The sequence below is a fragment of the Klebsiella sp. 10 genome (assembly GCF_018223925.1).
GTDB classification, from domain to species: Bacteria; Pseudomonadota; Gammaproteobacteria; order Enterobacterales; family Enterobacteriaceae; genus Klebsiella; species Klebsiella pneumoniae.
Genome location: NZ_JAGRRB010000002.1, coordinates 1 through 54,462 on the forward strand (window position 1 = coordinate 1; position 54,462 = coordinate 54,462).

At 57.9% G+C, this 54,462-nt stretch carries 60 protein-coding genes; 29 read left to right on the forward strand and 31 right to left on the reverse strand.

What is annotated here, in order from left to right:
* From KHQ26_RS02890 to KHQ26_RS02900, 3 genes are all read right to left on the reverse strand, one after another.
* The coding region (locus KHQ26_RS02890; RefSeq protein WP_032423032.1) for a 4Fe-4S dicluster domain-containing protein at positions 1-341 on the reverse strand (341 nt) is incomplete at its 3' end.
* A gap of 10 nt (positions 342-351) precedes the next feature.
* A complete protein-coding gene (gene ynfE, locus KHQ26_RS02895) occupies positions 352-2,787 on the reverse strand; it encodes a selenate/tellurate reductase subunit YnfE (protein WP_004199830.1) in 2,436 nt (811 codons plus the stop codon).
* A gap of 150 nt (positions 2,788-2,937) precedes the next feature.
* Positions 2,938-3,207: a DUF1161 domain-containing protein gene (locus KHQ26_RS02900; RefSeq protein WP_002903714.1), complete on the reverse strand. Its 270-nt coding sequence runs from the start codon at positions 3,205-3,207 to the stop codon at positions 2,938-2,940.
* 101 nt (positions 3,208-3,308) lie between these two features.
* Here KHQ26_RS02900 and KHQ26_RS02905 point away from each other — a divergent pair, with 101 nt between their 5' ends.
* Positions 3,309-4,019 (forward strand): YnfC family lipoprotein, encoded by a 711-nt coding sequence (locus KHQ26_RS02905; RefSeq protein ID WP_004219441.1) that lies wholly within the window; start codon positions 3,309-3,311, stop codon positions 4,017-4,019.
* Here the strand turns inward: KHQ26_RS02905 and speG are convergent.
* Both speG and KHQ26_RS02915 read right to left on the reverse strand, forming a co-directional pair.
* Complete coding sequence (gene speG / locus KHQ26_RS02910) at positions 4,013-4,573, reverse strand: spermidine N1-acetyltransferase (RefSeq protein WP_002903719.1); 561 nt, start codon at positions 4,571-4,573, stop codon at positions 4,013-4,015. The two genes, KHQ26_RS02905 and speG, sit on opposite strands and share 7 nt — an antisense overlap.
* A gap of 77 nt (positions 4,574-4,650) precedes the next feature.
* Positions 4,651-4,992 (reverse strand): DUF1283 family protein, encoded by a 342-nt coding sequence (locus KHQ26_RS02915; protein ID WP_002903720.1) that lies wholly within the window; start codon positions 4,990-4,992, stop codon positions 4,651-4,653.
* Between the two features lie 108 nt (positions 4,993-5,100).
* Here KHQ26_RS02915 and KHQ26_RS02920 point away from each other — a divergent pair, with 108 nt between their 5' ends.
* From KHQ26_RS02920 to KHQ26_RS02935, 4 genes are all read left to right on the forward strand, one after another.
* Positions 5,101-5,463 carry a YnfA family protein gene (locus KHQ26_RS02920; RefSeq protein WP_004219442.1) on the forward strand — a complete coding sequence of 121 codons (363 nt, stop codon included), beginning with the start codon at positions 5,101-5,103 and terminating at the stop codon, positions 5,461-5,463.
* Positions 5,464-5,576: 113 nt separating this feature from the next.
* Positions 5,577-6,860 (forward strand): MFS transporter, encoded by a 1,284-nt coding sequence (locus tag KHQ26_RS02925; RefSeq protein ID WP_002903724.1) that lies wholly within the window; start codon positions 5,577-5,579, stop codon positions 6,858-6,860.
* A gap of 253 nt (positions 6,861-7,113) precedes the next feature.
* Complete coding sequence (locus KHQ26_RS02930; protein WP_004224666.1) at positions 7,114-8,577, forward strand: mannitol dehydrogenase family protein; 1,464 nt, start codon at positions 7,114-7,116, stop codon at positions 8,575-8,577.
* 264 nt (positions 8,578-8,841) lie between these two features.
* Positions 8,842-9,273: a universal stress protein gene (locus KHQ26_RS02935; protein WP_004176285.1), complete on the forward strand. Its 432-nt coding sequence runs from the start codon at positions 8,842-8,844 to the stop codon at positions 9,271-9,273.
* Positions 9,274-9,323: 50 nt separating this feature from the next.
* Here the strand turns inward: KHQ26_RS02935 and KHQ26_RS02940 are convergent, their stop codons facing one another.
* Positions 9,324-10,010 (reverse strand): GntR family transcriptional regulator, encoded by a 687-nt coding sequence (locus KHQ26_RS02940; RefSeq protein WP_016946661.1) that lies wholly within the window; start codon positions 10,008-10,010, stop codon positions 9,324-9,326.
* Between the two features lie 91 nt (positions 10,011-10,101).
* Entirely contained in the window at positions 10,102-10,851 is a 750-nt protein-coding gene (gene ydfG, locus KHQ26_RS02945; protein ID WP_002903733.1) for a bifunctional NADP-dependent 3-hydroxy acid dehydrogenase/3-hydroxypropionate dehydrogenase YdfG, read from the reverse strand.
* A 130-nt stretch (positions 10,852-10,981) separates the two neighbouring features.
* On the opposite strand from ydfG, the gene dcp reads away from it, so the two are divergent.
* Complete coding sequence (gene dcp / locus KHQ26_RS02950; RefSeq protein WP_029497213.1) at positions 10,982-13,027, forward strand: peptidyl-dipeptidase Dcp; 2,046 nt, start codon at positions 10,982-10,984, stop codon at positions 13,025-13,027.
* A 77-nt stretch (positions 13,028-13,104) separates the two neighbouring features.
* Here the strand turns inward: dcp and KHQ26_RS02955 are convergent, their stop codons facing one another.
* Positions 13,105-13,491: a nuclear transport factor 2 family protein gene (locus tag KHQ26_RS02955; protein ID WP_002903735.1), complete on the reverse strand. Its 387-nt coding sequence runs from the start codon at positions 13,489-13,491 to the stop codon at positions 13,105-13,107.
* 99 nt (positions 13,492-13,590) lie between these two features.
* Between KHQ26_RS02955 and KHQ26_RS02960 the strand changes: the two genes are divergently transcribed.
* Complete coding sequence (locus KHQ26_RS02960; protein WP_223174961.1) at positions 13,591-14,361, forward strand: AraC family transcriptional regulator; 771 nt, start codon at positions 13,591-13,593, stop codon at positions 14,359-14,361.
* 50 nt (positions 14,362-14,411) lie between these two features.
* Here KHQ26_RS02960 and KHQ26_RS02965 read toward each other — a convergent pair whose 3' ends face one another.
* Positions 14,412-15,086, reverse strand: a complete 675-nt coding sequence (locus KHQ26_RS02965; RefSeq protein ID WP_020804998.1) for an SOS response-associated peptidase — start codon at positions 15,084-15,086, stop codon at positions 14,412-14,414.
* A gap of 171 nt (positions 15,087-15,257) precedes the next feature.
* Between KHQ26_RS02965 and KHQ26_RS02970 the strand changes: the two genes are divergently transcribed.
* A complete protein-coding gene (locus KHQ26_RS02970; protein ID WP_004219446.1) occupies positions 15,258-15,386 on the forward strand; it encodes a hypothetical protein in 129 nt (42 codons plus the stop codon).
* Positions 15,387-15,558: 172 nt separating this feature from the next.
* Here the strand turns inward: KHQ26_RS02970 and KHQ26_RS02975 are convergent, their stop codons facing one another.
* From KHQ26_RS02975 to KHQ26_RS26210, 3 genes are all read right to left on the reverse strand, one after another.
* The gene (locus KHQ26_RS02975) at positions 15,559-16,194 is read right to left on the reverse strand and encodes a helix-turn-helix transcriptional regulator (RefSeq protein ID WP_020805000.1); all 636 of its coding nucleotides are present in this window, start codon (positions 16,192-16,194) and stop codon (positions 15,559-15,561) included.
* A gap of 67 nt (positions 16,195-16,261) precedes the next feature.
* On the reverse strand, positions 16,262-16,384 hold the full coding sequence (locus KHQ26_RS02980; RefSeq protein WP_004225117.1) for a hypothetical protein: 123 nt from the start codon (positions 16,382-16,384) through the stop codon (positions 16,262-16,264).
* Between the two features lie 218 nt (positions 16,385-16,602).
* Complete coding sequence (locus KHQ26_RS26210; RefSeq protein WP_271229884.1) at positions 16,603-16,698, reverse strand: YnaM/YnfT family protein; 96 nt, start codon at positions 16,696-16,698, stop codon at positions 16,603-16,605.
* On the opposite strand from KHQ26_RS26210, the gene KHQ26_RS02985 reads away from it, so the two are divergent.
* From KHQ26_RS02985 to KHQ26_RS02995, 3 genes are all read left to right on the forward strand, one after another.
* The gene (locus KHQ26_RS02985; protein WP_223174880.1) at positions 16,658-16,759 is read left to right on the forward strand and encodes a hypothetical protein; all 102 of its coding nucleotides are present in this window, start codon (positions 16,658-16,660) and stop codon (positions 16,757-16,759) included. The two genes, KHQ26_RS26210 and KHQ26_RS02985, sit on opposite strands and share 41 nt — an antisense overlap.
* A gap of 445 nt (positions 16,760-17,204) precedes the next feature.
* The gene (locus KHQ26_RS02990) at positions 17,205-17,678 is read left to right on the forward strand and encodes an Hsp20 family protein (RefSeq protein ID WP_020805002.1); all 474 of its coding nucleotides are present in this window, start codon (positions 17,205-17,207) and stop codon (positions 17,676-17,678) included.
* 165 nt (positions 17,679-17,843) lie between these two features.
* Positions 17,844-18,356, forward strand: coding sequence for a 2-oxo-tetronate isomerase (locus KHQ26_RS02995; RefSeq protein WP_002903810.1), 513 nt, complete (start codon positions 17,844-17,846; stop codon positions 18,354-18,356).
* A gap of 20 nt (positions 18,357-18,376) precedes the next feature.
* On the opposite strand, the gene KHQ26_RS03000 is transcribed toward KHQ26_RS02995, so the two are convergent.
* Complete coding sequence (locus tag KHQ26_RS03000) at positions 18,377-19,594, reverse strand: diguanylate phosphodiesterase (RefSeq protein ID WP_004143607.1); 1,218 nt, start codon at positions 19,592-19,594, stop codon at positions 18,377-18,379.
* Between the two features lie 400 nt (positions 19,595-19,994).
* Between KHQ26_RS03000 and KHQ26_RS03005 the strand changes: the two genes are divergently transcribed.
* Positions 19,995-20,114: a small membrane protein gene (locus KHQ26_RS03005; protein WP_004195995.1), complete on the forward strand. Its 120-nt coding sequence runs from the start codon at positions 19,995-19,997 to the stop codon at positions 20,112-20,114.
* A gap of 30 nt (positions 20,115-20,144) precedes the next feature.
* Here the strand turns inward: KHQ26_RS03005 and kbvR are convergent, their stop codons facing one another.
* On the reverse strand, positions 20,145-20,756 hold the full coding sequence (gene kbvR / locus KHQ26_RS03010) for a LuxR family transcriptional regulator KbvR (RefSeq protein WP_211777845.1): 612 nt from the start codon (positions 20,754-20,756) through the stop codon (positions 20,145-20,147).
* A gap of 310 nt (positions 20,757-21,066) precedes the next feature.
* On the opposite strand from kbvR, the gene KHQ26_RS03015 reads away from it, so the two are divergent.
* The gene (locus KHQ26_RS03015; RefSeq protein ID WP_020802919.1) at positions 21,067-21,993 is read left to right on the forward strand and encodes a helix-turn-helix domain-containing protein; all 927 of its coding nucleotides are present in this window, start codon (positions 21,067-21,069) and stop codon (positions 21,991-21,993) included.
* 26 nt (positions 21,994-22,019) lie between these two features.
* Here KHQ26_RS03015 and KHQ26_RS03020 read toward each other — a convergent pair whose 3' ends face one another.
* Genes KHQ26_RS03020 through ltnD form a run of 5 tightly spaced genes read right to left on the reverse strand, consistent with a single transcriptional unit; the run spans position 22,020 to position 27,021 of the window.
* Positions 22,020-23,384, reverse strand: coding sequence for a GntP family transporter (locus KHQ26_RS03020; protein ID WP_004209818.1), 1,365 nt, complete (start codon positions 23,382-23,384; stop codon positions 22,020-22,022).
* Between the two features lie 57 nt (positions 23,385-23,441).
* Entirely contained in the window at positions 23,442-24,224 is a 783-nt protein-coding gene (locus KHQ26_RS03025; RefSeq protein ID WP_004183945.1) for an HPr family phosphocarrier protein, read from the reverse strand.
* A 4-nt stretch (positions 24,225-24,228) separates the two neighbouring features.
* A complete protein-coding gene (locus tag KHQ26_RS03030) occupies positions 24,229-24,849 on the reverse strand; it encodes an aldolase (RefSeq protein WP_002210516.1) in 621 nt (206 codons plus the stop codon).
* The gene (gene otnK / locus KHQ26_RS03035; protein WP_004183946.1) at positions 24,842-26,107 is read right to left on the reverse strand and encodes a 3-oxo-tetronate kinase; all 1,266 of its coding nucleotides are present in this window, start codon (positions 26,105-26,107) and stop codon (positions 24,842-24,844) included. Before otnK ends, KHQ26_RS03030 begins: the two co-directional genes overlap by 8 nt.
* A gap of 11 nt (positions 26,108-26,118) precedes the next feature.
* Positions 26,119-27,021, reverse strand: coding sequence for an L-threonate dehydrogenase (gene ltnD / locus KHQ26_RS03040; RefSeq protein ID WP_032410308.1), 903 nt, complete (start codon positions 27,019-27,021; stop codon positions 26,119-26,121).
* Between the two features lie 261 nt (positions 27,022-27,282).
* On the opposite strand from ltnD, the gene KHQ26_RS03045 reads away from it, so the two are divergent.
* Entirely contained in the window at positions 27,283-28,044 is a 762-nt protein-coding gene (locus KHQ26_RS03045) for a DeoR/GlpR family DNA-binding transcription regulator (RefSeq protein ID WP_002210513.1), read from the forward strand.
* A gap of 20 nt (positions 28,045-28,064) precedes the next feature.
* Here KHQ26_RS03045 and KHQ26_RS03050 read toward each other — a convergent pair whose 3' ends face one another.
* The gene (locus KHQ26_RS03050; protein WP_004176269.1) at positions 28,065-28,925 is read right to left on the reverse strand and encodes a broad-spectrum class A beta-lactamase SHV-11; all 861 of its coding nucleotides are present in this window, start codon (positions 28,923-28,925) and stop codon (positions 28,065-28,067) included.
* A 297-nt stretch (positions 28,926-29,222) separates the two neighbouring features.
* Here KHQ26_RS03050 and KHQ26_RS03055 point away from each other — a divergent pair, with 297 nt between their 5' ends.
* Positions 29,223-29,483 carry a hypothetical protein gene (locus tag KHQ26_RS03055; RefSeq protein WP_004176262.1) on the forward strand — a complete coding sequence of 87 codons (261 nt, stop codon included), beginning with the start codon at positions 29,223-29,225 and terminating at the stop codon, positions 29,481-29,483.
* Between the two features lie 86 nt (positions 29,484-29,569).
* On the forward strand, positions 29,570-30,658 hold the full coding sequence (locus tag KHQ26_RS03060; protein ID WP_020805010.1) for an AAA family ATPase: 1,089 nt from the start codon (positions 29,570-29,572) through the stop codon (positions 30,656-30,658).
* 30 nt (positions 30,659-30,688) lie between these two features.
* Here KHQ26_RS03060 and KHQ26_RS03065 read toward each other — a convergent pair whose 3' ends face one another.
* Positions 30,689-31,954 (reverse strand): MFS transporter, encoded by a 1,266-nt coding sequence (locus KHQ26_RS03065; protein ID WP_004176258.1) that lies wholly within the window; start codon positions 31,952-31,954, stop codon positions 30,689-30,691.
* Positions 31,955-32,008: 54 nt separating this feature from the next.
* A complete protein-coding gene (locus KHQ26_RS03070; protein WP_049256854.1) occupies positions 32,009-35,116 on the reverse strand; it encodes a beta-galactosidase in 3,108 nt (1,035 codons plus the stop codon).
* 196 nt (positions 35,117-35,312) lie between these two features.
* On the opposite strand from KHQ26_RS03070, the gene KHQ26_RS03075 reads away from it, so the two are divergent.
* Positions 35,313-36,377, forward strand: a complete 1,065-nt coding sequence (locus KHQ26_RS03075; RefSeq protein ID WP_004183956.1) for a LacI family DNA-binding transcriptional regulator — start codon at positions 35,313-35,315, stop codon at positions 36,375-36,377.
* Between the two features lie 253 nt (positions 36,378-36,630).
* Positions 36,631-37,071 (forward strand): GNAT family N-acetyltransferase, encoded by a 441-nt coding sequence (locus KHQ26_RS03080; protein ID WP_023328603.1) that lies wholly within the window; start codon positions 36,631-36,633, stop codon positions 37,069-37,071.
* A 52-nt stretch (positions 37,072-37,123) separates the two neighbouring features.
* On the opposite strand, the gene KHQ26_RS03085 is transcribed toward KHQ26_RS03080, so the two are convergent.
* Both KHQ26_RS03085 and ftrA read right to left on the reverse strand, forming a co-directional pair.
* Positions 37,124-37,339 carry a DUF4177 domain-containing protein gene (locus tag KHQ26_RS03085; protein WP_004205985.1) on the reverse strand — a complete coding sequence of 72 codons (216 nt, stop codon included), beginning with the start codon at positions 37,337-37,339 and terminating at the stop codon, positions 37,124-37,126.
* A complete protein-coding gene (gene ftrA / locus KHQ26_RS03090; protein ID WP_020805001.1) occupies positions 37,308-38,405 on the reverse strand; it encodes a transcriptional regulator FtrA in 1,098 nt (365 codons plus the stop codon). Before ftrA ends, KHQ26_RS03085 begins: the two co-directional genes overlap by 32 nt.
* A 67-nt stretch (positions 38,406-38,472) precedes the next feature.
* Here ftrA and KHQ26_RS03095 point away from each other — a divergent pair, with 67 nt between their 5' ends.
* The 7 genes from KHQ26_RS03095 to urtE all read left to right on the forward strand — a co-directional run bounded on the left by KHQ26_RS03095 (position 38,473) and on the right by urtE (position 45,780).
* Complete coding sequence (locus KHQ26_RS03095) at positions 38,473-38,871, forward strand: rhodanese-like domain-containing protein (RefSeq protein ID WP_020805005.1); 399 nt, start codon at positions 38,473-38,475, stop codon at positions 38,869-38,871.
* Positions 38,872-39,019: 148 nt separating this feature from the next.
* Positions 39,020-40,123: a cobalamin-independent methionine synthase II family protein gene (locus KHQ26_RS03100; RefSeq protein ID WP_004148338.1), complete on the forward strand. Its 1,104-nt coding sequence runs from the start codon at positions 39,020-39,022 to the stop codon at positions 40,121-40,123.
* Positions 40,124-40,294: 171 nt separating this feature from the next.
* Entirely contained in the window at positions 40,295-41,566 is a 1,272-nt protein-coding gene (urtA, locus tag KHQ26_RS03105; RefSeq protein ID WP_004176249.1) for an urea ABC transporter substrate-binding protein, read from the forward strand.
* Positions 41,567-41,627: 61 nt separating this feature from the next.
* A complete protein-coding gene (urtB, locus tag KHQ26_RS03110; protein ID WP_015958384.1) occupies positions 41,628-43,202 on the forward strand; it encodes an urea ABC transporter permease subunit UrtB in 1,575 nt (524 codons plus the stop codon).
* Positions 43,202-44,275 carry an urea ABC transporter permease subunit UrtC gene (gene urtC / locus KHQ26_RS03115; RefSeq protein WP_004176247.1) on the forward strand — a complete coding sequence of 358 codons (1,074 nt, stop codon included), beginning with the start codon at positions 43,202-43,204 and terminating at the stop codon, positions 44,273-44,275. The genes urtB and urtC overlap by 1 nt, the downstream gene beginning before the upstream one ends.
* A complete protein-coding gene (gene urtD / locus KHQ26_RS03120) occupies positions 44,275-45,072 on the forward strand; it encodes an urea ABC transporter ATP-binding protein UrtD (protein ID WP_004190223.1) in 798 nt (265 codons plus the stop codon). The genes urtC and urtD overlap by 1 nt, the downstream gene beginning before the upstream one ends.
* 9 nt (positions 45,073-45,081) lie before the next feature.
* A complete protein-coding gene (gene urtE / locus KHQ26_RS03125) occupies positions 45,082-45,780 on the forward strand; it encodes an urea ABC transporter ATP-binding subunit UrtE (RefSeq protein WP_004176246.1) in 699 nt (232 codons plus the stop codon).
* 35 nt (positions 45,781-45,815) lie between these two features.
* On the opposite strand, the gene KHQ26_RS03130 is transcribed toward urtE, so the two are convergent.
* Positions 45,816-46,298, reverse strand: coding sequence for a helix-turn-helix domain-containing protein (locus KHQ26_RS03130; protein ID WP_002904389.1), 483 nt, complete (start codon positions 46,296-46,298; stop codon positions 45,816-45,818).
* A gap of 129 nt (positions 46,299-46,427) precedes the next feature.
* Positions 46,428-47,624, reverse strand: coding sequence for an efflux MFS transporter YdeE (ydeE, locus tag KHQ26_RS03135; RefSeq protein WP_211777846.1), 1,197 nt, complete (start codon positions 47,622-47,624; stop codon positions 46,428-46,430).
* A gap of 195 nt (positions 47,625-47,819) precedes the next feature.
* Here ydeE and eamA point away from each other — a divergent pair, with 195 nt between their 5' ends.
* A complete protein-coding gene (gene eamA / locus KHQ26_RS03140) occupies positions 47,820-48,719 on the forward strand; it encodes an O-acetylserine/cysteine exporter (protein WP_004143566.1) in 900 nt (299 codons plus the stop codon).
* A gap of 49 nt (positions 48,720-48,768) precedes the next feature.
* Here eamA and marB read toward each other — a convergent pair whose 3' ends face one another.
* From marB to marR, 3 genes are read right to left on the reverse strand one after another with little or no spacing between them, the layout of a single operon-like run.
* Positions 48,769-48,987, reverse strand: coding sequence for a multiple antibiotic resistance protein MarB (marB, locus tag KHQ26_RS03145; protein ID WP_002904394.1), 219 nt, complete (start codon positions 48,985-48,987; stop codon positions 48,769-48,771).
* A 40-nt stretch (positions 48,988-49,027) separates the two neighbouring features.
* Entirely contained in the window at positions 49,028-49,402 is a 375-nt protein-coding gene (marA, locus tag KHQ26_RS03150; RefSeq protein ID WP_002904397.1) for an MDR efflux pump AcrAB transcriptional activator MarA, read from the reverse strand.
* A 20-nt stretch (positions 49,403-49,422) separates the two neighbouring features.
* Positions 49,423-49,857 (reverse strand): multiple antibiotic resistance transcriptional regulator MarR, encoded by a 435-nt coding sequence (gene marR, locus KHQ26_RS03155; protein ID WP_004143563.1) that lies wholly within the window; start codon positions 49,855-49,857, stop codon positions 49,423-49,425.
* An 89-nt stretch (positions 49,858-49,946) separates the two neighbouring features.
* Here marR and KHQ26_RS03160 point away from each other — a divergent pair, with 89 nt between their 5' ends.
* Together KHQ26_RS03160 and KHQ26_RS03165 are read left to right on the forward strand one after the other, a co-directional pair.
* Entirely contained in the window at positions 49,947-50,075 is a 129-nt protein-coding gene (locus tag KHQ26_RS03160; RefSeq protein ID WP_004217987.1) for a hypothetical protein, read from the forward strand.
* Positions 50,076-50,118: 43 nt separating this feature from the next.
* Entirely contained in the window at positions 50,119-50,787 is a 669-nt protein-coding gene (locus KHQ26_RS03165; RefSeq protein ID WP_002904403.1) for a MarC family NAAT transporter, read from the forward strand.
* Between the two features lie 68 nt (positions 50,788-50,855).
* Here the strand turns inward: KHQ26_RS03165 and KHQ26_RS03170 are convergent, their stop codons facing one another.
* Entirely contained in the window at positions 50,856-52,055 is a 1,200-nt protein-coding gene (locus tag KHQ26_RS03170) for a sugar transporter (protein WP_002904407.1), read from the reverse strand.
* A gap of 201 nt (positions 52,056-52,256) precedes the next feature.
* Here KHQ26_RS03170 and KHQ26_RS03175 point away from each other — a divergent pair, with 201 nt between their 5' ends.
* Positions 52,257-53,051, forward strand: coding sequence for a PhzF family phenazine biosynthesis protein (locus tag KHQ26_RS03175; protein WP_004179766.1), 795 nt, complete (start codon positions 52,257-52,259; stop codon positions 53,049-53,051).
* A gap of 45 nt (positions 53,052-53,096) precedes the next feature.
* Here KHQ26_RS03175 and KHQ26_RS03180 read toward each other — a convergent pair whose 3' ends face one another.
* Positions 53,097-54,416: an MFS transporter gene (locus tag KHQ26_RS03180; protein ID WP_004179768.1), complete on the reverse strand. Its 1,320-nt coding sequence runs from the start codon at positions 54,414-54,416 to the stop codon at positions 53,097-53,099.
* Positions 54,417-54,462: the final 46 nt, after the last annotated feature.

The window sequence follows — 54,462 nt, forward strand, 5'->3', positions numbered from 1 at the left end:
GGGGCGCCGTACGGGCAGGCCATATGGCAGTAGCGGCAGCCAATGCATACCTCTTCGTTGACCACCACAAAACCGTCTTCGCGCTTATGCATCGCGCCGCTCGGACAGACCTTGGTGCAGGCCGGATCTTCACAGTGGTTACAGGCGATGGAGAGGTAATAGGCAAACACGTTCTGCTGCCAGACGCCGTTGTCCTCCTGCCAGTCGCCGCCGGCATACTCATAGATCCGGCGGAAGCTGACCTCCGGAGTCAGGTTCTTGTAGTCCTTACAGGCCAGCTCGCAGGTTTTGCATCCGGTACAGCGAGCGGAGTCGATAAAGAATCCATATTGCGTGCTCATGGTTTACTCCTTAAACCTTCTCGATATCGACCAGGTTGGTATGCTGTGGATTCCCCTTCGCCAGCGGTGACGGGCGGTGGGTGGTCAGGGTATTCATGCAGGCGCCATGGTCGATCCGATCTCCGGTCATATTGGCGTCGTGCCAGGCGCCCTGGCCCATCGCCGAGACCCCCGGCATGATGCGTGGCGTCACTTTCGCCGGAAGACGGACTTCGCCGCGCTGATTAAAAACGCGCACCATATCGCCGTTTTTAATCCCGCGTTTTTCCGCGTCAAGCGGATTGATCCATACTTCCTGGCGACAGGCCGCTTGTAATACATCAACGTTGCCGTAGCTGGAATGGGTGCGCGCTTTATAGTGGAAACCAAACAGCTGCAGCGGATACTGGCTGCGCAGCGGATCGTCCCAGCCTTCAAATGTGGAGGCGTAGACCGGCAGCGGGCTGATAACTTCGTCTTTCTCCAGCTGCCAGCGGGCGGCAATCTCTGCGAGTCGGCTGGAGTAGATTTCAATTTTGCCGGACGGGGTTTTGAGCGGATGCGCTTCAGGATCGCGCCGGAAGTCGCGATAGGCGACGAAGTGGCCGTTCGGGTCTTTGCGCTTGTAGATGCCCATTCGCTTCAGATCCTCGTAGGCCGGCAGCGCCGGATCTTTCGCCACCATTTTGGCGTACAGATACTGCAGCCACTGTTCCTGGGTACGCCCCTCGGTAAAACGTTGATGCACGTCGTCGCCGAGCCGTTTCGCCACTTCGCTTAGGATCCAGTAAATCGGTTTGCGTTCGAACTTCGCTGAGGTGGCGGGCTGAATAAAAATCAGATAGCCCATATTGCCGGCGTAATCGTTAGGAATGATATCCTCCTGCTCAACGGTCATCAGGTCGGGCAGCAGCAGGTCGGCGTATTTCGCCGACGAGGTCATAAAGTTGTCGATAACCACAATGGTTTCGCACTTGCTTTCATCCTGCAGAATTTCGTGGGTCTTATTGATGTCGGAGTGCTGGTTGATGAGGGTGTTGCCCGCGTAGTTCCACAGGAACTTGATCGGCACATCCAGCTTCTCTTTTCCGCGTACGCCATCGCGGCTGGCGGTCATCTCTGGACCGCGCGCGATGGCGTCGGTCCAGGTAAAGCAGGAGATGGCGGTCTTCACCGGGTTTTCCAGCACCGGCAGGCGCTCAATGGTGATGGTGTAGGTTGATTCGCGGGCGCCGCTATTGCCGCCGTTGATGCCGACGTTGCCGGTTAAGATCGGCAGCATGGCGATCGCCCGGGCGGTGAGTTCGCCGTTGGCCTGGCGCTGGGGCCCCCAGCCCTGGCAAATGTAGGCCGGCTTGCTCATGCCGATTTCGCGCGCCAGCTTAATGATGCGCTCGGTGGGGATACCGGTAATACGCGAGGCCCACTGCGGCGTTTTAGCGATCCCGTCGTCGCCCTCGCCGAGGATATAGGCTTTGTAATGACCATTCGCCGGCGCCCCGGCCGGGAGCGTTTTCTCGTCGTAGCCAACGCAGTATTTATCAAGGAAAGGCTGGTCCACCAGATCTTCGTTAATCAACACCCAGGCGATACCGGCCACCAGCGCGGCGTCGGTGCCGGGGCGAATGGGGATCCACTCATCTTCCCGACCGGCGGCGGTATCGGTGTAGCGCGGATCGATGACGATCATTCGCGCGTTAGAGCGCTCGCGGGCCTGCTCCAGATACCAGGTAATGCCGCCGCCGCTCATCCGGGTCTCCGCCGGATTGTTGCCGAACATCACTACCAGCTTGCTGTTTTCAATATCCGAGGTGCTGTTGCCGTCGTTACTGCCGTAGGTGTAGGGCATGGCGCAGGCAATCTGCGCAGTACTGTAGGTACCGTACTGGTTAAGCGAGCCGCCGTAGCAGTTCATTAAACGCGCCACCGGCGACGCGGAAGGCGACGAACGGGTGATGTTGCCGCCGACGATCCCTGAAGAGTAGTTAATGTATACGGCTTCGTTGCCATACTGCGCTACCACGCTCTTCAGGCGGTCGGCGAGGGTATCCAGCGCCTCCTGCCAGCTGATGCGGACAAATTTGCCTTCTCCGCGCTTGCCGACGCGCTTCATGGGATAGTTAAGGCGATCCGGATGATTGATGCGCCGGCGAATCGAACGCCCGCGCAGGCAGGCGCGGACCTGATGGTCGCCGTAGCGGTCGTCGCCGGTGTTATCCGTTTCGACGTAAACCACTTCATCATCACGCACGTGCAGCCGCAGGGCGCAGCGGCTGCCGCAGTTAACCGAGCAGGCGCCCCAGACAATGCGGGTTGTGTCGCCTGTAGCCTGTTGTACCGCCGCCGCGGCGCGGCGCAGCGTAAAGGGCAGGGTCAGCCCGCCGGCGGCCAGCGCCAGGGAGCCGAGGGCTGTAGATTTTAGTAGCGCGCGTCGGCTGACGCCGCCGGGAGATTCCTGATTCGACATTGCTCACTCCATGATAGTTATGCTGTGCGGAGAAGGACCGCCACGTCATTAACAGACGCAGGGGTGAGCGATAATACGTTATGGGTAGCCAGTAGACCTTATCCCTGGTCAATGCAGGGATAAGATCTTTCATTTGAAACCGAAGAGGGCTTACTGAGCGTCGTTTTCGGCGGGACTGTCGCTGTTACGCGTATAGGTGATTTTGAAGGTGTCGTTGGCGCAATGACCGACCACCTGAACCCCGGGCTGGTCTGCCTGATCGTTTGGCACAATGGCCAGGCTGAAGGCGGTTTCCGGTACGCCATTGTTGATGATCTTCTGCTGGATGTCGCTTTTGACCCGTTCACAGGAGTCGGGAGCCGCCAGTACGGCCGTGGAGCACAGCAGTAGCGCAGCGCCGGTGCAGAGGGATAGTTTCATCTTACGCTCCTTATCGATGTTATCCAGATTTAAGCATAGCAGAACTGGTGTAAACAATTGTATTTGCTAATATGATCGGATGTACACAAAAGGAATCGTCTGTGAAAAGATTGTATTGGCTGATCCCGGCAGCGCTGCTGCTGACGGCATGCGACCGTAAAAGCGCCCCGGACGCCTTCACCCCGGAGATGGCGAGTTTTTCCAATGAGTTTGAGTTTGATCCCCTGCGCGGGCCGGTGAAAGATTTTAGCCAGACGCTGCTGGATGAACACGATGTGGTGGTCAAGAAGGTGAGCGCTCAGCTCTCCAGGGAAGGGTGTTTCGATCTGCTGACCCTGGAAGATGTGGAGAACAAAACCGGCGCCACGCTGCTGCTGGACGCCAACTATTACGTCGACGGGCGCACCCACGAGAAGCGGCTGCGCCTGCAGGGCAAGTGTCAGCTGGCGGAGATGCCTGCCGCCGGGGTGAGTTGGGAGACGGATGATAACGGTTTTATTATCAACGCACGCGGCAAAGAGACCACCGCCACCTACCGCTATGACAGCGATGGCTATCCGCTGGGAAAAACCACCACCGCCAAAGAGGAGCGATTTACCGTCGCCTCAACGCCGTCAAAGGATCCGCGTAAGAAATTGGACTATACCGCCATCAGCACCTTCAACGATCGCACGCTGGGCACGGTGCGTCAGACCTGCGACTACGACGATCACGACAATCCGCTGAGCTGTGAGCTGCAGGTGGTCGATGAAAGCGTCCAGCCGCCGCTGACCCGCCACTACACCATTAAAAACCGTATCGATTATTACTGAGCCGTCGGCTTTAGCAGGGACGGCCCGGGCGTTTTGTGCTCGGCCAGATACTGGTGCTGGAACAGGCACATGCGGATGGTGTTGCGGTACTCGCCGTTAATGAAAAACTCATGGATCAGTTCACCCTCGACCATAAAGCCGAGCTTACGGTAAATATGGATCGCTTTTTCATTCTCTTTATCAACGATTAAATACAGCTTATACAGATTGAGCACGGTAAAGCCATAGTCCATCGCCAGGCGTGCGGCGCGGGTGGCGAGACCTTTTCCCTGGAAGTCGGGGGAGATGATGATCTGGAACTCGGCCCGGCGGTGCACATGGTTGATTTCAACCAGCTCCACCAGTCCGGCTTTATCGCCATTGCATTCGATGACAAAGCGGCGCTCGCTTTGATCGTGAATATGTTTGTCGTACAGATCGGAGAGCTCAACGAAGGCCTCGTACGGCTCTTCAAACCAGTAGCGCATGACGCTGGCGTTGTTATCGAGCTGGTGGACGAAGCGCAAATCTTCGCGCTCAAGCGGGCGGAGTTTGACGTGTAGCGCGTCGGTCATGGAGATTCCTGTGGTCAAAACGGAAAGGGATTACAGAAAGGCGGCGCCCGCAGGCGCCAGCGTGGTCAGGGAGCGGCTCAGGGATTGATCGCGCGGCCGGTGCGACGGTCAAGACAGCGCAGGGTGTTTGGCTCCCAATAGGCATTGACGTTGGCGCTCTTCTGGCAGTTATCCTGCGCGTCGAAAGCGACATCGGCTTTATCCCACTCTTTTTCCGCCCGTTTGTTCACCTTCTGGCGCAGGCTGCGGGTGTCGTTCCATTGCTCTTTTTCCATCGACGCCTGCTGACGGCTCTGCGCGCTGTCGCCAGATTCAATCACCAGCCGGTCGGTGGCGGCATAGGAGCTGGAGGTGTAGACCACAGCGCTTAACGCCAGAATGGCGGTCAGGCACCAGCGTTTGTTCAGTGTCATGTTCATCACGATTTCCTTTAAGTGATGGGTTAACCCTCAGGTTCAGTTTACTACAGCTCTTTTGTCGGGCATAGCCGGCAAAACAGCGTGGGGCAGAGGCCATTATCGCGTAGAATGGTTCAACGCTTTGTCTCTTTTACGAATCTTTTAATGCTCAAAACAACGCTGCTGTTCTTTGCTACCGCTCTGTGTGAAATCGTCGGCTGTTATCTACCGTGGCTATGGCTCAAGCGCGGGGCAACGCCGCTGCTGCTGATCCCCACCGCCCTGGCGCTGGCGCTATTCGTCTGGCTCCTGACGCTCCATCCGGCCGCCAGCGGGCGGGTATATGCCGCCTACGGTGGGGTGTACGTTTGTACCGCATTGCTCTGGCTGCGGGTCGTTGATGGGGTCAAATTAACCCATTATGACTGGGCGGGCGCGGCCATCGCCCTGTGCGGCATGCTAATCATCGTGGCGGGGTGGGGACGGGCCTAAGCCCGTCATGTGTGATCCCTGCCGCTTTTTTCAACCCTAATTCTTGTATGGTAGTCGACCTGTTGCCTTACTTATCAGACATCCTATTTCATATGACTCTGTAAGGAACAACGATGGCTATCGAGACTCTTGCCGCCCGGACCGGGGCGACGCCGTTACGCATCCGTCGGGTGCAGAAGATCACCCTGACGCTGCTGTTTATCGCCGGTATCGTCAACTTTCTTGACCGCTCTTCGCTGAGCGTCGCCGGGGAGGCGATACGCGCCGACCTGGGCCTTAGCGCCACCGAGTTCGGGGTGCTGCTCTCCGCCTTTTCGCTCTCCTACGGCTTCGCGCAACTGCCCTCCGGTATTTTGTTGGATCGCCTGGGGCCACGGATTGTGCTGGGCGCCGGGCTGATTTTCTGGTCCGCAATGCAGGCCCTGACCGGGATGGTCAATTCGTTCTCGCATTTTATTCTGCTGCGCATTGGCCTCGGGATCGGCGAAGCGCCGTTTATGCCAGCCGGCGTGAAATCGATCAACGACTGGTATGCGCAAAGAGAGCGCGGCACGGCGGTGGGAATATTCAACTCCTCGACGGTGCTGGGCCAGGCTATCGCCCCGCCGGCCCTGGTCATCATGCAGTTGGCCTGGGGTTGGCGAACGATGTTTGTGGTGATTGGTTTAGCCGGGATCGTGGTCGGCCTGTGCTGGTATGTGGGCTACCGTAACCGTCGGCAGTTTACTCTGCAGGAGGAGGAGCAGCAGTATCTGGCCAGTGAGGAGGCGGCCCGCCCGGCGCTGAAGTTTAGCGAATGGCTGGCTCTGTTTAAACGGCGGACTACCTGGGGGATGATCCTCGGCTTTTCCGGTGTGAACTACACCGGCTGGCTGTATATCGCCTGGTTACCCGGCTATTTGCAGGCGCAGCAGGGGTTAAGCCTGGCCCGTACCGGCTGGGTGGCGGCGATCCCGTTTCTTGCCGCGGCGGTGGGGATGTGGGTCAACGGCCTGGTGGTCGATGCCCTGGCGCGCAGAGGCTACGATCAGGCGAAAACCCGCAAAACGGCGATTGTTATCGGTCTGGTGCTGTCGGCGCTGGGCACCTTGCTGGTGGTGCAATCGTCCACGCCAGCCCAGGCGGTGGCTTTTATCTCCATGGCGCTGTTTTGCGTTCATTTTGCCGGGACGTCCGCCTGGGGGCTGGTGCAGGTAATGGTGGCGGAGCATAAAGTGGCTTCGGTGGCGGCGATCCAGAACTTCGGCAGCTTTGTGTTTGCCTCCTTCGCGCCGATCGTGACCGGCTGGGTAGTGGATACGACTCACTCTTTCAATCTGGCGCTGGTGATCGCCGCCGGGGTGACCTTTGCCGGGGCGCTGTGCTACTTCTTTATCGTCAAAACTCGCATCGATTAACAACGCTCGGCGATTCGTCAACAGCAGGCCCGCAGGGACGCGCGGCCGCCATGTTCTTCTCCTGCGCTATCCTGTCACTGCGGCGATTGCAGCCACGTGCCCCGTGCTTTATCAGGCGAGATCTTCTTGTATGGTAGTTGACAGAAATCAAAGATGTTATACCAATTGCGTGAGATGGTTGAGGCACAAAGGCATTCTCCTCGAGAGTTCTCCCCGAGAATGGTTGATGGGCTACATAACAACGAGAGTCATCATGGAAAACACCCTCTTAACCGCTAACGCCACGCTGCCGACCTACGATCGCAGCGCACTGATCCCCCGTATCGTTCATCTTGGTTTTGGCGCGTTTCATCGCGCTCATCAGGCTGTGTATGCCGATATACTGGCCAGCGAGCACGGCAGCGACTGGGGCTACACCGAAGTTAATCTGATTGGCGGCGAGCAGCAGATCGCCGATCTCCAGCAGCAGGATCTGCTGTATACCGTCGCCGAAATGTCCGCCGACGCCTGGACCGCGCGCGTGGTTGGTGTGGTGAAGCAGGCGCTGCACGCCGGGGTTGATGGTCTCGAAGCGGTGCTGGCGGCGATGTGTCAGCCACAGGTGGCCATTGTCTCCCTGACGATTACTGAGAAAGGCTATTGCCATTCGCCAGCCAGCGGCGAACTGCAGCTCGATCACCCGCTGATCGCCGCCGATCTGCATAACCCGCACCAGCCAAAATCGGCGGCGGGGGTAGTGGTGGAGGCCTTATCTCGCCGCCGGGCGGCCGGCCTGCCTGCTTTTACCGTGATGTCCTGCGATAACATGCCGGAAAATGGTCACGTGATGCGCAACGTCGTCTGCGCCTACGCCCGGGCTTTAGACGAGGATCTTGCCGCATGGATAGAGCAGAATGTCACCTTTCCGTCGACCATGGTGGACCGGATTGTCCCGGCGGTGACTGCCGAAACCCTCGATAAAATTACCCAGCTGACCGGGGTTCGCGACCCGGCCGGGGTGGCCTGCGAACCTTTCCGTCAGTGGGTGATTGAGGATAACTTTGTTGCCGGACGTCCGCAGTGGGAGAAAGCGGGAGCGGAACTGGTCGCCGACGTGGTGCCTTTCGAAGAGATGAAGCTGAGAATGCTCAATGGTAGCCATTCGTTCCTCGCTTATCTCGGCTATCTGGCCGGTTATCAGCATATCAACGACTGTATGCAGGACGATAACTACCGTCGCGCGGCGCTGTCGTTGATGCTGGACGAACAGGCACCAACGCTGAAGGTGCAGGGGGTGGATCTGTCACGCTATGCCAGTTTGCTGATTGACCGTTACTGCAATCCGGCGCTGAAGCACCGCACCTGGCAGATAGCCATGGACGGCAGCCAGAAGTTGCCCCAGCGCATGCTGGACTCAATACGCTGGCATCTGGTGCATCAGCGTGATTTTACACTGCTGGCGCTGGGCGTGGCAGGGTGGATGCGCTACGTTGGCGGCGTTGACGATGCGGGCCAGGCAATCGAGATATGCGACCCGTTGTTGCCGGTTATCCAGCAAGCGGTGGCTGCCAGCGCCGATGGCGAAGCGCGAGTCAAAGCGCTGCTGGGTATTGAGGCGATTTTCGGCGTCGAACTGCCGCAGGAGTTACGCTTTGTCACGGCGGTGACCCGCGCCTACTTAGCGCTGCAGCGGCAGGGGGCTAAAGCTACCGTCGCCGCGTGGGCCGCCGCGCAATAATCTTTTTCCGGTGTCGGTCCCGGGGTCGACACCGGCTCTTCAGTTATTTCTACGATACTCCGCTGATGTCTATTTTTTGCTAGCGATCGGTTTTAGCAGACGCAGAATATGATCGAACGCAATGTCTATACATAACTCTATATTTCCCTGATTTACTAAAGATAATTAGCTGTTATTTTTCCGAACAATGGCTGGTATTTCACCGCAATAATGGCATAGTTAAGTTATTGAAAAAGAACTTTCTCTGCAAAAGGAGTACGGGCCATGTATAAAAAAATTTTATTGCCTGTTGATGTCTTTGAAATGGATTTAAGCGATAAAGCGGTGCGTCACGCGGAATTTCTCGCTTCGGCCGAAAATGGCGAGATCACCTTGCTCAACGTTCTGCCGAACAGCAGCCGTTCGCTATTGCGCGGTTTTACGGCGGATATTCGTAAGTTTGAAGCCTATATGGAAGAAGAGTCGGAGAAAAAAATGCGCGAGGTGGCGCGACTGTTCGCCATCCCCATGACGCGGATCCATACCCGCGTAGTCTTTGGCAACGTGCGTGACGAAATTCTGGCTATCAGTAACAACGAAGAGTTCGATGTCATTGTGATTGGTTCCCGCAAACCAGGGATCTCCACCCATCTGCTGGGCTCCAACGCCGAGTCAATTCTGCGCTACGCCAAAACGCCGGTATTGGTCGTTAGATAATCCCTTCAATGAGGACGGCTGCGTCGGCCATGCCGGCAGCCGTCTGACTCTTATTCTTCACTAAACCAGTCGCGGTTCTCCTGGCGAATCAGCAGTACGGATTCGCTGATTTCATGCAAATGGATACTCATGGCTTTTTCTACCGCCTCGGCATCGCGTTTTTCCAGCGCGGTGAAAATCTCATGATGCTGGTGCAGAAGCATCTCCGGAGAGGTGACATGGTCCAGACTCATATAGCGGACGCGATCGATGGCGGCTTTAATATTTTCCACCGTCTCCCAGGCCAGCTGACAGTCGGCGATAATCGACAGCTTCTGGTGAAATTCATCATCGAGCAGGAAAAAGTCGTTTAACTGCTGCCGATCAACGGCAATACGCTGCTGGTGAAGATTCTGTTCCAGCTGATAAAGTTGCTCTTCGTTAATCATGCCGGCGGCACGGCGAACCACCGCGCACTCAATCGCCTGGCGGACGAAGCAACCATTACGCACCTGCGACAATGAGATTTTATTGACGTAGCTACCGCGCTGGGGACGAATCTGGATAAGTCCGTTTTCCGCCAGCTTAATGAAGGCTTCGCGCACCGGCTGACGAGACACCGCAAAACGCACGGAGACTTCTTTCTCCGACAGCGGTGTACCAGGCGGGATCAGGCAGTGAACGATATCCCGGCGGAGGATGCGATAAATTTGCTGATTGACGGGTTGCGTCGGATTCAGTTGCGATTCTGCGGCCATTGATGGTTACTTTTTAGGGGGTTATGCGCACTATTTTACGCGTTTTTTGCGTTTCCGCCCATACCCGGCCCGCAGGCCGGGTGGCTGACGGTTAGCCCTGACGGTGAACGCTGAGTCCGGCAAAGCTCTGACTCACCGGCATCATCTCCAGGGTGTTGATGTTGACATGTTTCGGCAGGGTGGCGACCCACCAGACCGCCTCGGTCACATCTTCCGGCGTTAGCGCTTGGGTATTTTCGTAAGCTTTTTCGGCTTTAGCGTCATCGCCCTTAAAGCGGACGTTAGAAAACTCGGTGCCGCCCACCAGACCCGGCTCGATGTCGGTCACGCGCACCGCGGTGCCGTGCAGGTCGGTACGAAGATTGAGGCTAAACTGACGGACAAAGGCTTTGGTCGCCCCATAGACGTTTCCGCCGGCGTAAGGCCAGCTGCCTGCCGTAGAGCCGATATTGATGATATGGCCGCGATTGCGCTCAACCATCCCCGGCAGCACGGCGCGGGTCATGTACACCAGCCCTTTATTATTGGTGTCGATCATATCTTCCCAGTCTTCCACACTGGCGCGGTGCGCCGGCTCCAGACCAAGCGCCAGGCCGGCGTTGTTCACCAGCACATCGATAGCCTGCCACTCGGCGGGCAGGTCAGCAATCAGCGTCTCAATGGCGGCGCGGTTGCGGACGTCAAGTTGCGCGATATAAAGGTTATCGCCCAGCTCGTCTTTCAGCGTCTTCAGGCGCTCTTCACGACGACCGGTGGCAATCACTTTATGACCGTTAGCGATAAAACGGCGAGTAATACTTTCACCAAAACCGGCGGTGGCGCCGGTGACCATGATAATCATCTTACTGTTCCTCAACGCTTTTTGTGTTTTCATACCATAGCACGCACAGGCGGCGACCGGTAACGGAAATCATTGCGACCCCTTAAGGAGAGGCCTAATCTTACAGCATTAGCCTGTACAGGAGAGAAAGATGTCCGAACGAAACCCCTTTTTTAGCGTCAGTACGTTGCCTTACCAGGCGCCGCCGTTCGATGTGATTGACGACAGCCACTATCGCCCGGCGTTTGATGAGGGCGTCCGGCAGCAGCGGGCCGAAATTCGCGCTATTATCGACAATCCGCAGCCGGCCAGTTTCGCCAACACGCTCGAGGCGCTGGAGCAGAGTGGTCAGCTGCTGGCGCGGGTGACGCGGGTCTTTTTCGCCATGGCTGGCGCCCATACCAATCCTTATATTCAATCACTGGATGAACAATTTTCCGCCGAACTCGCCGATCTGGGGAATGACATCTGGCTTAATGCGGCCTTGTTTCAGCGCGTGAACAGCGTCTACGAGCAGCGCGACGCGCTGGCGCTGGACAGCGAGTCCTATCGTCTCCTGACCCTGACGTGGCAACGTTTTGTTCACGCCGGGGCGACGCTGGCTCCCGAGCAGCAGGCGGCGCTGCGCGCACTGAACACCGAAGCGGCTACGCTGCAAAGTCAGTTCCAGCAGCGACTGCTGGGAGCGGCAAAAAGCGGCAGCCTGGTGGTTGATTACCGGCATCAACTGGCTGGCCTGAGCGATGAGGAGATAGCGGCGGCGGCTGACGCAGCGCGTGAAAGAGGGCTTAGCGACCGCTGGTTGCTGACGCTGACCAATACCACCCAGCAGCCGCAGCTGCTTGCGCTGCGCGACCGGCAAACGCGGGAGAATCTCTTCGCCGCCGGCTGGACCCGCAATCAGCAGGGCGATGAGCATGATACGCGTGACCTGGTACTGCGGCTGGCGGCGATCCGCGCACAGCAGGCTGAGCTGTTGGGAGCCGCTGATTACGCCAGCTGGGCGCTGACCGATCAAATGGCGGCTTCCCCGGCGGAGGCATTGGGCTTTATGCGCCGGATAGCGCCGGCGGCGCGGGCGAGGGCGGAACGAGAGCTGGCGGACATCCAGCAGGTGATCGACAACGAAGGCGGGGGTTTTCGCGCGACGGCATGGGACTGGCTTTACTACAGCGAGCAGGTGCGGCGGGCTGCCTATGCCATTGATGACGCGCAGCTCAAACCCTATTTTGCCCTCGAGCGGGTGCTGCACGACGGTGTATTCTGGACGGCCTCGCAGCTCTTTGGGCTGCGCTTTGTTGAGCGCTTTGATATACCGGTCTATCACCCGGATGTGCGGGTCTGGGAGATCTTCGATCACAACGGCGAAGGGATGGCGCTGTTTTACGGTGACTACTACGCTCGTGACTCAAAGAGCGGCGGCGCATGGATGGATGTGTTTGTCGAACAGTCGACTCTGCGCGCGCAGCGCCCGGTTATCTACAATGTCTGCAACTACGTCCGTCCGCAGGCAGGGCAGAGCGCGCTGCTGTCGTGGGATGAGGTGATCACCCTGTTTCATGAGTTCGGCCATACCCTGCATGGGCTGTTCGCCAGCCAGCGCTACGCCAGTCTCTCGGGGACCAATACGCCGCGCGATTTTGTCGAATTTCCTTCGCAGATCTTCGAACACTGGGCCAGCCAGCCGCAGGTGTTTGCCCACTACGCGAAGCACTACCAGTCCGGGGAGCCGATGCCGCAGGCGCTACGCGACAATATGTTGCGTGCGGCAACCTTCAATAAAGGGTACGACATGAGCGAGCTGTTGGCTGCTGCGTTACTCGATATGCGGTGGCATAGCCTGTCGACCTCGGCATTACCGGAGGAGGTGGACGCGTTTGAGCAGCTGGTGCTTCGGGAAGAGAACCTGGATCTGGCGGCGGTCCCCCCGCGCTATCGCAGCAGCTATTTCTCCCATATCTTCGGCGGCGGCTATGCGGCAGGCTATTACGCCTATCTGTGGACCCAGATGCTGGCCGACGACGGCTATCAATGGTTCGTGGAGCAGGGCGGTTTGACCCGTGAGAACGGTCAGCGTTTCCGTGAGGCGATTTTATCACGCGGGAACAGCACTGATTTAGCTGAACTGTATCGCCAGTGGCGCGGACACGATCCGCAGATTGAGCCGATGCTGAAAAATCGCGGGTTGAGTGCGTAGGACAATTTTAGTCTGACAAGATAACCGGGCGCGCTGCCCGGTTTTTTGTCTGATCTAGTCGTAACCTTATATTTCTTTTACCTCACGCTGCCTAAATCTCTATCGCTCTCTCTCCCTTTAAGCATTAACGTGGCTTCTTCGATACGAATGAAGCGCCCGGAATCATCTATTTCAGCGAACATATAAACTTCCATGTCCACCTCTTCTCCGCTGCGCCTGGTGCACAGAACGCGATGCCTTGTGGCATAAAGATTCCCGTTACGAAGTTCGTCATGTAACTCAATTTTAGCGAAGGCGATAATTTCCCGGAGTCTACGCGCATGCTGAGCAAAGCCATCTAATCCTTCCCACTTGTTATCAGTGCGCTGCCGATAACCGGGACTAAAATAGCGACTGAGTATCCGATCCAGTGGTATCTGTTGGTGGTTGATAATGTCATCCAATACCCTAGTAATAGTAATCATTTTGATGGTTAGTCCTCTGTGAAAGCGATGAATACTTTACAATCGACTAACTGGCTTCAGTACGGTATAAAAGACATTAAACACCTCAAACACGCCAATATGCACGATCCATTGATTCCATTCGAACCGGTATTTTCACCCCAGGGACCCACTTTACTCGTCGCGGTACGTCAGTCTGAGGTAATACGGGAGACTCCACGTCACCATCACAGCTGTGGGCAGTTAATCGGTGCCATACGTGGGCTACTTACGGTCGATGGCGGTGATTGTCGCTGGGTGGTACCGGCAACACATGCCGTCTGGATACCGCCAGGTGTTCCGCACGGCCTGCGCTCGCACGGTCCATATTCAGGATGGAGTGTTTATGTTTCTGCCAAAGCCTGTGGCGAGCTACCTGATAAGCCATCTGTTCTCTCAATGACAAATCTGCTGCGTGAAGCGATAACGCGAGCGGCTGCATGGCAAGGTGTAGAGCTTACTGCGTCCCAAAAACGTTTAGCTGGCGTTATTCTTGATGAAATTGGTTCCCTTCCCAGGGTTAATCTTGGGCTTCCAATGCCGCAAGATAGCCGATTGCTCAGAATCGCGCAGGCGCTGTCAGCAAACCCGGACGACGGGCGCAGGTTGGAAGAATGGGCAGCCTGGGCCGGCATGTCATCACGCACGCTCACGCGACGATTCCGAGCCGAAACGGGTTTTAGCTTCAATGAATGGCGACAGCGGATACGCTTACTCAGGGCTCTTGAGCTTCTGGCTGCCGGCAAGCCAGTGACGGCGATAGCGCTGGATCTGGGATATGACAATGTGAGTGCCTTCATAGCCTTGTTCCGTCGGATGTTCGGCACTACTCCAGGGCGGTATAAAATTTAATTATCTCTTCGCTGAACATGATGCGTTATCCGCCGCTTTGATTACGTTTGTCATGGGATGAGAGGGGCAAGTAATTCGGGCCCCTGATTTTTCACATTGCCGACCGCCCGCGTTACCGGGTGCCAGGTAAAATCGTCGGCGGAAACGGCTCCGTCGCTGGCTATCTCCGCCGCTTCCGCGCCGGTGACATCCTGCCTCATCCATTCCCGGGCGGCTTCAGGCGCCAGGACCAACGGCCGACGGTCATGAATATCGACAAGACCGCGATCGGCGGCGGCCGTCACGATCAAGAATCCTTCGGCATGGTCCCCACGTTCGAACGGAGTCCGACCAATCGCGGCCATAAAAATTGGCTGGCCATCCTTACGCTGGATAAAGTATGGCTGCTTTGTATTTCCTTCCTTTTTCCACTCAAACCAGCCGTCGGCGAAGCAGATCGCCCGTCCGTGCTCCCACAGCGGCTTGAACATCCTGCTGGAGGCTGCAGTCTCAACCCGGGCATTAATCAGCGGCGGTTTATCCCACCATCCTGGCGCATAGCCCCAGTAAACGGCATCGAAATGGAGTTGCTCATCGCGTTCATTGAGGAGTAAAACTTTTGTCCCGGGCGCGACGTTATAGCGCCCGATAGGCGGCGGGTCCCAGGCAATATCTCGTTCGGCCGCTTCAACGAGATGCGCCAGGTATTCCTCCCGGCTTTGCGCTTGCGCAAAACGTCCGCACATAGCCACCTCCAGCGTGATGTCTGACTAACAGTATAGATCAGCTGCAAAACGGTGTTTTCACCTGCCCAAATACCACGCTCCTTCCACGTTAGTAGACCATTATTTCAGGCCGTCATCTTGCCTGACGTCGCGACAGTACACGCTGGGCGTTAGGCCTGGCATTGTCCGTTTATGCTTCATCGTTATTACCCTAACGCCTGTCTGATAAAGGAAATCGTTTTTACTCTTTTTATTATCTTTCAGAATTATCGCACAGAGTTTTACCTTTGTTTGAAATGGTTGTCGCTGGGTTGTATTTGAAAATATCCACCCCTTATTATTTAAAAAGTCATCTTTATCTTTTAAAAGGTTGTTATGAGTAACTTACTATTATTAGTCCTGGCGGTGGTGTTATTGTTTACATCTTTGTTTTTGGCCTGTCCTATGTTAGAGAAAGAAGAAAAATGAAGATGCGCTTTAATAAATTCCGACGTTAACCGATCCTTCCTGCGGAAAGCGCAAGAGCAACAGATGAGAATCTCGTTAACTCTTGTTTGGTAGCTATTTGGAATTTTTTCATAATATTGATTTTGTGAGAGAAGATCGTCTTATGACTGATGCCCAGTTTTTGCGCTATCTGCTGATTGTTCATTCCCGTTCTGATCGCATTGATAATATAAAGTTGTGATTTGGTCAAGGTTAACCGAGGGCATTTGACACAGCGTCTGCTGTCTTTTTCCAGCCCACCGCAACTAGATGTTGTCGACTCCGTCAGACGTTTTGCAATCTGATTTTTTACGCGGCGCAAGTCGCTGTTCATGCTGATAAAAGTGGCATCGCGTAGACAAAGTGGTAACTGTTCAACCTGCAAAGCGCTGTCGGTGGCGACGAAAATAAAAATAGACGTGTGCGGAGGAAGTTTTTTGAAAAACGGGTGGCATAGATAATGTTCACCAGCGGCCATTTCTGTGAACAGCATATCAATCGGATCTAATATATCTGTGGAACAGTCCACAACGGAATACGGTTCACGGATGTGTTCTTCTTTCGCGATCTCGCTAAGCAGTTCGCAAATTCCGCGATTAAGAAATATGTTTTCAGTGTTAATTAAAATATCAGGCATAGTCATGGCGATCGTGAAAGTTGTCATGCATTTAAAGTGGAGAACATTAAATGCGTATGCCTTTAGGATATTTCTAATAATCAACAAATGCAATAAGTCTAATTTTGGACTTTGAGCTGGCGAGTAAAATTAATGGTATATTAATCAATGGCTTATTTTTTAGCGTTGCGCGGGCATGACCGCTAATTTGGCACAAACTGCTTAAATTGCTTATATTGCATGCGTTAATTCTGGTCTCAAATATATTAATCAGAGTTACTTATTCACTGTATGAATTGCTTTTTCAAAAATACCTTTTGCAGGCGCGGGTCCTTGAGGAGATTGCGCCTGAGCGAAACCTGGGTGGTCATTGATAAAAAGGGGCGGGGTAGACCCGCCGCTGCGGAGGGTGAACAGCAACGGCGTACAACAGAATCAGTTATCAGGATTGTTGGAAATGCTTTTCCACACCATTCCCAGGCCGATCAACATCGACGCGAAGAGGGCGAACAGGGTGGTTGAGATAAAAATGCTGGTCATGGCGGTGCCTCAGAAAGTGCGTATGCAGATCATTAGGCACGGTGTCGGATGAAAGGTTCCTTACCCGGCCGGGTATATTTTCACCAGCGGCGTCCGGTTGACGGCAACAAGGCGAATGCCACGTCGAAGCGCCGCTGTTGGCAAGGGGACCCTGACAGGCAGCCGGGTTGCTAAACGCACTGTTCATGGGGAGAATACACGACGGCAAAGGGGGAGCGATTCGGACGTTGACATCCCCTTAAACAAGTTATATATACATGTCGCTTCTGTTTATTGAATGTTAAACAGCATCAGTTATGGGACTCAGAAGCGCCACAGCCCCCGCCGTCGGGCGGGGGTAACTTCGCCACCGGCATGCTTATTTTTCACTGAGGCTGGCGAAGAAAAATTTTTTATTTCGGGTCTTGAAAAACGCGCCTTAGATATTATTTTATATAGCGGACAAGCAATGCTTGCCTTTATGTTGAGCTTTTGAATGAATATTCAGGAGGTTAATTATGGCACTCAAAACCTTGTCAGCACTCCCGGTATTTGCTGATTCTCTTTTTGCCGATCGCTTTAATCGTATTGACCGTCTTTTCAGCCAGTTAACGGGCGATACGCCGGTGGGCACTTTACCGGCTTATGATTTACAGAAAGTCGACGACAGCAATTTCCTGCTCTGCGTCAGCGTGCCTGGCTGGAAAGATGATGAGCTGGAAATAGAAACCGTAGGGGGGAATCTGCATATTTCCGGGAAACGCCAGGAAACCGATGCCTCGACAGACAGCGGTGAACGCTGGATTTATAAAGGTATCCGCCGCGCTAATTTCCAGCTCAGTTTCTCTCTTCCTGAACACGCCCAAATTAATCAGGCGCAGCTGGATAGCGGCATCTTAAAAATAGCCATCCACCAGGAAATCCCGGAGAGCGAAAAACCGCGTAAAATTGCGATCGAGAATCAGGGGCGCGTGATAGAACATAAAGTTTGATTCACCGTTGTTCCGACGATGTTACCTTAAAGGCCCGCCCTGCGGGCCTTTATCCTTTCCCCCTGAAAATATAAATGGCCCCCCGACGACAAAGAAATCGATATGCTATTCTGTTAGCAGACGCAGTGAGTCTGCTATTTCTTTCAATTTCGGCGAGGAGGAAGAATGACTGACGAGATCGATAGCGACGCAAACAATACGCATGAACTAACCGCTGAAGTGGCTCGGGCGCTGATCGCGCGCGGTTGGCGACTGACCACGGCGGAGTCTTGCACCGGAGGGAATCTGGCGGCAGCGCTCTGTGCCCAGGCGGATACCGCGGCATTTTATGATACCGGCGTAGTGACCTTCAGCGATGAAGCCAAGCGCAACGTGCTGCAGGTTCGCGCGGAAACCCTGGCGGTACACAGCGCCGTCAGCGAAGCCTGCGTTCAGGAGATGTCCTCTGGTATTCTGGCGCTCGCCGGGGCCGATATCGCCATCGCCGTCAGCGGCTACGCCGGACCGGAGGGCGGGGAAGATGGTACCCCCGCCGGCACGGTATGGTTTGCCTGGAATTTTCGCGGCCAGACTGAAACCAAACGGATGTGCTTTGCCGGCGACTGTGAGACCGTGGTGGCGAAAGCGGTACGATATGCCCTGGCGGCGCTGAGCGAAAAGCTTGCCCACTGGCAGTGACGATGCCCGGGGGCGCGGCCTTACAGGTCCATTGCCTGGCGCGCTACCGGCCAGCAAATCTCCCCGATGCCGTTAAGGCAGGGTCGGGAAAAGAGAAAGCCCTGAAACAGGCGTATGCCCACCGACTGAAGCCAGCACCACTCCTCCAGGGTTTCGACACCTTCAGCCACCACCGTAATGCCAAGATCCTCGCAGCAGCGGACGACCGAGGCGACAATCGCCTGTTTGGTGCCGCTAATATGGATATCGCGCACCAGTTCCGCATCCACTTTGATTTTATCAGGCTGAAAACGGGTCAGTAACGACAGGCCGGAATAACCTGCGCCAAAGTCGTCGATGGCCAGCTTCATGCCCGCGACGCGCAGGGCTTTGAGCACCTTGCGGAACTGGTCAAAGCAGGTGATCACCTCTGTCTCGGTCACCTCGATCAGTACCTGATCCGGTCTGAGGCCGGCCGCCAGCAGGCTGTCCATCAGCCAGCCTACGGCGTCAGGGTGGTGATACAGCGATCCGGGCAACAGGTTAATCGCCAGCTGATGTTTCCCGAGCGGCAGCTGGCCTGCGAGAGCGAATGCATACGCTTTGCTTTCAAGATCAAAACGGTAGCGATCCTCCGCCGCAATGGCGGCAAACATTTCCACGGGAGAGCCGCCGGTTGGGCTGCGGATCAGAGCCTCAAAGGAAGAAACTCGCTTTTTAGCCGGCTCGACAATAGCCTGCAGAGCAAACTGGCAAGGTTGACCGGGCAGGTGCTGCGGCGCGGCCGTACCTGACGCGGGCATCATCATCCAGCGAGAGGGCTGCAGCGGCTCGGGCAGGCAATAGCGGCCGCCGTCGGCAATGAAGGCGCTAAGCAGCCGGAACATCCGGTCGTTGACCGGTTCGGTGACCCCAAACGTGCTAAAGCGCAGAATTTCCTCCAGCGCGCCATCGGTTTCAAACAGCCGGAGATCCAGTATGCGCATTCCGGTGCCGTGAAAACGTCGGTAGGCTGAGTAATCGCGCATCAGCTCCACTACGTCGCGATGACGCGGGTCGCTTTGGATTTCGCTGAACAGCGACTCAAGTGCCTCCTCAGTCCCTTCCAGGACCTGGAAAAACTGCAGGCCGTTAAACAGCAGAATGCCGGTGATGCCAAGGGGCAAATTTTTACTGCTGGCGCGATGGACTAAAGCGTCGAGATCGACGGGCGGGCGGTCAGGATGAACCTGGCTGCGGTAAATCAGGGTGGTTAGCATAGTTGTTACGATCGCTCCCGCGGCGTAAGAACATCCGCGCTCAGCATGCAAGATGAGTATGGCCTGACCCTAAAGGAGGGCGAGGCTGATATGTACAAACATTCAACCAACCGTGATGTCCGCTACGCGGAACGCGAGCTTCACTTTGTGATTCCCTCCACTGTACAGGGAATTACACATTTGGCTATCTTTTTCTCATCCTCAATGCAAAAAGACGCTAACAGGCCTCTCATTCCCTCCTCAGACACTGGCGCTGCGTCTTATTTTACCTGTTAATATTCGCTACCAGGAATTATCCTACCATTCTATTTCCCACTCTCAAAAATGAGGCGCTGGTCTTGCCTGAATATAATCGAGTGAATATTATCACTCTAAATTAAATTCTTTTGTCAGGTTTGATATGAGCGACTTCTTTATTATTTTGTGTCTGATTTTATGTCCCATCATTTCTTTATGGAGTGGCTTTTCCTATATTCAGGAAAGGCGCAAGAGACGGTATGTTTTCCGTTCCAGAAGATGATTGTTTGACAGAATAAAACGACGAGTTGTATCAGCGTTTGGCGAGCAGTTGCACAAGGTTGTTAAACTGCTGACGGCTATTCAAATTAAATTTACTCATAATATTCTTTTTATGTGAATGAATCGTTTTGGGACTAATATTTAGCGCAGCGGCGACTTCATGCGGGCTCAGGCCAATACTGAACGCGTAAATGACTTTGGTTTGCGCGTCGCTGACCGACCTGCAGGCGCAATTAATGCAACGCCGCAGACGATTGAACGGCGGGTCTTGCCGCGGTAGCAGCGGACGCTCAATGGCGTTAGCTATCTCATCTTTCAGTCGCTGAACGCGAGCGTGAGGCGGCATAAATACCGCATGCTGCAGACAATTCGGTAAACCCTCATCTACGGTAGCGTGTTCATTGTCCGGGAAAATAAAAAGCGTATATTGTTCCGGGGCATGCTGAAAAAGATCCTGGCACAAGTACCACTCCCCCGCGACCATTTCCGTAAATATCACATCAGCTTGCGCCATCGATCCTGCATCCCATTGTTGAGAAAACTGATAGTGTGGCCGCCCGGCGGCCTTCATCGCTTCATCAACCAGTTCAGCAATAGCGACTCGCAAATAGTGATTTTTTATATTGAACAAAAAATTAGCCATATAACTTCCCTGTGGGCATTAAAAAACATATCTGGATAAATTAAAGAATATAATGATGATGCAGGTACTATTTTTAGCCGTGGTAATCTAAGGGATGTTTTCCATTAATGCAATATCTGGTGGGGAAAGTGAGATAACGGTATATTGATATGCGAAAGTTCCTAATAAACAAAACCTTAAGCATATATTTGTCACTATTTAAAGTCGTTTCCTGTTTTTTTATTTTTGCAATGCATAAAAAGCTTAGTGATAGCCGCGCTCTGTTGTTAAAATTAGCGGAGGACAAGAATACAGGATGTATGCCGTACTTATGAAGCAGATGCTCTATTTGAAAATGCTGGCGTGGCTGGAGGATAATATCTATTGTAACCCGGCGATCGATGACCTGGCGCTGTATATGGGCTATTCACGTCGGTTTGTGTACGACGTGTTTTACCAGTATGGCCAGTTACCCATCGGGCAGTATATTCGTCTGCGGCGGTTGACCATCGCAGCGGTCAGTCTGCGCTTAACACGACAACCGATCGCCGCTATTGCCTGGCAGTTAAGCTATGACTCGCCGCAGACCTTTTCCCGGGAGTTTAAGAAGCGCTTTTCGCTCTCGCCACGTGAATACCGTTGCGCGGCGCACTGGGACACGGCAAAGCTGTTGAAAAAGTTTCACCCGGACGGAGAGAGCCTACCTCTGGCTCGTTTTTTTTCTCTGCCGGAACAGGTCTATTACGGCTATCCGATGAAGTATGAACTGCGCCTGTCGGATTTGGTGTTGCAAAGCACCGCTAAGACGAGCATCAGACAAAAGGTTGACCGTTTTTTCACCGCTGGCGGAGGCTCGCTTTCCGTACTTTCCGACTACGCCGCGGCGAGTAAAAATGAGCTTAACGTCGAGGTTAACGCTTTTGTCGGCTGTCATGAGGCGGGAAAGCTGCCCCCCGCGCTGGCCATGAACAGCTCGCTGACCACCCGGTCAGGGCTTTATGTCGGGGTTGAATTCTACGGCAGTTGGTCACGTTATGCTCGTTTATCCAGCGATCTGTATATGGAGCTGCTGCCATCCCTGGGGGTAAGTCGTCGGGACGGCTATGACATTGAATGTTTTATAACCCGCCATGCGGAAGGCGAAGAGGCAGGGGACAGGCGCTATCGCGTACGCTATTTTATCCCGGTGACGCTGTCGGCAGCGGGTCTGCGGTCTGACAGCGGTAGTGGGTCAGGGCCTGTGCCGGGGCGAAGTTAAGGTGGCCGGAGCCACCCAGGTTAACATCAAAGCGCAAACCACAGCAGCCAGGTGATGAGAAAGCCCGTCACCCCCATGATGGTTGTCAAGACGGTCCAGGTTTTGAGTCCATCCGGCACCGAGAGTCCGAGATAGCGCGTGACGACCCAGAATCCGGCGTCGTTGACGTGCGACAGCCCGAGCGAGCCGAAGCAGGTCGCCAGCGTCACCAGCACCAGCTGCAGCGGCTCCAGACCGACAACCGCCTGCGACAGCAGACCGGAGGTGGTGAGGATCGCCACGGTGGCCGAACCCTGCGAGGCTCTGAGCACCAGCGATAGCAGAAAAGCGGCGGGCATCAGCGGCAGATGTATTGTCTCCAGCGCCTCGGCTAAGGCATTACCGATGCCGGAAGCGACCAGTACGCCGCCAAAGGCGCCGCCGGCGCCGGCGACGAGGATCACGTCCGCCGACGAGGGGATCGCGCTGCCGGTGACTTCGCCCAGCTTTTTCAGGCTCATCCGCCGACGGATGCCCAGCGTCCAGCTGGCCAGGCCCAGGGAGATCAGCAGGGCGACCGGAGGGGTACCAATGACGGTCATCAGCTGGCGAACCGCGCTTTCCGGCAGCAGAAGCGCCTGACACAGCGTCCCGGAAACAATCAGCATGATGGGCACCACGATCAGCCCACCGATAACCAGCGCATTCGGCGGCGGCAGACGGGTCTGCTGCGCGTTAACCGAGAGATCCGGTACTTCCGCCGTTTGTTGCTGCTCCAGCACGTTAATCGACAGATGATAATGGCGCCGATTGATAAACCGGGCGACAAAATAGCCCACGATACCGACGACCACCGACACCCCAATCCCCGCCAGCATCAGCCAACCGACATCGCTATGCAGAATGCCTGCCGCAGCCGCTGCGCCAGGATGGGTGGGCAGCGCCACGTGGACGGTTAACATCACGCCGGCCATCGGCAGGCCAAACTTCAGCGGCGACACGTGGGCGACTTTGCTGAAGCCGTAGATTAACGGAATGATGATGATAAAGCCGACTTCAAAAAAGACCGGGGTGCCGAGAATAAAAGCCACGATGGTTAAGGCGGCAATGGTTCGTTTTGCACCCAGTACGCCGGTCAACGTTTTCGCCAGCGATTCGGCGCCGCCGGACATTTCAATCAGCACCCCCAGCATTGAGCCCAGAATAATAATGCTGGCGATGTGGCCAAGCAGGCCGCCCATGCCTTTTTCAATGGTGGTTATAATTTTATCTGCCGGAATGCCGGTGGCGAATGCCACCAGCAGACTGACGATCAGGAGCGCCACAAAAGGATGTGCTTTCGCTTTGATCACTAACAGGAGCAACAGCACTACGCTGGCTAACGCAATAAGTAACAGCGCCGATGTCGACATAGGTTTGCCTCGGGTATTAACAGGTGTACAGAGAGTTATTTTTTTAGAAAACGGCGTTTATTTTTTCCGGTAGGGCGAGAACCACCCCAGCCCGGAAAGCGTGTCTGTCCGGGGGATATATTCGCAGCCGATCCAGCCGTCATAACCGGTTTTATCCAGTAGCGCATAGAGCCACGGATAGTTTATTTCGCCCTCATCCGGTTCATGACGGTCGGGCAGGGAGGCAATCTGAATATGGCGATACTGGCCGGCATATTCGGTAATAAGATGGCTTAAATTGCCGTCCACCTTCTGCGCGTGAAACAGATCTAACTGCACCGCCAGGTTCGGCCTGTCGACCCGTTTCACCATCGCCAGCGTCTGATATTGACTGTGGTAGAGATAGCCCGGTTTGGTCTGCGGATTCAGCGCTTCGATGAGTATCCGCTTGTCGTGGCGGGCAAAGCACTCCGCGGCGTAGCGCAGATTATCGATAAGCACGGCCTCGCAGGCTGCGCGATCCGCTCCCGGCGGCACCACGCCGGCCATGATATGCACCTGCGGGCAACCGAGCTGGCAGGCATACTCCAGCGCCAGCTCAATATCGCGTCGGGCCTCCGCGCTTCTCCCGGGGATGGCGGCGAGCCCCCATTCTCCGGCGTTGACGTCGCCGGGTGGGGTATTGAACAGCACCAGCTGCAGCTGGTTCTCCTGCAGGCGCTGTCTGATTTCCCCGGCGGCATACTCATAGGGAAACAGAAACTCAACGGCTTCAAATCCCGCCCGGGCAGCGGCGGCAAAGCGTTCCAGGAACGGCAGTTCGGTAAACAGCATGGATAAATTTGCAGCGAATTTTGGCATGGTTTTATCTCAGTTCTTTCACTTCGTCAGCGGTCAGGTAGCGGATCTCGCGGTTGCCGAGGGTAAATATCAGCCGTGCGGTCTCTTCCAGTTCCTCGGTATTGTTGGTGGCTTCGCGCAGCGATGAGCCAGTAACCACCGGTCCGTGGTTGGCCAGTAAAAAGGCGTTATAGCGGGGCGCCAGCCCGGCCAGCGCCTGGGCAATACGGTCATCGCCCGGCCGGTAGTAGGGAACCACCGGGACGTCGCCGACGCGCATCACCACATAGGGGGTAAAGGGGCGGATACAGTTGTGCGGATCGAGCCCCTGCAGGCAGGAGAGCGCGGTCAGATAGTGGCTGTGCAAGTGGACGATCGCCTTGCAGGCCGGGTTGTGCAAATAGACCGCCCGGTGAAAAGTGACCTCTTTCGACGGTTTGTCGCCGGAGATCCATTCCCCTTGCAGCGTCACCACCGACAACCGCTGAGCCTGCAGTTCGCCGAGGCAGGCGCCGGTCGGCGTCGCCAGCAGGTTGCCGTCCGGCAGCAGCAGCGACAGATTGCCAGCGGAGCCGGTGGCATAGCCGCGGCTAAACAACGAGGCGCCAATCTGCACCATTTCCTCTCGCAGTTGTTGCTCAGTCATGACGAAACTCCTGCTGGGCACGGGCAAAGAACTGGATATCGCCGAAGTTACCTGACTTCAGCGCCAGGGAGAGCGGCTGGCGGGTGTCACGCACCCAGGGCACGCCAGGGGAGATGGTCGGCCCAATATGGAACGCCTCAACCCCCAGGGTCTGCGCCACAATGCTCGACGTTTCCCCTCCGGCCACAATAAAGCGGGTAAATCCTTTCGCCTTCAGGGCGGCGGCAAGAGCGGCAAACAGCTGTTCCACCCGTTCGCTGCTGGCCTTGTCGCCATACTGCGCCTGGATCCGCTGCAGCGTTTGCGGCTCGGTGGTGGCATAGATCATCGGCGCCAGCGGCGCATCGCGCTGCGCGTCCACCCAGTCAGTCAGCGTCCTGACGTAGCTCTCCAGATCGGTAAAGCAGGCGCTTAAGTCGACGGCGCGGGCGGGGGCCTGTTGACGATAGGCCGCCACCTGGCTGTTGGTCATCACCGAGCAGGAGCCCGAGAGCACCACCGCCGGACCGGCCAGCGGCATGCCGGCCTGAGCGCTTTCCCCCCTGGCGCCATGGCGCTGCGCCCAGTCGCGGGCGAGGCCGATGGCGAGGCCGGAACCGCCGGAGACCAGCTTCATCTCCCGCAGCGCCACGCCCTGGGTGAGCAGATCCTGTTCGCTGAGGGCGTCGAGCACCACATAGCGCACCGCCGGATCGTTGACTGCCGCCAGCGCGGCGGCGACCGCCTCCGGCCCCCGGGCGACAATCGGCCAGGCAATCAGCGCGGCTTTTCCGCGCCCTTGGCGCTCAATTAAGCGGCCCAGGTGCGCATCCTCCATCGGCGTCACCGGATGGTGGCGCATCCCGGACTCATTCAGCAGTTGCTCGCCGACGAACAGATATCCCTGATAGACCGTGCGGCCGTTAACCGGCAGCGCCGGGGAAATCACCGTCCGCGTCTCACCCAGCTCGGCCAGCAGGGCATCCAGCACCGGGCCAATGTTGCCCTGCGCGGTGCTGTCGAAAGTGGAACAGTACTTGAAATAAAACTGCTGACAGCCCTGGGCCTGCAGCCAGCGCAGGGCCGCCAGCGACTGGCTGACGGCCATTTCCGCCGGGCAGGAGCGGGTTTTCAGGCTGATGACCACCGCCTCGCTGGTCAGCGGAATATCGCGGGTCGGCACGCCATTCAGTTGCACCGTCGGCATGCCGTTGCGCACGAGGAAGCTGGCAATATCCGTGGCGCCGGTGAAGTCATCGGCAATGACACCAAGCTGCATGTTGTCTCTCCTCACTGTTTATGGCCCGGCAGGGTGATGCCGTTGAAAATCTTGATCACCGCGCTGTCATCTTCCCGACCGAATCCGGCATTACTGGCGGAGGTGAACATATTCAGCGCGGTGGTAGCGAGCGGCAGCGGGAAGGTCAGCGCCCGGGCAGTGTCATTCACCAGCCCGAGATCTTTGACAAAAATATCGACAGCGGATTTTGGCGAGTAATCGCCATCCAGGACGTGCTGCATGCGATTCTCAAACATCCAGGAATTACCCGCCGCGTGGGTGACCACGTCATACATCGTCTCCAGTGGGATCCCGGCGCGGGCGGCAAGCGCCATCGCTTCGGCGGCAACGGCGATGTGCACCCCGGCCAGCAGCTGATGGATAATTTTTACCGTCGAGCCAAGACCAATGTCGCTCCCGATGCGGTAGACTTTGCCGGCCACGGCGTCCAGCACCGGCGCGAGTCGGGCAAAGGCGGCATCGCTCCCGGAGGCCATCACCGTCATGTCGCCGGCGGCCGCTTTCACGGCGCCGCCCGATACCGGCGCGTCGAGCATCAATAGCTGGTACTCCGCCAGCGCCTCGGCAATGGCCTGAGCATCGGCGGAGGCGATGGTGGACGACACCATCACGACGGTGCCCGACTTCAGATGGGCGGCGAGGCCGCTCTCGCCGAACAGGATCCCCCGCACCTGGGCGGCATTGACCACCAGCAGCACAACTGCATCCAGTTCCGCGGCGAACGGCACCGCGCTGGGGCCCGCGCCTTTGGCGCCCGCCGCCAGCAGTGCGCGACAGTTGTCGGGATTGATGTCAACGCCCCAGGTGTTCAGGCCCGCCTGCAGGCAGGCGCGGGCGGCGCCCATGCCCATTGAACCCAGTCCAATCACGCAGACGTTAGTGTGTGCAGCCATGCTGGTCTCCTTGTGAACATTAGTTAATTAATGTGATTTAATGATAGAATAAAGCGTTATCATGTGAATTTATGTGAGAGTTATCACGAATAACCCACATGAATATAAAAAATTCACAGGCGGAAAGAGGCTGCACAGCGGCGATTCTTGCCCTAAAATAGCGTAAAAAACAGCGGCAAAGCGCGATAACAACACCGGGTGTCGCCAGGGCCGTAGCCTGGGTGGTGACGCCTGGTGTGAAAAAATGGTAAGGGGAGAGCGGTGATTCCAATAGAACGACATCAGCGTATTTTAGCCCTGGTGGAGCAGCGTGGGGCGGTAAGCATTAACGAGCTGACGGAGATCCTCGGCGTGTCCCATATGACCATCCGTCGGGACGTCAGTAAACTGGAGGAGCAGGGGCTGCTGGTCAGCGTCTCGGGCGGCGTACGCGCCGTCAGCCGGCTGGCCGCGGAACCCAGTCATCTGGTGAAAAGCACGCTGCAGAGTGAGGAGAAACAGGCGATCGGCGCGCTGGCGGCGAGTCATATCGCTAAAAACAGTTGCATCTATCTGGATGCCGGGACTACCACCCTGGCGCTGGCGCGGGCGATCCTCGACCGGAACGATCTCCAGGTGGTCACCAATGATTTTGAGATAACCCAGCTGCTGATCGATGCCAGCCAGTGCGGCGTGATCCACACCGGCGGCACTCTGTGCCGGGAGAACCGCTCCTGCGTGGGCGAATCGGCGGCGCGTACGTTACGCCACCTGGCTATCGATACGGCCTTTATCTCCGCCAGCGGCTGGGACAGTCGCGGGATATTCACCCCTGATGAGAACAAGGTTACCGTCAAGGAGACCGTCAGCCAGGTCAGCGCGAGAAGCATCCTGCTGTGCGACAGTTCGAAATACAATCAGGTGGCCACGTTTATGGCGTTACCTTTGACCCGGTTCACCACCATCATTACCGACCGGCATCTTTCCGATGCCGCCGCCAGTCATATCGCCCGGCACGCCTGCGAGGTGCTGCGGGCCGGATAACGCGCGCGGCCACCGCCGGGTTAGCGTTGCCAGTGCTCGATCAGCGCCGCGCCGATCCCGGCGATTTGCTGATTTCGCTCGGCCATGCTCGCCGGCGTATCCCGCAGATAAATCACCACAATGCGCTCTGCTTTGTTATTCGGGCCAAGCAGGGCGACAATCCCGCGCGCACCCCGCTCGCCAGCTCCGGTCTTATCGGCGATAAACCAGCCCGCCGGCAGCACGGAGCGGATCAACGGTCCGGCGACCCGATCGTCCACCATCCACTGCAGCAGCTGCCGTTGCGAACGGGCGCTCAGACGCTGGCTGGTCAGCAGCTTGCGCAGGGTCGCGGCCATGCTGGCCGGGGTAGTGGTGTCGCGGGCGTCGCCGGGAAGCGCCTCATTCAGTTCCGTTTCCCAGCGGTCAAGGCGGGTGACGTTGTCGCCGATCTGGCGCAAAAAGGCAGTCAATCCTGCGGGGCCGCCGACGGTGGCCAGCAGCAGATTGGCGGCGCTGTTATCGCTCATGGTAATGGCGGCGGCGCAGAGTTCGCCGACCGTCATGCCGTCGGCAAGGTGTTTTTCGCTGACCGGCGAGTAGTCCACCAGATCCTGCTGGCGATAGTGGATCTTTCGCTCCAGCTGTTCGTCACCGGCATCCACCCGCGCCAGCACTGCGCCGCAGAGCACTACTTTAAAGGTGCTCATCATGGGAAAGCGTTCATCGGCGCGCCAGGCGGTCAGCGTGCGGCCGCTGGCCAGATCCATTTCTATCATGCCTACGCGGCCCGACAGCTGGCTTTCGCTTTGTTTAATTTGCTCAAGCGGCTGCGGGCTGGCGTGTACCGCCAGCGGCAGGGTGGCTAACAGGGAGATAATACACAGGCGAATATAACGCATAACCACAATACATCCTTGAGTGAAGGCCGATAAAGGCGAGTAAAGAAGCGACAAATAAGAATAACCCGGCGTTTTGCTGATTCACAATTCCTCTTTTTTCCTTCATCATTTGTCATCTTTTATTTCGAATAATCAATATCTAGCCCTGCCTAAGCACGCTATTTTTTGACTCAAGGCCGTGATGAACTATAAGAAAGTACTAAATACCGCACTCTGTCGGGCGTCGCTGTTTGCCGATCACCACGCCCGCCGGTCCCTGCGGTTCGCCAACGCTATATGCCATCCCGGGAGGAACTGGTGCACCCGATAATTAAGGTCATGCTGGTGGGCGGTAAGGCGGACGGGCTGTTGGTCAGCGTCGCCGATGACGCGACCGAGGTCTCGGTGACGCCTGCGCAGTACGGTGCGCTATCCGGGCAACCGTTGAGCTACCGAATTGTTAGCCAAACCATTGACGATGAACGCTATTTTTTTGGCGTTTTCAGCGACGCCCATCAGGATAGCGATAAGCTGACGCGGGTCGCCCTGACCCGTGGAATGAAAAAAATGTTCTGTTAAACCCTGCCCGAAAGGGGGCGTAAGAGGGTGTGCCGGGCGCCGCTGTGCTACTGTGGCAGCCTTCTATTTCCAGGGCCGGACGCATAATGATTCAGTACATTCGTATTCAAAATTTTCGCTCAGTGAAGGATATCGCGCTGGAGCTCGGGCCGCTGAACATTGTCTTCGGCCCTAACGGCTGCGGTAAATCCAATATTTATAACGCCATCCACCTGCTGACCGCTGCCGCTGAGGGCAGGCTTTCGGGGTTTATCAGCGAAGAGGGCGGTCTGGAGAATATGATGTGGTCCGGGGAGCGTTCGCCCCTCGATCGTCACCCCCGCCGGCTGCAAATCGCCTGCCGGACCGACAGCTTCGATTATGAGCTGCAGATAGGCTTCCCTGAAAAATTGCCCTATCCGACGCAATTCATGCTCGATCCTATCGTTAAAGAAGAGAATATCTGGCTGGCCGGCTACTCCCGCCGGCCTTCCTCCCGCGTACTGCAGCGCAGGAATCAGGCGGCGTTTCTCGTCGATGTCACCGGGGAGAAAAGTACTTTCACCGAGAGTATTTATGAAAATGAGTCGGTGTTCGGTCAGCTTGGCGAGCCGCACCGTTTTCCCGAAGTATCGCGAGTGCGGGAGACGCTGCGCCGTTGGCGGTTTTATCATGAATTCGCGATTGGCCGTCATTCGCCGCTGCGTCAGCCGGCCGTGGGTTACCGTTCGCCAGTCCTCGACAGCGATGGCCAGAATCTCGCCGCTGCCTTTCAAACCATTGTCGAGATCGGCGCGGAGGAGATTTTGCATGAAATCCTTGCCGACGCCTTTCCCGGCTGCCAGTTTTATTGTGAAAACGAGCACTCGCGTTTCGCTCTGAAAATGCGTCGCGAAGGGATCCGCCGCCCGCTGCTGGCGGCGGAGATGTCCGACGGTACGCTGCGCTTTTTGTGCCTCGCCGTCGCGCTGCTCAGTCCGCGCCCGCCGGCGTTTCTGGCGATCAATGAACCGGAGAACAGCCTGCATCGCGACATGTTGCCCGCGCTGGCCCGGCTGATTATCGAGGCCTCGCGCTACAGCCAGATCTGGCTGACCAGCCACTCGGCGGAGCTGGCGGAGCTTATCGCCGCCGGGGCGCCTTGTCAGCGCTATGCGCTGGAGAATCGCGGCGGGGAGACGCGGATTGTCGAGTGAAGCCCGTCATCCCTGACGGGGGCGCTGGAGTCAGGCGGGGCTCTGCGTCTCTGCGGTCGGCAGCAGACGGTTGCCGCCGCGTAGGGTGACGAACGAGAGCAGGGTGAAGCTCAGGGTTATGCAGCCGAGGATCAGATAGGCCTGATGGAAGCCGACGGTGTCGTACATCCGGCCCACCCAGGCGGAAAGCACCACCCCGGACAACTGTTTTGACAGATTAAAACCGATCAGGAACAGGGTGGCCGAGAGGCGCGGGTTAAAGGCGGAAGAGATATATTTAAAAGTTCCCACCAGCAGGAAGGGGATCTCAAACATATGCAGCATCTTGAGGATCACCACCTCGACTGCCGATGAGGCGAAGGACGATCCGAGAATACGCACCGACATGATCATCCCCGCGGTCAGCAGGGCGTTTTTGGCGCCGATGCGGTTAACGATGGCCGGCGCGCAGAACATGATCAGCGCGTTGAGCAACTCGCCGCCGGTGGTGACGAAGCCAAACACTTCGGTACCGCGCTGCGGACTGGCGAAAAAGCTTTTGAAAAAGTTGGCGAACTGCTGGTCAAACACGTCGTAGACGCTGGCGACACCCACCACATAGACGATAAAGCCCCAGAAGCGCGGCATACGCAGCAGCTCTGCCGCCGTACGCAGCGAAAAGGCCTGGCGATTGGCGCCCAGCGCCTCGATAACCTGGGCGCTGTTGCTGCTTTCCGGCCGCGACAGCCAGAGCAGCAGACCGAGCACCAGCGCAAAGCCGGAGGCGATCCAGAAGGTGATATTGGGATCGATGCCGAACAGCACGCCGGTTATCGAGGCGCATAGCGCCCAGCCGACGCAGCCTGCGACCCGCACTTTGCCATATTCAAAGCGGTTGGCCCGGCTGACGCGTTCGATATAAGCTTCCACCGCCCCGGAGCCGCTGGAGAAAACAATCCCCAGGTAGATCCCGCCTACCAGCGAACCAGCGATAATATTCATCTGCAGCAGCGGAGAGAAAACGAAAATAAAGAATGGCGCGAACAGAATTAACAATACCGTAATGGTCCACAGCAGATGTTTGCGCAGGCCGAGCTTATCCGACATCAGGCCGAACACCGGCTGAAAAATAATGGCGAATAACGAGATAGACGAGAAAACGATCCCGGTTTCCGTTTTAGTTAAATGGTTAACGTCCGCCAGCCACACCGGAAAAAACGGGAAGTAGGCCGACATAATGAAATAGTAAAAGAAAAAGAACAGCAGGAAATAGACGAAATTATGCCGTTCTCGTGGCGCCAGTTCTGAGAATTTCATCACCATGATCCCTTGTTATTCTGTTTGTGGGGTGGGGGCTGTCGCCCCCACGGATTAAAAGCAACGCAATGAGACCTCGTACTGCCAGCGCGTTTGGCTCAGGAGCCACTGCGGCAGCACGCTGGGGGTCCAGGAGTCATCGCCTCCCACCCCCATATGCAGGCCGTCGAGGGTGATCCACACGCCGTCTTCGGCCTGCATCTTGTGCCAGTGGTCGGTCTCCATCAGCTGACGGGTGCTCCATGGCTGAACGGAGAAGTGGAAATGACCGCTGATGTGCCAGCGCCCCCAGTCCAGCGCCTGGGTATCACAGCGCAGGCCGTTTTCCGTCGGGAAGATATAGGGGGTGGTCATCGCCGCCAGCGGCTGCTCCCAGCGGGCGAAGCAGGCGCTGCTCCGCCGGTCGGGGTAGTTCTCATGCGGCCCCAGACCCAGCCAGCTCACCGGCGCCTGCTGATCCGCCACCTGGAAGTGCAGCCCGACCCGTGGCAGCGGCGGCAGGGTTTCCGCCCGTTCGCCGTCCACCGCCAACCGCAGGGTTCCGTCAGCAGTGAAGTGCATGCGCCAGCGGCTGACAATCACTACCTCTTCGCCGCGCAGGTAGTGCCAGCGGCAGTCGACGAGGGTTTCATTTGCCAGGCGCTGCGCATCGCACTGGACGCAGTGCGCCTCAAGATCGTACAGGCCGGCGCTTTTCCAGCGCTCCACCCAGGCGTTGGGGTCGATACGCTCTACTTCGCTGACCCCGATGTCGTTGTCGAGCGGCGCGCGAATAAACTGGTCACGCAGGGGAGTCAACAGCTGCTCCTGACCGCCAACCGACCAGCGGCTCAGCAGACCCGTCCGGCGATCGATGGTCCAGCATTGCGAACCGGCGCGGATCTGCCAGACCTCGTCGCTGACGATAAGATCCGGAGCGCCGGCAGAAACGGTGGGCGCCGGCAGCGCCAGCGGGGCGGGCAGGGGAAACTGTTGCCAGGCGACGCGGTGCTCCGCTTCTGACCAGGCGGTCGCCTGGGGCTGGGTCACCTCCAGCGTCAGCCACACCGCGCGGGCGCCTTCAGGCAGGATCAGGCTATCGAGCAGCGTTATCTCGTCGCTGCCCTCAGGGGGCAGCGCCAGGGTCAGGTCGCCGTGATACAGGGGTTCACCGGCCGCCTGCACCTGCCAGCGCAGCACTTCGTTATCGGTTGGGCGGAACAGGTATTCGCTGATGATGCGCACCCGCAGCGGCGAGGTCGACAGCAGCGTGAACTGAAAATACTGCTGGGCGTGCTTCGCCTCCACCAGCGACGGATGCGGCGTGCGATCGGGAAACACCAGACCGTTCATACAGAACTGGCGATCGTTAGGCTTATCACCAAAGTCGCCGCCATAGGCCCAGCCGACGCTGCCGTCGGCAAAGGTTTTGCGGATCGCCTGGTCGGCCCAGTCCCAGATAAACCCGCCCTGCAGCCGCGGATACTCGCGAAAGGCCTGCCAGTAATCGGCGAAGTTGCCGAGGCTGTTGCCCATCGCGTGGGCGTACTCGCAAAGGATCAGCGGCCGCTGCTCACCGGGCAGGCTGATCCATTTTTTGATCCCCCATTTGGGGACCGCCGGGATCGGCTGGTCGCGTTCGACGCGGGCGTACATCGGACAGATAATATCGGTGGCGGTGGTATCCGCGCCGCCGCCCTCGTACTGCACCGGACGGCTCGGATCGTTTCGTTTCAGCCAGTGGTACAGCGCTTCGTGGTTGCCGCCGCCGCCGGACTCGTTGCCCAGCGACCAGATGATAATGCACGGATGGTTGCGGTTGCTCTGTACCATCCGGGTGACGCGGGCGCTGAAGGCTGGCAGCCACGCCGGATCGTCGGACAGCCGATTCATCGGCACCATCCCGTGGGTTTCAATATTGGCTTCATCGACCACGTACAGACCGTAGCGGTTGCAGAGTTCATACCAGCGCGGCGCGTTGGGATAGTGCGAGCAGCGCACGGCGTTAAAGTTGTTCTGCTTCATCAGCAGAATGTCCTGCACCATATCCGCCTCGGTGACCACCTGCCCGCGCAAATGATGATGCTCATGGCGGTTAACGCCGCGGATCAGCAGCGGTTTACCGTTGAGACGCAGCAGGCCATCGGCAATCTCGATGCGGCGAAAACCGATGTCCCACGCTTCGGCCTCCAGCAGTTCGTCGCCGCGCCACAGGGTGACCACGGCGCGATAACAGTTCGGGGTTTCCGCGCTCCAGTGCGCCGGCGTCGCCATCGCCAGGGAGAAATCGACCCGTTCCGCGTAGTGGCCGCGCTCATCCACCGTCGGGGTACCTAACGGCTGCCGCCCGGCGGCGATCTGCTCCTCGCCGCGCCACAGGCTAACCCCGACGCTGAGCCCGGCAAGCGCCGCCTCAGTCGCCTCGACGGTCGCCTGGACCTGCAGAGTGCCGTCGCGATAGAGGGCGTCAAGGGCTGGCGTCAACTGCACGTCGCATAGCCGTTGCTGCGGCTTATTCAGCAGCCATACCGAGCGGAAAATACCGCTCATCCGCCACATATCCTGGTCTTCCAGCCAGCTGCCGGCGCTCCAGCGCATGACCATCACGCACAGGCGGTTGTCGCCCGGACGCAGAAAGGGGCTGAGATCGAACGCCGACGGCAGGCGACTGTCCTGCGAATAGCCGACCCACACGCCATTGCACCACAGATGAAACGCCGAGTTGACGCCATCGAAAATAATCTGCGTTTGCCCGTTCTCGCGCCATGTGTCCTCAACCGTAAAGTGCAGGGAGTAGCAGCCGGTCGGGTTATCCTCCGGCACCCGCGGTGGGGTGGTGTCGATGGGATAGCGGACGTTGGTGTAGATCGGCGCGTCATAGCCCTCCATCTGCCAGTTGGAAGGCACAGGCGTGCCGCGGCAGTCCGGTAGATCCTGCGTCAACCACTGCGCATCGACGGCAAACGGGCTACGGGCGTAAGAGAACTGCCACTCGCCGTCCAGTTGACGGCGGCGGGATGAAGGTAGGTTATCGCGGGCGGCAAGCTCATCGCGCCAGCTGGCGAAAACGGGATGCGCTGGCAGGCGGTTAAGGTGGGTAATGGTCTGGTTCTGCCAGTCTTCACGGGCGAGGACGGCGTGAAAGTCAGGAGTGTGGCTGCGGCCGGTATCGCTAATTTGCATATTAAACCCCGGTAAGTCAGAAATTGTCGTTCGCTAAACAGGATGATTAACGTTATCGGGTAATTTGTTTTGTCCAGCAATCTCGGGGGAATCGAAATTAACAGACGATCACGAAAGCGGGGGCGAAGCGCTGTTTTTTGTCGCGCGTTAAACATAAAATGTTAGCGCACGACATTGTTATTGCTGAGGAGAAAAGATGCCGCGTCGTACCGCAACCCTGGAGGATGTCGCCCGCGCCGCGGGCGTGTCCCAGCAGACGGTCTCCCGGGTGCTGAACCGTCCTGAGGTGGTGTCAGCCCGCACCCGCGAGCAGGTGATCCGCGCGATGCAGGCGCTGCACTATGTGCCTAACCGCTCGGCGCAGCTGCTTGCCGGCAAAGCGGCGCCCTCCATCGGGCTGATTACCGCCTCGCTGACGCTGCACGCCCCCTCGCAGATCGCCGCCGCGATAAAGAGCCATGCCAGCCTGCATCAGCTGGAAGTGGCGATAGCGATGCCGGCGCAGGCTGATTTTGTCGCGCTGCAGGCCCGGCTGGACGAGCTGCGCGCTCAGCATATTCGCGGGGTGATCGTCAGTCTGCCGCTGGAGAGCGCCACTGCCGAGCGGCTGGTGCAAGACAATCCGGATATGGCCTGCCTGTTTCTCGATGTCTCCCCGGAGGCCGATGTCTGCTGCGTGCGCTTCGACCACCGCGACGGCTGCGGGGCCTGCGTGCGCCACCTGTGGGAGCTGGGGCATCGCGAATTTGGTCTGCTGGCGGGACCGGAAAGTTCGGTTTCCGCCCGTCTGCGTCTCGCCAGCTGGCGCGAGGCGTTGCACAGTCTGAATATTGCCCGCTCTACTACGGTGTTTGGCGACTGGAGCGCCGCCAGCGGCTGGCAGAAAACTTTCGAGCTCCTCCACCTGCAGCCGCGGATCAGCGCCATAGTGGTGGCAAACGATCAGATGGCGCTCGGCGTGCTCAGCGCGCTGGCCCAGCTCAATCGCAGCGGCAGCCAGGCGGTATCGGTGACCGGCTACGATGACACCGCCGACAGCCTTTACTTCCAGCCGCCGCTCACCACGGTGGCGCAGGACTTCGATCTGTTGGGCAAAAGGGCGGTGGAGCGGCTGATTGCCCTGATGGCGGCCCCGCAGCTGCGGATCCGCGAGCTGCTGCCGACCCGGCTCATCGTGCGCCAGTCGGCCTGGCCTGTCGCCGCCGCGGAGGACCGGCAGCAGACTCTGGCGCAGCTGAAAGCGCTGGTGGAGAAGCTTTAGCTGCTGGTCGTTGAGGCTTTATTGAAGTTGAGCATGCTAACTTCGGCAGCAAACGTAGAGAGGTAAAGCTTATCTGTCTGCGAAAAATGCAAAACACAATCTATCCATGCAAGCATTGATTTACCGCCAGTCATATGGCGGTTTTTTTTGCCCCTTCCACCCTGTACCGACTGCTTCAGTCCGGCTTTCCATCTGGCATATCCTGCCGCGGCATGCTAGATCTTGCTTCCGGGAGACGACGGGAGACAAGGTCATGATGGTGATTGAGGGTAAAGAGGCGATCGCGCGGGTGGACTGGCAGCGAGTGCGAACGATCATCGCCAAGGCCGGGCTGAATGAGCGTGATGTTCAGCAACTGGAGCAGGCGTTCCGCCAGAGTACCTTCTGCTGGTTTGGCTATGAGAACGGTCAGCTGATTGCCGTGGCGCGAGCCATCAGCGACTGCACCTGGAGCAGCTATCTGGCGGATGTGGCGATCGTCCCCGCTCGTCAGGGACAGGGCTACGGGCAACAGCTGATGCTGGCCATCCGGGAGCAACTCCTGCCCTTTGGCAAAATATTTATCTATGCGGTGGCCGATAAAATTACGTTTTATCAGCGCTTTGGCTTTGCCATGTTGACTACCGGCATGGTCTGCGCCAGCGAGGAAGGCATGCAGAAAATGCAGGAGCAGGGCTATATCCGTCAGCCCTGAAAGCTGACGCTTAGAAACGCCTGGCTTAAACGTGTAAACCAGGCGCAGGCTGTCAGAGGGGGCGTTCGAGCACGAAAAGATACGCTTCCCGCGACCAGAACAGGGCGGTACGGCGGCGCTCCACCGACATGGTTTTCACTTCCCATCCCTCACGGGTATAGCTGCTGAGAAACTGGCTCATTTTGTCAGGGTCGGCCTTGGCTTCGCCAAAAAACAGACTGCCCAGCAGCCCCTCTTTATAGATCACTACCCGACACTCTTTCTTCATCATCGACCCTCCTGGCGACCGGTTTACTGTGGCCGTCTATTGTCCGTGGCTGCGACGATTTTGCAATCGGAGAAGGCGTAAACTGTTTACGGTACTGCAGCGGGCTGAGCGCGAAGTGCTGGCGAAAATGGTGGCGCAGGGTGCCGGCGCTGGCAAACCCGCAGCGCTCAGCGATCTGATCGATGCCCATCGTGCTCTCCGTCAGGTGCTGGCGGGCGCGCAGCAGTCGTTCCTCCAGCAGCCAGCGGGCGGGCGTTTTACCGGTGGCCTCCTCAAAGCGGCGCAAAAAGGTGCGCGTCCCCATGCCGGCGCGCTGGGCGAGGGAAGCGACGGTATGGTTGGCGGCAAGATGCTGGTGCAGATAGTCAAACAGCTGACCGAGGCGCAGGCTCTCCCGGCTGCGGGCTACCGGGCGCAGGACCTGCTGCGCCTGACTGCCGTCGCGATGGGGAGAGACGACCAGGCGGCGGGCGACGACGTTGGCGGCTTCGCTGCCGAAATCTTCACGCACCAGATGCAGACAAAGGTCGATCCCCGCCGCGCTGCCGGCGGAAGTCATCAGCAAAGCATCGCCCACGTAAAGGACGTCCTCCACCACCTGGATCTGCGGAAAACGGGACTGCAGCGCCGCAGTGTAGCGCCAGTGGGTTGTCGCCTGGCGGCCATTGAGCAGCCCGGCGGCGGCGAGAACGAACACCCCGGAACAGATAGAAATAATCCGACATCCGCGGGCGTGGGCGGAAGCCAGCGCGGCGCACAGCGCCTCGGGGACCGGGGCGTCGACGCCGCGCCAGCCGGGGACCACAATCGTATCCGCCTGGGCGAGAAGTTCAGGACCGCCGTCGGTCATCAGGCGGATGCCGCCGGTGGCGCACAGCGGCCCTTCATCGACGGCGGCGACGGCGAACTGGTACCAGTTGTCGCCCATTTCCGGGCGCGGCAGGCCGAAGATCTCCACGGCTACGCCAAACTCAAAGGTGCACAGGCCATCGTAGGCGAGGGCGACCACCTGATGACGTGACGGTGTCACAGAAGGGGTTGTCAGGATGTTAGCGTTTTCTGTCATGGTTGTCGGCAGATCAGGGTGATGGGCGTCAGTAAAGTAGTGTTATCACAGACAAGGAGAAGACGCCATGAGTGTAGTAACCCAATTTCCCCCCGCCACCTCCGCTGAGGCTATCCGCTGGTTCAGCCATAAGCTGCATCTTGAGACCGACTGCGCCGATGTGCACAGCGCCCAGCGTGCCGGCGAGGTCGACTTCGTCCTGCTGCACGTGGTCGGCAGTGAGGAAGCCTTCGCCAGACGTCACCTGCCAGGCGCGCAGCATCTCCCGCACAGCCAGATCACCGCCGAGCGAATGGCCGCCTGGCCGGCGGATACCCTCTTTGTGGTCTACTGCGCCGGGCCGCACTGCAACGGCGCTGACGTTGCCGCGCTGAAGCTGGCTGAGCTCGGGCGGCCGGTGAAAATGATGCTCGGCGGACTCACCGGCTGGGAAGATGAGGGCTATGCGTTTGTTTCCGGTAAATGAAAATTTTTCATGTACCATGAAATATTCTCGTTTGCGACCCACCACTCTGCATGCCAGTATCTGGACATATAGCCATCCAGAAGTCTAAAAATTCAAATAATGAACTATCACGGTGGGCAACTAACGCGCCCACCGCTAAGGAGACAGCATGCAACGTCAACAGGCCCCGTTCCGCGCAGACATCGTCGGCAGTTTTTTGCGCCCGGACAGCATTAAACAGGCGCGTCAGCAGCTGGCTGAGGGGATTATCGACGCCGCTCAGCTACGCGAGATTGAGAATAACGCGATCCGTCATCTGGTTCAGCAGCAATGCGACTGCGGCCTGCATGTGGTCACCGACGGTGAGTTTCGTCGCGCATGGTGGCATTTCGATTTCTTCGATGGCCTGCAGGGCGTTGAACGTTACGATGCCGAGCAGGGGATCCAGTTCAACGGCGTGCAGACCAAAGCGCACGGCGTTCGCGTCACCGGCAAGCTGGCGTTTGGCGACCACCCGATGCTGGAGGATTTCCGCTATCTGAAAAGCATCAGCGGCGACGCGCAGCCGAAGATGACCATTCCCAGCCCGAGCGTGCTGCACTTCCGCGGCGGGCGGAAAGATATCGATGCCACGGTCTACCCGGATCTTAGCGACTACTTCGACGATCTGGCCACCACCTGGCGCGACGCCATCCGCGCGTTTTATGACGCCGGCTGCCGCTATCTGCAGCTGGACGATACCGTGTGGGCCTATCTGTGCTCCGATGCCCAGCGCCAGCAGGTACGTGAGCGCGGCGAGGATCCAGATGCGCTGGCGCGTATTTATGCCCGGGTGCTGAACCAGGCGCTGGAGGGTAAGCCGGCCGATCTGACGGTGGGCCTGCACGTCTGCCGAGGTAACTTCCGTTCAACCTGGATCTCGGAAGGCGGTTACGAGCCGGTTGCCGAGGTGCTGTTTGGCAGCGTTAATGTCGATGCCTTCTTCCTGGAGTACGACAACGACCGCTCCGGGGATTTCGCGCCGCTGCGCTTTATTCGTCCCGGCCATCAGCAGGTGGTCCTCGGGCTGATCACCACCAAAAACGGCGAGCTGGAGAATCCGCAGGGGGTAAAAGCGCGTCTCGCCGAGGCCGCGCAGTACGTGCCGCTCGAGCAGATCTGCCTCAGCCCGCAGTGCGGTTTCGCCTCCACTGAAGAGGGGAATGCCCTCAGCGAAGACCAGCAATGGCAAAAGGTCCGTCTGGTGACCTCCATCGCCGCCGACGTCTGGTAATTGCTTTCTTAGCGCAGCGTTGCACCGTGATGAGGCAACGCTGCCATCCTCTTCGCCACTATCGCCCACCTGCGCCGCATCCTGCTGTTTTCACAACCTGGCACCTTTTTTGCCTTATCACCTCTGGTTAGCTGTTAATTCTTTATTTTTTGCGCTACTCAGGAGTGAATCATGCAACGTAGAACGTTATTAAAAGCTTTTGCACTCTCCGCCTCTGTTATGGCTATGGGTCTCTCCTTTCAGGCCTATGCCGCCGACACCATCAAAGTCGGGATCATGCATTCGCTCTCCGGGACGATGGCGATTTCCGAAACGCCGCTGAAAGACGTCGCGCTGATGGCCATCGACGACATCAACGCCAAAGGCGGGGTGCTGGGCAAGAAACTGGAGCCGGTGGTGGTCGACCCGGCCTCCAACTGGCCGCTGTTTGCCGAGAAGGCGCGCCAGCTGCTGGCCCAGGATAAAGTGGCGGTGGTGTTTGGCTGCTGGACGTCGGTCTCGCGTAAATCGGTCCTGCCGGTGTTTGAGGAACTGAACGGCCTGCTGTTCTACCCGGTGCAGTACGAAGGGGAAGAGATGTCCCCCAACGTCTTCTATACCGGCGCGGCGCCTAACCAGCAGGCTATCCCGGCGGTGGAATACCTGCTGAGCGAGGACGGCGGCGGCGCTAAACGTTTCTTTCTGCTGGGGACGGACTACGTCTATCCGCGCACCACCAACAAGATCCTCCGCGCCTTCCTGCATGCCAAAGGGATCCAGGACAAAGATATCGAGGAGGTCTACACCCCGTTCGGCTACAGCGATTACCAGACCATCGTCGCCAATATCAAAAAATTCGCCGCCGGTGGCAAAACGGCAGTGGTCTCCACCATCAATGGCGATTCCAACGTACCGTTCTACAAAGAGCTGGCTAACCAGGGTCTGAAAGCGACCGATGTACCGGTGGTGGCCTTCTCGGTGGGGGAAGAGGAGCTGCGCGGCATCGATACCAAACCGCTGGTCGGCAACCTCGCGGCATGGAACTACTTTGAGTCCGTCGATAATCCGACCAACAAAGCCTTTGTCGCCGATTATCGCGCGTATGCCAAAGCGCACAAGCTGCCGAATGCCGATACGGTGGTGACCAACGATCCGATGGAAGCGACCTGGGTGGGCCTGCATATGTGGGCGCAGGCGGTGACCAAAGCGGGCACCACCGATGTTGACAAAGTACGCGAGGCGATGGCCGGGCAGACCTTCAACGCGCCGTCCGGATTTACCCTGACCATGGATGCCACCAACCACCATCTGCATAAGCCGGTGATGATCGGTGAAATTGAAGGCAACGGCCAGTTCAACGTGGTCTGGCAGACCGATAAACCCGTCCGCGCGCAGCCGTGGAGCCCGTGGATCCCCGGTAATGATAAGAAACCTGACCATCCGGTGAAAACCGTCAGCCAGTAAGCGCCACGGCCGACGGGGCGGGAGCGTCGCGCCCGTCGGCCGCTGACCAGAGGAGAACGACATGAACGCATTGCGTCTCATGAGTGTGTTGGCGCTATTGCTGACCTTGCTGCCATGGCGGGCGCAGGCCGCGGAGGCGGACGACTTCGTTGCCGCCAGTCGCAGCCAGCAGGCGCAGCTGTTGACCCAGTGGGCGGCAGCGCCGCAGGCGGATCGTCTGCCGCTGCTGCGGGCGTTGACCACCGAGAGCCTGGTGATGGACGACGGAAAACATGCTTTCCGCACCCGACAGGGCGGATTACAGCCATTGGGCGCTGTCGCCGCGCCGCAGGGCGAAACCCGGCCGGTCCGTCTGACCAACCGGCTGCGCAATCTGGCTGCCGGCGCGCTGGCCAGCCACCTTATTTTAAGTGACAACGTCACGGAGAGAGCTTCCGCCGCACGAACGCTACAGCGGGAAGCGACTCCGGCCATGGCCGCGCTGCTGCAACAGCGGCTGCAGGCGGAAACCGATGATAATGTGCGGGGTCTGCTGGAGGTGGCGCTGGCGCGCCTGCAGCTCACTCAGCCTGAGGCCAGCGCGCGGCTGGCCGCCGTGACGCTGCTCGGCCATTCCGCGGACCCGGAAACCCAGGCGCTGCTGATCCCCTTTACCGATGCCCAGCATGAGCCGGATGCGGCGGTGCGCGAGGCGGCCAGCGATAGCCTGCAAAAGATCAAACATCGTCTGCTGCTCGGCGATCTGTTGGGCCAGGCCTTTATGGGGCTGTCGCTGGGCTCGGTGCTGCTGCTGGCCGCGCTGGGGCTGGCGATCACCTATGGCCTGCTGGGGGTGATTAACATGGCCCATGGCGAGATGTTAATGATCGGCGCCTACAGCTGCTGGCTGGTACAGCAGGCGCTGGCGCAGCTCGCGCCGCAATGGCTGGCCTTTTATCCGCTGGTCGCGCTGCCGGTGGCGTTTCTGGTGACCGCCGGGATCGGCATGGCGCTGGAGCGCACCATTATTCGTCATCTGTATGGTCGGCCGCTGGAAACGCTGCTCGCCACCTGGGGGATCAGCCTGATGCTTATCCAGCTGGTGAGGATGTTGTTTGGCGCGCAGAACGTGGAGGTGGCAAACCCGGCCTGGCTCTCCGGCGGCGTGCAGGTCCTGCCGAACCTGATCCTGCCGTGGAACCGGCTGGCGGTACTGGCGTTCGTCCTGCTGGTGCTGTGCTTTACCTGGCTCATCCTGAACCGCACCCGTCTGGGGATGAACGTCCGCGCCGTGACGCAGAACCGGGCGATGGCCGCCTGCTGCGGCGTGCCTACCGGGCGGGTGGATATGCTGGCCTTTGGCCTCGGCTCCGGTATTGCCGGGCTGGGCGGCGTGGCGCTGTCGCAGCTTGGCAACGTCGGGCCTGAACTGGGTCAGGGATACATCATCGACTCGTTTCTGGTGGTGGTGCTGGGCGGCGTCGGCCAGCTGGCCGGCAGCGTGGCGGCGGCCTTTGGGCTGGGCATTTTCAACAAAATTCTCGAACCGCAAATGGGCGCGGTGCTGGGCAAAATCCTGATCCTGGTGATGATTATTCTGTTTATTCAGAAACGCCCGCAGGGTCTGTTCGCGCTGAAAGGGAGGGTTATTGACTAATGAGCCAACCAATCACCTTAACGCTGGCGCAGCGCGCGCCGCGGCCTCTGCGCTGGCTGGGGATCCTGCTGGTGCTGGGGCTGCTGAGTATGCCATTCCTGGCGCTGCTGCCGGCCTCCCATCCGCTGGCGGTGCCGAGCTGGCTGCTGACGCTGAGCGGCAAAATCCTCTGCTACGCCATTGTGGCGGTGGCGCTGGATCTGGTCTGGGGCTATGCGGGCATGCTGTCGCTGGGGCACGGGATCTTCTTTGCCCTCGGCGGGTACGCCATGGGGATGTACCTGATGCGCCAGGCGGCGGGCGACGGTCTGCCGGCGTTTATGTCTTTTCTCTCCTGGAGCGAGCTGCCCTGGTTCTGGTGGGGCACGCAGCATTTCGCCTGGGCGATGGCGCTGGTGGTGCTGGTTCCCGGTCTGCTGGCCCTGGTTTTCGGCTGGTTTGCCTTTCGCTCGAAGATCAAAGGGGTCTATTTCTCGATCATGACCCAGGCCCTGACCTATGCCGGTATGCTGCTGTTCTTTCGCAACGAGACCGGGTTTGGCGGGAATAACGGCTTCACCGGTTTTACCACGCTGCTGGGCTTTCCTGTCACCGCCACCGGCACCCGCGCCAGCCTGTTTATGGCCACGGTTTTGCTGCTGTTGCTGACCCTGTGGCTGGGCTCGGCGCTGGCGCAGAGTAAGTTTGGCCGGATCCTCACCGCGGTACGTGACGCCGAAAACCGGCTGATGTTCTGCGGGTACGACCCGCGCGGCTTCAAGCTGCTGGTGTGGACGCTGTCGGCGGTGCTCTGCGGTCTGGCGGGGGCGTTATATGTCCCGCAGGTGGGGATCATCAACCCCAGCGAAATGTCGCCGACCAACTCCATCGAGGCCGCCATCTGGGTAGCGCTCGGCGGGCGCGGTACCCTGATTGGCCCGGTGCTTGGCGCCGGATTGGTCAACGGTGCGAAAAGCATTTTCACCGTGGCGATGCCAGAGTACTGGCAGCTGTTTCTCGGCCTCATCTTCATCATTGTGACCCTGTTTTTACCCCGCGGGGTGATGGGCCTGCTGCGTCGAGGAGACCGCTAATGCAACCGGATGAAGGACTGTTTACCCGCCAGCTGCCCGGCGATCGCTTTCGCGAACAAACCGATCCGGTGCTGCAGCTGGAGAACATCAACGTCAGCTTTGACGGTTTCCGGGCGCTGACGGATCTGTCGCTGGCGATCGGCGTCGGCGAACTGCGCTGCGTGATCGGCCCCAACGGGGCGGGCAAGACCACCCTGATGGACGTGATCACCGGCAAGACCCGGCCGCAAAGCGGCAAAGCGCTTTATGACCAGTCGGTGGATCTGACCACTCTTGACCCGGTGGCCATCGCCCGCCAGGGCATCGGGCGCAAGTTTCAGAAGCCGACGGTCTTCGAAGCGCTGACGGTGGCGGAAAATCTCGCCCTGGCGATGAAGGGGGATAAATCGGTGTGGGCCAGCCTGCGCGCCCGGATGAGCAGCGAACAGGACGATCGGCTGAATGAGGTGCTGCGCCTGCTGCGTCTTGACGGCGAGCGCTACCGCCAGGCCGGTCTGCTGTCCCATGGTCAGAAACAGTTTCTTGAGATCGGCATGCTGCTGGTGCAGGAGCCGCATCTGCTGCTGCTTGATGAGCCGGCGGCCGGCATGACCGATGCGGAAACGGAGTATACGGCGGAGCTGTTTCGCACGCTGGCCGGACAGCACTCCCTGATGGTGGTGGAGCACGACATGGGATTTGTCGAGACCATCGCCGACCGGGTGACGGTCCTGCATCAGGGCCAGGTGCTGGCGGAGGGATCGCTGCGGGAGGTGCAGGCCAATGAGCAGGTCATTGAAGTTTATCTGGGACGTTAAGGAGCGCCAATGTTACAGGTGAGTCAGCTACATCAATACTACGGCGGCAGCCATATTTTACGCGGGGTGGATTTTTCCGCCCGCCAGGGCGAAGTCACCTGCCTGCTGGGGCGCAATGGCGTCGGTAAGACCACACTGCTGAAATGCCTGATGGGGCTGATCCCGGCGCGCAGCGGTGAGGTACGCTGGCAGGATCAGAACATCACCCATCGCAAACCGCACCAGCGGGTGCAGGCCGGGGTCGCCTACGTCCCCCAGGGGCGCGAGATATTTCCGCGCCTGACGGTGGAAGAAAACCTGCTGATGGGGCTGTCGCGCTTTCCCGCCCGCGAAGCGCAGCAGGTGCCGGAGGAGATCTACCAGCTTTTCCCGGTGCTCAGGACCATGAAGCAGCGGCGAGGCGGTGACTTATCCGGCGGCCAGCAGCAGCAGCTGGCGATCGGCCGCGCGCTGGCCAGCCGCCCACAGCTGCTGATCCTTGATGAACCCACCGAGGGGATCCAGCCCTCGGTCATCAAAGAGATTGGCGAGGTGATCCGCCAGCTGGCGAGCCGCGGAGACATGGCGATCCTGCTGGTGGAGCAGTTCTATGACTTTGCCGCCGGGCTGGCGGACCACTACCTGGTGATGTCGCGCGGCGCCATCGTCCAGCAAGGCAAGGGTGGTGATATGGAGAGCGACGGCGTGCGCGCCATGGTGACCATCTGACCAGGCCGGCGGCGGTCGCGCCGCCGGTTTGCGGCCTATTTGCGCAGCAGCCGCTGCAGGCGCGCCTGGCGCCAGTTTTTAATCCATTCGCCGAACACGAACAGGCGTAATCCTCTCACCACCAGCAGGGCGCCCCAGATCAGGGCGACCCAGCCGGACCAGTAGTACTGTGGATTAGTGAAGCGGTTAAGCACCGCCAGCAGCACGCAAACCACCAGCGCCACCGACAGCGAACGGAAAAAGCGGCTCTCCTGATGCACCCGCGCTTTGGCTTCCTCTATGCGCAGATCCAGTGAGGCTTCCTGGCCCGGCGCGTCTTCCCGCCGGGCTTCGCCGCCGATCTCGGCCACCGTCACCTCAAAGACCGCGGCGAGGGCGCTGAGGGTCTCCAGCCCCGGGCGTTCGCCATTCTCAATGCGCTGGATCGTGCGGACGCTGAGACCCGCCATTTCGGCCAGCTGCTCCTGGGACCAGGCGCGCTGCAGCCGTAATTGTTTGACCTGATTGTTGCTGTTCATATTCGTATGCTCCATAACGTTCTGCGGATGTAAACCTGTGATGGAGTATGGTGAACCGGGCCGCCAGCCACCACGACAGCGACCCGACAACGGCCCGACAGCAACCTGACAGCCGCATGCCAGCTGGCGTCAGGCGTTGGCCAGCGGAGAATCCGGTTGCCAGGGGCGGGCATTGATCCCGCGGAAAATCATCAGCCAGGCGGCGACAATCGCCACGATAAGAATGACAAAAAGCGACCAGTGCGGCAGATGGGTGAGGATCAACCCCGTCAGCATCGGGTTGAATGCCGCCCCCAGCCACCCCAGCGACTGGGCGGAGAAGTAGCTTGCCTTCATCCCCGGCGGGGCAATATGGTCAATCAGCATATACTCCCCGGGGGCATAAATCACTTCCCCGAGGGTGAAGATCGCCGCCGAGATCCCCCACGCCCACAGGCTGGCGCCAGAGAACATAAAGCCCACAAGGCCGATCACAAAGCAGACGGTGCCGAAGGTCATCAGCGGGCGGATATTTCTCGCGCTCAGCCGCCGGCCAACCGCGTACTGCAGAGCAACCACCACCGCGGCGTTGACCGGCAGCACCACGGCCACCACTTTCTCGGCGAAATCGCTGCTGGCGACCACCAGCACATACTGCGAGAGACAGGAGGCGAAGGCGCCGCCGACGAAGGAGGCCAGCAGCCCTGAGCAGGTAAACCACAGCAGCGCCCGGTCGCGCAGCAACACCGAAGGCGACCAGGGAGCGGCGCCCGGCTGGGCCGCGGCGGCGCCATCCCGCTGAAGAAACAGCTGAATAAACACCAGCGGAAAGGCGGCGCAGGCGGCCGCCAGCCAGAACGGCAAATTGATACTGTGCATTACCAGCAGGGTGCCGATGGGCGGCCCAACGGTCCAGCCGATGTTGAGGATGGTGTAGTTCAGCGAGAAGATGCGCGCTTTTTTCTCTGCCGTCAGCCGGTCGGCGAACCAGGCTTTCAGGACGGTGGAAAAGACCGAGTAGGCGCAGTTGATCAGCGCAAAGAAGATCACCACCAGGGGGGCGTTATTGACCAGCGGTATTGCGCTGAAGCCGAGAATAAACACCAGCACTGACCACACCATATAGCGCTTTTTATCGAACCTGTCAGCGAGGATGCCAAAACCCATGCTGAACAACACCCCAACCACCAGCGCCAGCGACAGGGCATAGCCAATCACATCCACTTCCAGCTGAAAGCGTCGGGTGAGATAGATGGTCATAAACGGCAGTGTGGCCCCGCGGCCGATAGTCAACAGTAACGACGATGCCAGCAGCGTGATGGTGGAGCGCCGGAGAGTGGTGATCATGATTTCCTTGCCTGTCATGTTGTTATAATTTTATGTCTTCGATCACAAATAACACGGCCATTACGCCTTGTACAGGTCATCGCGGTCGACGGGCGCACTTCCGGGCCTGCCAAAAATAATGATCTATCCCGGCGGCCGCTTTTTCGCTACTTTGATTTTGTTCACAAAAATTCCAATAACGACAGAGGCAGGGGTATGACGAGGAAAGATGGACTACTGGCGCTGCTGGTAGTGGTGGTGTGGGGGCTTAACTTTGTGGTGATTAAGCTGGGGTTGCACAATATGCCGCCGCTGATGCTGGCGGGGCTGCGCTTTATGCTGGTCGCCTTCCCGGCGCTGCTGTTTGTCGCCCGGCCAGCTATTCCGCTGCGCCTGCTGCTGGGCTATGGCCTGACCATAAGTTTCGGTCAGTTCGCCTTTCTGTTCTGCGCTATCGGCCTGGGTATGCCGGCCGGGCTGGCCTCCCTTGTGCTGCAGGCGCAAGCCTTCTTCACCATCATCCTTGGCGCCTTCGTCTTTGGCGAACGTCTGCAGGGCAAGCAGCTGGCGGGGATCGCCCTGGCGATCTTTGGCGTGCTGGTGCTGGTGGAGGGCAGCCTTGGCGGGGAGCATGTGCCGCTGGTGGGCTTTATGCTGACCCTCGCGGCGGCGCTCAGCTGGGCCTGCGGCAATATTTTCAACAAGAAAATCATGTCCCAGGCGAGCCGGCCGCCAATCATGTCGCTGGTGGTCTGGAGCGCGCTGATCCCGGTGCTGCCGTTTATGCTGGCCTCATTGTTGATCGATGGCCCGCAGACCATGCTGGCGAGTCTGCAACACATCGATCTGCTAACGATACTGTCGCTGCTTTATCTGGCGTTTATCGCCACTATCGTCGGCTATGGCATCTGGGGATCGCTGCTGGGGCGGTATGAAACCTGGCGGGTGGCGCCGCTGTCGCTGCTGGTGCCGGTGGTGGGAATGGCCAGCGCTGCGCTGCTGCTCGGGGAGACGCTGAGCGGACTGCAGCTCACCGGGGCGGTGCTGATTATGGCCGGGCTCTACATTAATGTCTTTGGCTTACGTTTGGTGCGGCCTGGCATGGCGCGCGGATAAAAAAAAAGCCCCGGAGACGGGGCTATACACAATTATGCGTGTAATGGCATCACAGGTCGTGCTGCTGGTAGTACGGCACGCCAAGTTCGTCAGATTTATCATTACCAGCCGCCATATGATTGAAATCAAACGGCGAATCATTATGTTCTGAAGGGATAATCATTGTATCACGCTGGTTTTGACGCACCGGCGTGGTGTTTTGCTCCGCATAGCTGAGGCTGGAGGCCAGCGACAAGAGTACGATAGCTGCGGCAGCGAATAGTTTCATGATTTCCTCAATACGTCTTTTATAGTGCAGGCGATTAACATCAGTTATTTAGCGGATGTAGATAGCGGGATTCGCCAGGTACATTCGTTATGCGATACTTGTGGGGCGGAACATCGAAATAGTTCTTGAACGTTCGCGTCAGGGTCTGCTGCGACTCGAAACCATAGCGTTCCGCCAGGTACAGGATTGGCTCATTGCTCTGCTTGAGCTTCTGCGCAATCTCCGTCAGCTTGCGGCTGCGGATGTACTGGCCGAGGGAATGGCCGGTCTCTTTCTTAAACATACGTTGCAGGTGCCACTTAGAGTAACCGGAGCGCTCAGACACTTTTTCCAGCGACAGGGGCGATTCCAGGTTATCCTCGATCCACGACAAAATACTATGGATAGTGATGGCGTCATTATTACGTCTGGACATCATCTTACCTCTTCTTATTTTTACGGCAGGACCTTCTTGAGCAGTTGCTCAAGCATGGCGACTTCGTCCGCCGACAGATTTTTCGTTAACTCCTGGTGTAACTTCTGACCCACAACCTGATGACACTGCTCGCAAAGGGCTGCGCCGTCCGGCGTCAACTGCACCAGCACGCCGCGCTTGTCAGCGGGGTTGGGTAACCGTTCAATCCAGCCTTTGCACGCCAGGCGGTCGAGCATGCGCGTCATCGCGCCCGGGTCGACGGAAAGCACGGTTTTCAGCTCAACGGGGGTAATACATACTTCGCAACGAATGGAGCAGAGCACGCGAAACTGGGTCGCGGTAATATCCATAGGTGAGAGGTAGTCATTGAGCAGGCGATCTTTTTTCTGGTTAACCATCTGGATCAAGCGACCCAGCGGGATCATTTCATTAAACAGGTCGCTGGTACTTTTCATAATGGTTGCCCAGGCAAGTAATTAGTTGCAGGTGATACTATTGCCCAGGCAATCATAAGTCAACATTATGAATTGGCCGATGCCACGATTTGCTAAAATGGAAAAGTACGATGTGGGTCACTCTTTATGATTTTTCTAACGCTTGTTATTTTTTTGCAGAAGTGATTTATCAGCAGGCTGGCGTCAAATTTGTTGAAGCCGATATACTCACGGAATGAAACCATTCTTAAAAAATGAATATTAACGGGACTTTAATTAACTATGTTCGATTTGTTTAAAGCAATAGGGCTCGGCCTGGCGGTGCTTTTACCGCTGGCGAATCCACTCACAACCGTGGCGCTGTTCCTTGGCCTGGCCGGTAATATGAACAACGCCGAGCGTAATAAACAGGCGTTAATGGCATCGGTGTATGTCTTCGCCATCCTGATGGTGTCGTGGTATGCCGGTCAGGTGGTGATGAATACATTCGGCATATCAATACCTGGGCTGCGTATCGCCGGCGGATTGATTGTGGCCTTTATCGGTTTCCGCATGCTGTTTCCCCAGCAAAAAGCCCACGATTCGATGGAAGCGAAGATCAAATCGGAAGAACTGCAGGATGAACCGACCGCCAATATCGCCTTTGTGCCGCTGGCGATGCCAAGCACCGCCGGTCCGGGCACCATCGCGATGATTATTAGCTCCGCCTCGACCGTTAAGCACGGCGTGGACTTCCCGGAGTGGGTGGTGCTGGCGGCGCCGCCGATCATCTTTTTGCTGTTAGGGGTGATTCTGTGGGCTTGTCTGCGCAGTTCCGGCGCGATTATGCGTCTGGTTGGCAAAGGCGGCATCGAGGCCATCTCGCGACTGATGGGCTTTCTGCTGGTCTGCATGGGCGTGCAGTTTATTATTAACGGCGTGCTGGAGATCATTTCGACCTGGCATCCCTGACCGCCCGCGATGCGCAGAGAAAAAAAGCCCGCCGGCGCGATACCGGCGGGCTTTTTTGTGCGACGGAATCAGGAGTGGTGCGGCTGATGGTCTTCCAGCGATACCGGCCAGCGACGGAATATCATCAGCGACCAGACCAGCGCGACCAGCGCCGGAATGGCGCCGACGTAGCCGACGGAGGCCATGGAAAGATGCAGACTCACCTGGCTGCCGACCAGCGCCCCGGCGCCTATGCCGATATTAAAGATGCCCGAGAACAGAGACATGGCGACGTCGGTGGCATCCGGAGCGGAGGCCAGCACTTTCACCTGCATGCCGAGACCGATAATCATGATCGCCACCCCCCAGAAGATGCTGAGCAGCATCAGGTGCTGCGGGTTATGCGAGGCCGGCAGCAGCAGCAGCAGGCAGGCGAGCAGCAGGGCAATCGCCAGGCTTATCAGCCCCGACGCGTGCTGGTTACCGAGTTTACCGAACAGAATGCTGCCGATAATACCGGCCCCGCCAAGGATCAGCAGCAGTACGGTGGCAAAGTTGCCGCTCAGGCCCGCTACCGTCTGGACAAAGGGCTCGATATAGCTGTAGGCGGTATAATGAGCGGTCACCACCACCACGGTCAGAATGTACACGCTGACCAGCGCCGGGCGGCGGAACAGCACCGGCAGGCTTTTCAGCGAGCCAGAATGTTCGCTCGGCAGGGTCGGCAGCAGTTTTACGAGGCAGGCCAGGGTGGCTAACGCGCCGAGGCCGATCGCCAGGAAGGTCATCCGCCAGCCAAAGTACTGGCCGATAATGCGCCCGATCGGAATACCAAACACCATCGCCAGCGCGGTACCGGTGGCGATCAGGCTCAGCGCCTGCGCCCGTTTGCCCGGCGGGGCCATGCGGATGGCCAGTGCCGACGTTATCGACCAGAACACTGCATGCGCAAAGGCGATACCAATGCGGCTGATCACCAGCACGTCAAAATTCCAGGCAAAAAACGACAGGACGTGGCTGGCGATAAACAGAATAAACAGGCCGATAAGCAGGCGCCGGCGCTCCACTTTGCTGGTCAGCAGCATAAACGGCAGCGACATTAACGCCACCACCCATGCGTAGATGGTCAGCATCATGCCCACCTGGGCGGTTTCCATGCCGAAGCTGTCGGCAATATCCGACAACAGACCGACCGGGGCAAACTCTGTGGTGTTAAAAATAAACGCGGCGATGGCCAACGTCACGACACGTAGCCACGCTACCTTGCGTGAGACCGTATTCGTAGTCATAAGCTCTGGACTGGTGATTCAGGGAAAGATGTGACGCTGATCTTAAAACGATTGTTGGCGAAAAGACAATCATTTTGTGATCTGCGTCTCATTTCATCGCAAGGGGCTGGCCGCGGTTAAGCGATTAATTTTGCTATGGATAGTGTCAAGGGGGCGCTTTTATGTCATGTTGAAGGAAAGTAAAAAAAGTAAGGACAGGGTATGCAGGAAATTCAATTTTATCTGGTCGATGCTTTCAGCGATAAAAACTTTGGCGGCAATGCCGCGGCCGTCTGCCCGCTCAGCGAGTGGTTAGCCGACGATGTGCTCCTGAAAATGGCCCAGCAGCATAATCAATCCGAAACGGCTTTCTTTGTCCGTACCGACGAGGGCTATGAGCTGCGCTGGTTTACCACACTCGCTGAGATCAATCTCTGCGGTCACGCGACCCTCGCCGCTGCGCACGTTATTTTCGAATATCTCGACCATCCTTCGGCGACGATTCTCTTTAGCACCCGTTTTGTTGGTGAGCTGCGGGTCACCCGTAATGGCGACTGGCTGACGCTCGATTTCCCTGCGTGGTCGACCTCTCCGGTGGAAAACCCGCCGGCGGATCTGCTGACCGGGTTGGGACTCGAGGCCGCCGTTGAAGTTCGGGAAGGGCGCGATTATCTGGTGGTGCTGGCGGATCGCCAGCAGGTTGAAGCGGTGCGACCGGATATGGCGCGGCTGCGAACGCTTGGCAAAATGATCTGCGTCAGCGCGCCGGATGAAGAGTATGACTTTGTCAGCCGCTTCTTCTGCCCGGGAGAAGGGGTGCCGGAAGATCCGGTCACCGGCTCCGCCCATAGCATGCTGATCCCCTGGTGGGGCGAAAAGCTGGGGAAAACCACCATGATGGCGCGCCAGGTCTCCGCTCGCGGCGGCGACCTGCGCTGCCAGTGGCAGGGCGACCGTGTGCTGATTAGCGGCCAGGCCACCACCTATATGCGCGGAACGGTTTACCTGCGAGGTTAACAATGTGTTTACGCCCGGTGGCGTCCTCTACCGGGCGGATTGGACTTAATGTTGTTCTGCGGCATTAAGGACGGGTGATTTTCCACCTTTGTCATTGATAGGTTCAATTTTACCCATCAGGAACAGGTAGTTGATTATCCCGATAACGACAAGAATGGCCGAGAAAATCAGTGCCCAGTTGAATGAGCCTGTCGCAGCAACGATCGCACCCGTAATGATCGGACCGACTGCGCCTCCCATATTCGAAACCGTATTTTGCAGCCCAGCGACAATTGAGACGCTATTTTTGGGTGCAACATCACCCGGTAAGGCCCAAACCTGCGATGCGGCGACCGTCGTGCCTGATTTTGCGACACACAAGAGAAAGACGGTCATAAACACAGAGTCGGTAAATGGTGCAAAGCCGATACAAAGTGCCATAAGCAAGCCGATAGTCAAAAACAGTTTACGGGTCGCTGTTAGAGACAGTACTTTCTTATGTACCAGACGATCCGAGGCCCAGCCAGCAAAAACTTCAATAACCATCCCGCATAATAAAGGCAGAGCGGCTACCATTCCCATTTTAATAAAATCCATACCTTTTTCTTTTACCAGGTAAGTAGGGAGCCAGGTAATAAAAAAATAGGAGGTATAATTGATGGTAAAAAAGCCGATGCACATTGCCCAAATGTTACGATAACGCAAGAGCTTATACCATTTCATGGGCAATACAGTTTTGTCGCCGTGATGTTGTTTTTGGCCATCACGAATAATACGCACTTCTGAAGGACTGATGCGTTTGTGTTCTTCCGGGTTTTCAGCATAGATAAAATACCAGGCGATAACCCATAAAATGCCCACACTGCCGATAATCAAAAAGGTCAGTCGCCAGTCAAAGGTGTAGATCATCCAGACGATAAGCGGCATGGCAATCGCCCCGCCAAATTTTGACGCACTATCGAAGAGTCCGGATACGGTGGCACGTTCTTTATCCGGAAACCAGCGTGCGGCGATCCCTGCGTTGCTGGGGTAGGCGGCGGCCTCGCCAACACCTAAAGCCAGACGCAGTGCCAGAAGTGATTTAAAACCCGTGGCAACACCCATCATCGAGGTGGCAATTGACCACCAGGCGACGGCTAAACCAAGACCTTTTTTCTGACCAAAACGATCGGCGAACCACCCGGCGGGGATCTGTAATAACGAGTATGACCAAAAAAAAGCCGCCATGATAAACCCCATCATTTCGGGGTCGAGTTTCAGTTCATCGATTAAATGTGGGGCTGCGGCAGATAATACTGTCCGGTCGATATAGTTGATGGCAATAGCCAACCACATTAACCCGGCTATCCACCAGCGAATACGAGTAGTGTTAGCTGTCGTGTTCATATATTCGGCTCTAAGTAGATGTTCGTTATATTGGTGGGAATGGCAT

What these genes read in the sequence shown, in the direction of transcription:
- ynfE (WP_004199830.1), bottom strand. Translation starts at nt 2,787, where the DNA reads ATGTCGAATCAGGAATCTCCCGGCGGCGTCAGCCGACGCGCGCTACTA.
- KHQ26_RS02900 (WP_002903714.1), bottom strand. Translation starts at nt 3,207, where the DNA reads ATGAAACTATCCCTCTGCACCGGCGCTGCGCTACTGCTGTGCTCCACG.
- speG (WP_002903719.1), bottom strand. Translation starts at nt 4,573, where the DNA reads ATGACCGACGCGCTACACGTCAAACTCCGCCCGCTTGAGCGCGAAGAT.
- KHQ26_RS02915 (WP_002903720.1), bottom strand. Translation starts at nt 4,992, where the DNA reads ATGAACATGACACTGAACAAACGCTGGTGCCTGACCGCCATTCTGGCG.
- KHQ26_RS02920 (WP_004219442.1), top strand. Translation starts at nt 5,101, where the DNA reads ATGGTTCAACGCTTTGTCTCTTTTACGAATCTTTTAATGCTCAAAACA.
- KHQ26_RS02925 (WP_002903724.1), top strand. Translation starts at nt 5,577, where the DNA reads ATGGCTATCGAGACTCTTGCCGCCCGGACCGGGGCGACGCCGTTACGC.
- KHQ26_RS02930 (WP_004224666.1), top strand. Translation starts at nt 7,114, where the DNA reads ATGGAAAACACCCTCTTAACCGCTAACGCCACGCTGCCGACCTACGAT.
- KHQ26_RS02935 (WP_004176285.1), top strand. Translation starts at nt 8,842, where the DNA reads ATGTATAAAAAAATTTTATTGCCTGTTGATGTCTTTGAAATGGATTTA.
- KHQ26_RS02940 (WP_016946661.1), bottom strand. Translation starts at nt 10,010, where the DNA reads ATGGCCGCAGAATCGCAACTGAATCCGACGCAACCCGTCAATCAGCAA.
- ydfG (WP_002903733.1), bottom strand. Translation starts at nt 10,851, where the DNA reads ATGATTATCATGGTCACCGGCGCCACCGCCGGTTTTGGTGAAAGTATT.
- dcp (WP_029497213.1), top strand. Translation starts at nt 10,982, where the DNA reads ATGTCCGAACGAAACCCCTTTTTTAGCGTCAGTACGTTGCCTTACCAG.
- KHQ26_RS02955 (WP_002903735.1), bottom strand. Translation starts at nt 13,491, where the DNA reads ATGATTACTATTACTAGGGTATTGGATGACATTATCAACCACCAACAG.
- KHQ26_RS02960 (WP_223174961.1), top strand. Translation starts at nt 13,591, where the DNA reads ATGCACGATCCATTGATTCCATTCGAACCGGTATTTTCACCCCAGGGA.
- KHQ26_RS02965 (WP_020804998.1), bottom strand. Translation starts at nt 15,086, where the DNA reads ATGTGCGGACGTTTTGCGCAAGCGCAAAGCCGGGAGGAATACCTGGCG.
- KHQ26_RS02970 (WP_004219446.1), top strand. Translation starts at nt 15,258, where the DNA reads ATGCTTCATCGTTATTACCCTAACGCCTGTCTGATAAAGGAAATCGTT.
- KHQ26_RS02975 (WP_020805000.1), bottom strand. Translation starts at nt 16,194, where the DNA reads ATGACTATGCCTGATATTTTAATTAACACTGAAAACATATTTCTTAAT.
- KHQ26_RS02990 (WP_020805002.1), top strand. Translation starts at nt 17,205, where the DNA reads ATGGCACTCAAAACCTTGTCAGCACTCCCGGTATTTGCTGATTCTCTT.
- KHQ26_RS02995 (WP_002903810.1), top strand. Translation starts at nt 17,844, where the DNA reads ATGACTGACGAGATCGATAGCGACGCAAACAATACGCATGAACTAACC.
- KHQ26_RS03000 (WP_004143607.1), bottom strand. Translation starts at nt 19,594, where the DNA reads ATGCTAACCACCCTGATTTACCGCAGCCAGGTTCATCCTGACCGCCCG.
- KHQ26_RS03005 (WP_004195995.1), top strand. Translation starts at nt 19,995, where the DNA reads ATGAGCGACTTCTTTATTATTTTGTGTCTGATTTTATGTCCCATCATT.
- kbvR (WP_211777845.1), bottom strand. Translation starts at nt 20,756, where the DNA reads ATGGCTAATTTTTTGTTCAATATAAAAAATCACTATTTGCGAGTCGCT.
- KHQ26_RS03015 (WP_020802919.1), top strand. Translation starts at nt 21,067, where the DNA reads ATGAAGCAGATGCTCTATTTGAAAATGCTGGCGTGGCTGGAGGATAAT.
- KHQ26_RS03020 (WP_004209818.1), bottom strand. Translation starts at nt 23,384, where the DNA reads ATGTCGACATCGGCGCTGTTACTTATTGCGTTAGCCAGCGTAGTGCTG.
- KHQ26_RS03025 (WP_004183945.1), bottom strand. Translation starts at nt 24,224, where the DNA reads ATGCCAAAATTCGCTGCAAATTTATCCATGCTGTTTACCGAACTGCCG.
- KHQ26_RS03030 (WP_002210516.1), bottom strand. Translation starts at nt 24,849, where the DNA reads ATGACTGAGCAACAACTGCGAGAGGAAATGGTGCAGATTGGCGCCTCG.
- otnK (WP_004183946.1), bottom strand. Translation starts at nt 26,107, where the DNA reads ATGCAGCTTGGTGTCATTGCCGATGACTTCACCGGCGCCACGGATATT.
- ltnD (WP_032410308.1), bottom strand. Translation starts at nt 27,021, where the DNA reads ATGGCTGCACACACTAACGTCTGCGTGATTGGACTGGGTTCAATGGGC.
- KHQ26_RS03050 (WP_004176269.1), bottom strand. Translation starts at nt 28,925, where the DNA reads ATGCGTTATATTCGCCTGTGTATTATCTCCCTGTTAGCCACCCTGCCG.
- KHQ26_RS03060 (WP_020805010.1), top strand. Translation starts at nt 29,570, where the DNA reads ATGATTCAGTACATTCGTATTCAAAATTTTCGCTCAGTGAAGGATATC.
- KHQ26_RS03065 (WP_004176258.1), bottom strand. Translation starts at nt 31,954, where the DNA reads ATGAAATTCTCAGAACTGGCGCCACGAGAACGGCATAATTTCGTCTAT.
- KHQ26_RS03070 (WP_049256854.1), bottom strand. Translation starts at nt 35,116, where the DNA reads ATGCAAATTAGCGATACCGGCCGCAGCCACACTCCTGACTTTCACGCC.
- KHQ26_RS03075 (WP_004183956.1), top strand. Translation starts at nt 35,313, where the DNA reads ATGCCGCGTCGTACCGCAACCCTGGAGGATGTCGCCCGCGCCGCGGGC.
- KHQ26_RS03080 (WP_023328603.1), top strand. Translation starts at nt 36,631, where the DNA reads ATGATGGTGATTGAGGGTAAAGAGGCGATCGCGCGGGTGGACTGGCAG.
- KHQ26_RS03085 (WP_004205985.1), bottom strand. Translation starts at nt 37,339, where the DNA reads ATGAAGAAAGAGTGTCGGGTAGTGATCTATAAAGAGGGGCTGCTGGGC.
- ftrA (WP_020805001.1), bottom strand. Translation starts at nt 38,405, where the DNA reads ATGACAGAAAACGCTAACATCCTGACAACCCCTTCTGTGACACCGTCA.
- KHQ26_RS03095 (WP_020805005.1), top strand. Translation starts at nt 38,473, where the DNA reads ATGAGTGTAGTAACCCAATTTCCCCCCGCCACCTCCGCTGAGGCTATC.
- KHQ26_RS03100 (WP_004148338.1), top strand. Translation starts at nt 39,020, where the DNA reads ATGCAACGTCAACAGGCCCCGTTCCGCGCAGACATCGTCGGCAGTTTT.
- urtA (WP_004176249.1), top strand. Translation starts at nt 40,295, where the DNA reads ATGCAACGTAGAACGTTATTAAAAGCTTTTGCACTCTCCGCCTCTGTT.
- urtB (WP_015958384.1), top strand. Translation starts at nt 41,628, where the DNA reads ATGAACGCATTGCGTCTCATGAGTGTGTTGGCGCTATTGCTGACCTTG.
- urtC (WP_004176247.1), top strand. Translation starts at nt 43,202, where the DNA reads ATGAGCCAACCAATCACCTTAACGCTGGCGCAGCGCGCGCCGCGGCCT.
- urtD (WP_004190223.1), top strand. Translation starts at nt 44,275, where the DNA reads ATGCAACCGGATGAAGGACTGTTTACCCGCCAGCTGCCCGGCGATCGC.
- urtE (WP_004176246.1), top strand. Translation starts at nt 45,082, where the DNA reads ATGTTACAGGTGAGTCAGCTACATCAATACTACGGCGGCAGCCATATT.
- KHQ26_RS03130 (WP_002904389.1), bottom strand. Translation starts at nt 46,298, where the DNA reads ATGAACAGCAACAATCAGGTCAAACAATTACGGCTGCAGCGCGCCTGG.
- ydeE (WP_211777846.1), bottom strand. Translation starts at nt 47,624, where the DNA reads ATGATCACCACTCTCCGGCGCTCCACCATCACGCTGCTGGCATCGTCG.
- eamA (WP_004143566.1), top strand. Translation starts at nt 47,820, where the DNA reads ATGACGAGGAAAGATGGACTACTGGCGCTGCTGGTAGTGGTGGTGTGG.
- marB (WP_002904394.1), bottom strand. Translation starts at nt 48,987, where the DNA reads ATGAAACTATTCGCTGCCGCAGCTATCGTACTCTTGTCGCTGGCCTCC.
- marA (WP_002904397.1), bottom strand. Translation starts at nt 49,402, where the DNA reads ATGTCCAGACGTAATAATGACGCCATCACTATCCATAGTATTTTGTCG.
- marR (WP_004143563.1), bottom strand. Translation starts at nt 49,857, where the DNA reads ATGAAAAGTACCAGCGACCTGTTTAATGAAATGATCCCGCTGGGTCGC.
- KHQ26_RS03165 (WP_002904403.1), top strand. Translation starts at nt 50,119, where the DNA reads ATGTTCGATTTGTTTAAAGCAATAGGGCTCGGCCTGGCGGTGCTTTTA.
- KHQ26_RS03170 (WP_002904407.1), bottom strand. Translation starts at nt 52,055, where the DNA reads ATGACTACGAATACGGTCTCACGCAAGGTAGCGTGGCTACGTGTCGTG.
- KHQ26_RS03175 (WP_004179766.1), top strand. Translation starts at nt 52,257, where the DNA reads ATGCAGGAAATTCAATTTTATCTGGTCGATGCTTTCAGCGATAAAAAC.
- KHQ26_RS03180 (WP_004179768.1), bottom strand. Translation starts at nt 54,416, where the DNA reads ATGAACACGACAGCTAACACTACTCGTATTCGCTGGTGGATAGCCGGG.